The 56263-nt window shown below is 68.4% G+C and carries 50 protein-coding genes; 23 read left to right on the plus strand and 27 right to left on the minus strand.

The genetic code is table 11. The features are described 5' to 3' along the window. Positions 1-169: 169 nt before the first annotated feature. Entirely contained in the window at positions 170-442 is a 273-nt protein-coding gene (locus tag IHE47_RS00390) for a hypothetical protein (RefSeq protein WP_192103018.1), read from the minus strand. Positions 443-619: 177 nt separating this feature from the next. Here IHE47_RS00390 and IHE47_RS00395 point away from each other — a divergent pair, with 177 nt between their 5' ends. Both IHE47_RS00395 and IHE47_RS00400 read left to right on the plus strand, forming a co-directional pair. Continuing rightward, the gene (locus tag IHE47_RS00395) at positions 620-1621 is read left to right on the plus strand and encodes an integron integrase (protein ID WP_192103020.1); all 1002 of its coding nucleotides are present in this window, start codon (positions 620-622) and stop codon (positions 1619-1621) included. A 58-nt stretch (positions 1622-1679) separates the two neighbouring features. Beyond that, the gene (locus IHE47_RS00400; RefSeq protein WP_192103022.1) at positions 1680-2129 is read left to right on the plus strand and encodes a GNAT family N-acetyltransferase; all 450 of its coding nucleotides are present in this window, start codon (positions 1680-1682) and stop codon (positions 2127-2129) included. A gap of 416 nt (positions 2130-2545) precedes the next feature. Here the strand turns inward: IHE47_RS00400 and IHE47_RS00405 are convergent, their stop codons facing one another. Beyond that, positions 2546-3679, minus strand: coding sequence for a hypothetical protein (locus tag IHE47_RS00405; RefSeq protein WP_192103024.1), 1134 nt, complete (start codon positions 3677-3679; stop codon positions 2546-2548). 172 nt (positions 3680-3851) lie between these two features. Between IHE47_RS00405 and IHE47_RS00410 the strand changes: the two genes are divergently transcribed. After that, complete coding sequence (locus IHE47_RS00410) at positions 3852-5135, plus strand: acetyl-CoA C-acetyltransferase (RefSeq protein ID WP_192103026.1); 1284 nt, start codon at positions 3852-3854, stop codon at positions 5133-5135. A 131-nt stretch (positions 5136-5266) separates the two neighbouring features. Then, a complete protein-coding gene (locus IHE47_RS00415; RefSeq protein WP_192103028.1) occupies positions 5267-5815 on the plus strand; it encodes an energy transducer TonB in 549 nt (182 codons plus the stop codon). A 42-nt stretch (positions 5816-5857) separates the two neighbouring features. Here IHE47_RS00415 and IHE47_RS00420 read toward each other — a convergent pair whose 3' ends face one another. Together IHE47_RS00420 and IHE47_RS00425 are read right to left on the minus strand one after the other, a co-directional pair. Further along, the gene (locus tag IHE47_RS00420; protein ID WP_192103030.1) at positions 5858-6082 is read right to left on the minus strand and encodes a hypothetical protein; all 225 of its coding nucleotides are present in this window, start codon (positions 6080-6082) and stop codon (positions 5858-5860) included. Positions 6083-6219: 137 nt separating this feature from the next. Further along, the gene (locus IHE47_RS00425) at positions 6220-6897 is read right to left on the minus strand and encodes a hypothetical protein (protein ID WP_192103032.1); all 678 of its coding nucleotides are present in this window, start codon (positions 6895-6897) and stop codon (positions 6220-6222) included. Between the two features lie 117 nt (positions 6898-7014). Here IHE47_RS00425 and gpmA point away from each other — a divergent pair, with 117 nt between their 5' ends. Beyond that, complete coding sequence (gene gpmA, locus IHE47_RS00430) at positions 7015-7758, plus strand: 2,3-diphosphoglycerate-dependent phosphoglycerate mutase (protein ID WP_192103034.1); 744 nt, start codon at positions 7015-7017, stop codon at positions 7756-7758. A 167-nt stretch (positions 7759-7925) separates the two neighbouring features. Here gpmA and IHE47_RS00435 read toward each other — a convergent pair whose 3' ends face one another. Next, positions 7926-9368: a hypothetical protein gene (locus IHE47_RS00435; protein WP_192103036.1), complete on the minus strand. Its 1443-nt coding sequence runs from the start codon at positions 9366-9368 to the stop codon at positions 7926-7928. A 185-nt stretch (positions 9369-9553) separates the two neighbouring features. Between IHE47_RS00435 and IHE47_RS00440 the strand changes: the two genes are divergently transcribed. After that, positions 9554-10108 (plus strand): DUF1453 domain-containing protein, encoded by a 555-nt coding sequence (locus tag IHE47_RS00440; RefSeq protein WP_192103037.1) that lies wholly within the window; start codon positions 9554-9556, stop codon positions 10106-10108. Positions 10109-10232: 124 nt separating this feature from the next. On the opposite strand, the gene IHE47_RS00445 is transcribed toward IHE47_RS00440, so the two are convergent. The 5 genes from IHE47_RS00445 to IHE47_RS00465 form a co-directional block, all read right to left on the minus strand. After that, positions 10233-10619 carry a peptidase C13 gene (locus tag IHE47_RS00445; RefSeq protein ID WP_192103039.1) on the minus strand — a complete coding sequence of 129 codons (387 nt, stop codon included), beginning with the start codon at positions 10617-10619 and terminating at the stop codon, positions 10233-10235. A 38-nt stretch (positions 10620-10657) separates the two neighbouring features. Next, the gene (locus IHE47_RS00450; protein WP_192103041.1) at positions 10658-12457 is read right to left on the minus strand and encodes a sensor domain-containing phosphodiesterase; all 1800 of its coding nucleotides are present in this window, start codon (positions 12455-12457) and stop codon (positions 10658-10660) included. Positions 12458-12533: 76 nt separating this feature from the next. Continuing rightward, positions 12534-13652, minus strand: a complete 1119-nt coding sequence (gene zapE / locus IHE47_RS00455) for a cell division protein ZapE (RefSeq protein WP_192103043.1) — start codon at positions 13650-13652, stop codon at positions 12534-12536. 43 nt (positions 13653-13695) lie between these two features. After that, positions 13696-13965, minus strand: a complete 270-nt coding sequence (locus tag IHE47_RS00460; protein WP_192103045.1) for a DUF2845 domain-containing protein — start codon at positions 13963-13965, stop codon at positions 13696-13698. Between the two features lie 52 nt (positions 13966-14017). Beyond that, positions 14018-14701: a CocE/NonD family hydrolase gene (locus IHE47_RS00465; protein WP_192103047.1), complete on the minus strand. Its 684-nt coding sequence runs from the start codon at positions 14699-14701 to the stop codon at positions 14018-14020. A 60-nt stretch (positions 14702-14761) separates the two neighbouring features. Here IHE47_RS00465 and IHE47_RS00470 point away from each other — a divergent pair, with 60 nt between their 5' ends. Further along, complete coding sequence (locus IHE47_RS00470) at positions 14762-15355, plus strand: ACP phosphodiesterase (RefSeq protein WP_192103049.1); 594 nt, start codon at positions 14762-14764, stop codon at positions 15353-15355. Positions 15356-15513: 158 nt separating this feature from the next. Here the strand turns inward: IHE47_RS00470 and IHE47_RS00475 are convergent, their stop codons facing one another. Then, the gene (locus IHE47_RS00475; protein WP_192103051.1) at positions 15514-16035 is read right to left on the minus strand and encodes a c-type cytochrome; all 522 of its coding nucleotides are present in this window, start codon (positions 16033-16035) and stop codon (positions 15514-15516) included. Between the two features lie 384 nt (positions 16036-16419). Between IHE47_RS00475 and IHE47_RS00480 the strand changes: the two genes are divergently transcribed. The 8 genes from IHE47_RS00480 to IHE47_RS00515 all read left to right on the plus strand — a co-directional run bounded on the left by IHE47_RS00480 (position 16420) and on the right by IHE47_RS00515 (position 30868). Beyond that, a complete protein-coding gene (locus tag IHE47_RS00480) occupies positions 16420-17637 on the plus strand; it encodes an efflux RND transporter periplasmic adaptor subunit (RefSeq protein ID WP_192103053.1) in 1218 nt (405 codons plus the stop codon). 103 nt (positions 17638-17740) lie between these two features. Then, positions 17741-20980, plus strand: coding sequence for an efflux RND transporter permease subunit (locus IHE47_RS00485; protein ID WP_192103055.1), 3240 nt, complete (start codon positions 17741-17743; stop codon positions 20978-20980). Positions 20981-21198: 218 nt separating this feature from the next. Then, entirely contained in the window at positions 21199-24330 is a 3132-nt protein-coding gene (locus tag IHE47_RS00490) for an efflux RND transporter permease subunit (protein ID WP_192103057.1), read from the plus strand. 841 nt (positions 24331-25171) lie between these two features. Further along, complete coding sequence (locus tag IHE47_RS00495; RefSeq protein WP_192103065.1) at positions 25172-26890, plus strand: sulfatase-like hydrolase/transferase; 1719 nt, start codon at positions 25172-25174, stop codon at positions 26888-26890. Further along, a complete protein-coding gene (locus IHE47_RS00500) occupies positions 26883-27578 on the plus strand; it encodes a lysoplasmalogenase (RefSeq protein ID WP_192103067.1) in 696 nt (231 codons plus the stop codon). The genes IHE47_RS00495 and IHE47_RS00500 overlap by 8 nt, the downstream gene beginning before the upstream one ends. Beyond that, a complete protein-coding gene (locus IHE47_RS00505) occupies positions 27575-28831 on the plus strand; it encodes a sterol desaturase family protein (protein WP_192103069.1) in 1257 nt (418 codons plus the stop codon). Before IHE47_RS00500 ends, IHE47_RS00505 begins: the two co-directional genes overlap by 4 nt. A gap of 85 nt (positions 28832-28916) precedes the next feature. Beyond that, the gene (locus tag IHE47_RS00510) at positions 28917-29702 is read left to right on the plus strand and encodes a 3-hydroxybutyrate dehydrogenase (RefSeq protein WP_192103071.1); all 786 of its coding nucleotides are present in this window, start codon (positions 28917-28919) and stop codon (positions 29700-29702) included. Then, the gene (locus IHE47_RS00515; protein ID WP_343227409.1) at positions 29699-30868 is read left to right on the plus strand and encodes a patatin-like phospholipase family protein; all 1170 of its coding nucleotides are present in this window, start codon (positions 29699-29701) and stop codon (positions 30866-30868) included. Before IHE47_RS00510 ends, IHE47_RS00515 begins: the two co-directional genes overlap by 4 nt. Before the next feature lie 60 nt (positions 30869-30928). Here IHE47_RS00515 and IHE47_RS00520 read toward each other — a convergent pair whose 3' ends face one another. The 4 genes from IHE47_RS00520 to radC form a co-directional block, all read right to left on the minus strand. Then, a complete protein-coding gene (locus IHE47_RS00520) occupies positions 30929-31681 on the minus strand; it encodes an SDR family NAD(P)-dependent oxidoreductase (RefSeq protein ID WP_192103073.1) in 753 nt (250 codons plus the stop codon). Positions 31682-31709: 28 nt separating this feature from the next. Then, the gene (locus IHE47_RS00525) at positions 31710-32417 is read right to left on the minus strand and encodes an SPOR domain-containing protein (RefSeq protein WP_192103074.1); all 708 of its coding nucleotides are present in this window, start codon (positions 32415-32417) and stop codon (positions 31710-31712) included. Further along, positions 32417-34105 carry an arginine--tRNA ligase gene (gene argS / locus IHE47_RS00530; protein ID WP_192103076.1) on the minus strand — a complete coding sequence of 563 codons (1689 nt, stop codon included), beginning with the start codon at positions 34103-34105 and terminating at the stop codon, positions 32417-32419. The genes IHE47_RS00525 and argS overlap by 1 nt, the downstream gene beginning before the upstream one ends. A gap of 535 nt (positions 34106-34640) precedes the next feature. After that, positions 34641-35312 carry a DNA repair protein RadC gene (gene radC / locus IHE47_RS00535; RefSeq protein ID WP_192103078.1) on the minus strand — a complete coding sequence of 224 codons (672 nt, stop codon included), beginning with the start codon at positions 35310-35312 and terminating at the stop codon, positions 34641-34643. A 96-nt stretch (positions 35313-35408) separates the two neighbouring features. Between radC and coaBC the strand changes: the two genes are divergently transcribed. Genes coaBC through IHE47_RS00550 form a run of 3 tightly spaced genes read left to right on the plus strand, consistent with a single transcriptional unit; the run spans position 35409 to position 39475 of the window. After that, positions 35409-36614 carry a bifunctional phosphopantothenoylcysteine decarboxylase/phosphopantothenate--cysteine ligase CoaBC gene (gene coaBC / locus IHE47_RS00540; RefSeq protein WP_192103079.1) on the plus strand — a complete coding sequence of 402 codons (1206 nt, stop codon included), beginning with the start codon at positions 35409-35411 and terminating at the stop codon, positions 36612-36614. Between the two features lie 8 nt (positions 36615-36622). Then, positions 36623-37078, plus strand: coding sequence for a dUTP diphosphatase (dut, locus tag IHE47_RS00545; protein ID WP_192103081.1), 456 nt, complete (start codon positions 36623-36625; stop codon positions 37076-37078). 51 nt (positions 37079-37129) lie between these two features. Next, entirely contained in the window at positions 37130-39475 is a 2346-nt protein-coding gene (locus tag IHE47_RS00550; RefSeq protein WP_192103083.1) for a phosphomannomutase/phosphoglucomutase, read from the plus strand. Between the two features lie 54 nt (positions 39476-39529). Here the strand turns inward: IHE47_RS00550 and IHE47_RS00555 are convergent, their stop codons facing one another. The 3 genes from IHE47_RS00555 to IHE47_RS00565 are packed head-to-tail and all read right to left on the minus strand — an operon-like array spanning position 39530 to position 41380. Further along, positions 39530-40177 carry a DUF4124 domain-containing protein gene (locus IHE47_RS00555; protein ID WP_192103085.1) on the minus strand — a complete coding sequence of 216 codons (648 nt, stop codon included), beginning with the start codon at positions 40175-40177 and terminating at the stop codon, positions 39530-39532. A gap of 49 nt (positions 40178-40226) precedes the next feature. Next, a complete protein-coding gene (gene pyrE / locus IHE47_RS00560) occupies positions 40227-40874 on the minus strand; it encodes an orotate phosphoribosyltransferase (protein WP_192103087.1) in 648 nt (215 codons plus the stop codon). 11 nt (positions 40875-40885) lie between these two features. Then, positions 40886-41380, minus strand: coding sequence for a GNAT family N-acetyltransferase (locus tag IHE47_RS00565; RefSeq protein ID WP_192103089.1), 495 nt, complete (start codon positions 41378-41380; stop codon positions 40886-40888). 37 nt (positions 41381-41417) lie between these two features. Between IHE47_RS00565 and IHE47_RS00570 the strand changes: the two genes are divergently transcribed. The 3 genes from IHE47_RS00570 (at position 41418) to IHE47_RS00580 (ending at position 43880) form a co-directional block, all read left to right on the plus strand. Beyond that, a complete protein-coding gene (locus IHE47_RS00570; RefSeq protein ID WP_192103091.1) occupies positions 41418-42185 on the plus strand; it encodes an exodeoxyribonuclease III in 768 nt (255 codons plus the stop codon). Positions 42186-42249: 64 nt separating this feature from the next. Then, positions 42250-43476: an MFS transporter gene (locus tag IHE47_RS00575; RefSeq protein WP_192103121.1), complete on the plus strand. Its 1227-nt coding sequence runs from the start codon at positions 42250-42252 to the stop codon at positions 43474-43476. 107 nt (positions 43477-43583) lie between these two features. Further along, positions 43584-43880: a hypothetical protein gene (locus IHE47_RS00580; RefSeq protein WP_192103093.1), complete on the plus strand. Its 297-nt coding sequence runs from the start codon at positions 43584-43586 to the stop codon at positions 43878-43880. Here IHE47_RS00580 and IHE47_RS00585 read toward each other — a convergent pair. Genes IHE47_RS00585 through IHE47_RS00615 form a run of 7 tightly spaced genes read right to left on the minus strand, consistent with a single transcriptional unit; the run spans position 43877 to position 51328 of the window. After that, positions 43877-44854 (minus strand): Rieske 2Fe-2S domain-containing protein, encoded by a 978-nt coding sequence (locus IHE47_RS00585; RefSeq protein WP_343227410.1) that lies wholly within the window; start codon positions 44852-44854, stop codon positions 43877-43879. The two genes, IHE47_RS00580 and IHE47_RS00585, sit on opposite strands and share 4 nt — an antisense overlap. 38 nt (positions 44855-44892) lie before the next feature. After that, positions 44893-46008, minus strand: a complete 1116-nt coding sequence (locus IHE47_RS00590; protein WP_192103102.1) for a hypothetical protein — start codon at positions 46006-46008, stop codon at positions 44893-44895. Continuing rightward, on the minus strand, positions 46005-47162 hold the full coding sequence (locus IHE47_RS00595) for an ATP-grasp domain-containing protein (RefSeq protein ID WP_192103104.1): 1158 nt from the start codon (positions 47160-47162) through the stop codon (positions 46005-46007). The genes IHE47_RS00590 and IHE47_RS00595 overlap by 4 nt, the downstream gene beginning before the upstream one ends. Continuing rightward, positions 47155-48480: a F390 synthetase-related protein gene (locus IHE47_RS00600; RefSeq protein ID WP_192103106.1), complete on the minus strand. Its 1326-nt coding sequence runs from the start codon at positions 48478-48480 to the stop codon at positions 47155-47157. Before IHE47_RS00600 ends, IHE47_RS00595 begins: the two co-directional genes overlap by 8 nt. Beyond that, entirely contained in the window at positions 48477-49304 is an 828-nt protein-coding gene (locus IHE47_RS00605) for an MBL fold metallo-hydrolase (RefSeq protein WP_192103108.1), read from the minus strand. The genes IHE47_RS00600 and IHE47_RS00605 overlap by 4 nt, the downstream gene beginning before the upstream one ends. Further along, positions 49291-50286 (minus strand): NAD(P)-dependent oxidoreductase, encoded by a 996-nt coding sequence (locus tag IHE47_RS00610; RefSeq protein ID WP_192103110.1) that lies wholly within the window; start codon positions 50284-50286, stop codon positions 49291-49293. The genes IHE47_RS00605 and IHE47_RS00610 overlap by 14 nt, the downstream gene beginning before the upstream one ends. 1 nt (position 50287) lies before the next feature. Further along, positions 50288-51328 carry a beta-ketoacyl-ACP synthase 3 gene (locus IHE47_RS00615; RefSeq protein ID WP_192103124.1) on the minus strand — a complete coding sequence of 347 codons (1041 nt, stop codon included), beginning with the start codon at positions 51326-51328 and terminating at the stop codon, positions 50288-50290. Between the two features lie 123 nt (positions 51329-51451). Between IHE47_RS00615 and IHE47_RS00620 the strand changes: the two genes are divergently transcribed. After that, positions 51452-52201, plus strand: coding sequence for a helix-turn-helix transcriptional regulator (locus tag IHE47_RS00620; protein WP_192103111.1), 750 nt, complete (start codon positions 51452-51454; stop codon positions 52199-52201). 13 nt (positions 52202-52214) lie between these two features. Here IHE47_RS00620 and IHE47_RS00625 read toward each other — a convergent pair whose 3' ends face one another. Next, positions 52215-53333, minus strand: a complete 1119-nt coding sequence (locus IHE47_RS00625) for an anhydro-N-acetylmuramic acid kinase (protein ID WP_192103114.1) — start codon at positions 53331-53333, stop codon at positions 52215-52217. Positions 53334-53346: 13 nt separating this feature from the next. Further along, positions 53347-54795: a M23 family metallopeptidase gene (locus IHE47_RS00630; RefSeq protein ID WP_192103116.1), complete on the minus strand. Its 1449-nt coding sequence runs from the start codon at positions 54793-54795 to the stop codon at positions 53347-53349. A gap of 183 nt (positions 54796-54978) precedes the next feature. Between IHE47_RS00630 and tyrS the strand changes: the two genes are divergently transcribed. Then, positions 54979-56190, plus strand: a complete 1212-nt coding sequence (gene tyrS, locus IHE47_RS00635; RefSeq protein ID WP_192103118.1) for a tyrosine--tRNA ligase — start codon at positions 54979-54981, stop codon at positions 56188-56190. Positions 56191-56263: the final 73 nt, after the last annotated feature.

Genomic DNA, 56263 nt, shown 5'->3' on the forward strand with positions numbered 1-56263 from the left:
TTGAACGTGGGAGTGCCCATCCCAGCAGATATTTACAATGGCCTGACCGGTTGGCAACGATGTGACATTGGGGCTAACAGCTGCGGCGATAAGAATGAGTGAGACAATGCTCATAGAGGCCTAACGCCTGAGTTAAGCGGCGGCGAAGCCGTCCGCCTTGAACGAAATGTTAGGCATCGAGCCTACACCGGAACGCGAGCGTGTACCCCGCAAGGTCGATGCTTTCCCAATCACTTGACTCGTGGATGGGCATGTCCAGAGTGGACTTGCGCAGTGTTACCCCTTCTGTGAAGTCGGAGAGGATGATGATGGCGGAACCCTCAAGAAGTTTGTGCGAAGCCTTGAACACGCCCAAGTCATCTGTTTGCTCGATGGGAGTAACTGATACGTTGCCACGACCCAATAGCTCGTCGTTGAACAGCAAGGCAAGTTCGACGCGCATATCTCTGGATGCCTAACGCTTAGTAGACCCCGGATCGGGGCATATGCACGGATGCTCCGCGCTGGCTCCCATTTCGTCAAGGGAAGAAATCCTACAAGCAATCATGCACTTGTCCGGCTCCTTTCGGTCGCCGCGCAGGGGCACGCTCGTGTGCGTATCTCGCGAAACGAGGCTTGTATGTCTTATCACCCCGAAAACGGCGATACGCACGGGACTCCTGCCAAGGCGCCGCGGTTGCTGGACGAGGTGCGGCGGGTATTGCGGGTGAAGCATTACAGCCTGCGCACGGAGCAGATCTACGTGGGCTGGATTCGCCGCTTCATCCTGGCCAATGGCAAGCGCCATCCGCGCGACATGGGCGCAGCGGAACTGGAGGCCTTCCTTTCGCGATTGGCGGTGCGCAATCAGGTCGCGGCCAATACGCAGAACCAGGCGTTGTCTGCCTTGCTGTTCCTGTATCGCGAAGTGCTTGGGGTCGAGTTGCCGTGGCTGGATGGGGTGACCCGGGCGAAGCGGCCGGCACGGGTGCCAACGGTGTTGTCGCGCGAGGAGGTGACCCGGCTGCTGGCGTACATGGATGGCCGTCCGCGGCTGTTGGCTTGCCTGCTCTACGGTGCCGGCTTGCGCCTGATGGAGGCGCTGCGCCTGCGCGTGAAGGACGTGGATTTCGACCGCGGCGAGATCACCGTGCGCGACGGCAAGGGCGGCAAGGATCGCCGTACGATGCTGCCGCGCTCGCTGATCGAGCCCCTGCGCTTGGAGCTGGAGCGTTCGCGCCAGTTGCACCAGGCCGATTTGCACGAAGGTTTCGGTGCGACATGGCTGCCGTTCGCGTTGGCGCGCAAGTATCCGTCGGCGCCGCGCGAGTTCGGTTGGCAGTACGTGTTTCCCGCGCCCCGGCGCTCGGTGGACCCGCGTGACGACACTGAACGCCGGCACCATTTCGACGACGGCATGCTGGCGCGCGCGTTGAAGAAGGCCTGCCGCGAGGCGGGCATCGCCAAGCCGGTGAGTGCGCACACGTTGCGCCACTCGTTCGCCACGCACCTGCTGGAGTCCGGCAGCGATATCCGCACGGTGCAGGAGCTGCTCGGGCACAAGGATGTGTCGACCACGCAGATCTATACCCACGTGCTCAACCGTGGCGGCCACGGTGTGTTGAGTCCGCTGGACCGGTGAATGGCTGCGGTGCGGCACGCGCTACGATAGCGTCTTGCTCCTTGCCGGAAGCACCGAAATGACGCTGTCGATCCGACCCGCCACTGCCGCCGACGTGCCCGCGCTGTGCGCCTGGAACGCGGCGATGGCGCGCGAGACCGAGGGGCTGGAGCTGGATGCGGCAGTGCTGGAGCGTGGCGTGCGCGGCGTGTTCGAGCAACCCCAGCGCGGCTTCTATCTGGTCGCCGAGCGGGATGGCGTGGCGGTGGGCGGCCTGATGGTCACGTTCGAGTGGAGCGACTGGCGCAACGGCGATTACTGGTGGATCCAGAGCGTGTACGTGGTGCCGGAGGCGCGCCGCGATGGCGCGTTCCGCATGCTGTACGCCGAGGTGGCACGCCGCGCCCGCGCGGCACGGGCGGCGAGCCTGCGCCTGTACGTGGAGACGGGAAACGCCCGCGCGCAGGCCACCTACGAGCGGCTTGGCATGCACCGCTGCCATTACGAGATGTACGAGCAGGTGCTTTGAGGCGTTGCATTTATAGAGCCCCGCTCCCTTCGGGACCTGATTAGCGTCGAGTCTCAGTCGTGCCATGTTCGGTCTCCCTCCCCTGCATGCAGGGGAGGGCTGGGGTGGGGTCAGGCTCTTGCGAAAGCCATCCATGAGAGTCTTTCGCAGGGTTTCACCCCCTCCCAACCTCCCCCTGCAAGCAGGGGGAGGAGCAAATCGGCTTGCCGCTGAGACTCGACGCTAATCAGGCCTTCGGGAGAGGGGTTGGAGTGAGGGTTCGGGCATGGCGCGCTGTTGAAGTTCGTTGCCAAGTTTGTCCACGCGCTTCGCCCGCACCCTCATCCGGCGCTGCGCGCCACCTTCTCCCGCAGGGAGAAGGAAAAAGCGGGCCGGGTTTCGCCGCACACCTGATCTTCCGATGGGAGCGGATGTTCTCAGTGCAGCGATGCAGACGGCGCCGCGAGCTGGCCGTGTTCGTCCAGCACGATGCGGCCCGGCATCTGCAGCTCGGCGGCGCAACCGTAACGGGCGGCGAGCGCGGCGAGCAGCGGACCGAGCGCGCGCGGCTGCAGCGGGTAGCCGTGCGCGAGCACGCGCGGCTGGCTGCCTGCGCCGAATTGCGCGGCGGTGACCGCCACCACGCCGAGGCCGGGTGCTTCGTGGGCATACAGCCGTGGCGTTTCGTGCCGCGGGTCGGCGTCGGCCACGGGCTCCAGCAGCCAGCCGGCATCGCCTTCGCCGTCCGGCGCGGACTGCAGGCGCAGCGGCAGCGCGTGGGCGTCGAGCAGGGCGGCGTACTGGCGCAGTTCGAACACGATGCCGGCGAAGTCGTGCGCGCGTTCCGTGACCTCGCCGCCCTGCGCTGCCAGCCACTCGGCAGGCGACTGCGCCAGTACGCGGCCGTTTTCGTAGTGCAGCGCCAGGCCGCGCGCGCTGAGCACGCCTTCCTCGCGGTACGGCGTGAGCAGGGCCACTTCCAGCAGGCTCCACAGCGGCGCGAGGTTGACGTGTTCGTACTGCACGCAGGTCAGCGCCAGCAGGTCGTTGCGGCTGAGGTAGCGCGCGTGCTCCAGCCGCACGCCCAGCGTGCGCATCAGCCAGTCGGCGGTATGCGCGCCGGCTTCGCCGCGGCCGACCAGTTGCACTTCGATCTGTTCGGCGAGTTCCTCGGCGAGTTCCTCCGGCGCCAGCAGCGACAGCGGCAGCAGGCGCATCGGGCCGTCGGCGTAGTGCGGCGAGGGTTCCAGCGGCTGCGCCGGCATGCGACCGTCGTGGCTGCCGAAGGCCACCACCTGCGCCACGCCGGCGCGCGGCACGCGGCGGCCGAGTTCGTCCAGCGTGGCCCATGCCGGGAAGCCGGGGCGCAGCAGTTCCACCGGGTCGAACAGCGCGCCGGCCAGCACCAGCCGCGCCTGCGCCACCTGCGGCAGCAACGCGTGCAGGTCGGTGGCGACCAGGCTGGCCAGTTCGTCCGCTTCGTCGCGGCTCAGGGTGGCGCGCGGCGCGGCGCCGGCCACGGGTTCCAGCGCGAGCACGATGGGCAGGGCGATCAGGGTGGAGGCTTCCACGGCAGCGAAATCCGCGAGGGAAAAGCGCGATTCTAGCAAGTGGGCGAGGCGCGCCCGGCCTGGGTGCGGGGCTGCTCCGGTGAACGAAATGCCATTTGCGCGACGCGCCGCGCTTCCGCGCCGTGGCGGGGCGGGTTAGCCTTGCAGGCAATCTTTGCTGGATTTTCCCGGAATGGAACAGATGCAACGGCGCGTGGGTGTGATCGGTGGCGTGCGGATCCCGTTCTGCCGCAACAACACGGCCTATGCCGACGTGGGCAACTTCGGCATGTCGGTGAAGGTGCTGGGCGCGTTGGTGGAGCGCTACGGCCTGCACGGGGTGGAACTGGGCGAGGTGGCGCTGGGCGCGGTGATCAAGCACCCTTCGGACTGGAACATCGCGCGCGAGGCGCTGCTTTCCTCCGGCCTGGCGCCCACCACGCCGGGCATCACCACCGCGCGCGCCTGCGGCACATCGCTGGACAACGCCATCATCGTGGCGAACAAGATCGCGGCGGGCCAGATCGAGGCCGGCATCGCCGGCGGCTCGGACACCACCAGCGACGTGCCCATCGTGTTCGGCACGCGCCTGCGCAAGCGCCTGCTGGCGATCAATCGCGCCAAGACGCCGCTGGACAAGCTGAAGGTGGCGCTGCACCGCTTCTCGCTGAAGGAACTCAAGCCCTCCTTCCCCGGCGTGGCCGAGCCGCGCACCGGCAAGTCGATGGGCGACCACTGCGAGCAGATGGCGAAGCAGTGGCATGTCACGCGCGAGGCGCAGGACCGGCTCGCGCTGGACAGCCACCGCAAGCTGGCCGCCACCTACGACGCGGGTTTCTTCGAAGACCTGATCGTGCCGTTCCGCGGCCTGGCGCGCGACGGTTTCCTGCGCCCCGACACCACGCTGGAAAAACTCGCCGCGCTCAAGCCCGCGTTCGACAAGAGCTCGGGCCAGGGCACGCTCACCGCGGGCAACTCCACCGGCCTCTCCGACGGCGCCGCCGCGGTGCTGCTGGCCAGCGAGGAATGGGCCACGCAGCGCGGGCTCAAGGTGCAGGCCTGGTTCCGCGACGCCGAGGTGGCCGCGGTGGATTTCGTGCACGGCGAGGGCCTGCTGATGGCCCCTACCGTGGCGGTGCCGCGCCTGCTGAAGCGCAACGGCCTCACCCTGCAGGACTTCGACTTCTACGAGATCCACGAAGCCTTCGCCGCGCAGGTGCTGTGCACGCTGCGCGCGTGGGAGAGCGCGGATTACTGCAAGAACCGGCTGGGCCTGGACGCGCCGCTGGGCGCGATCGACCCCGCCAGGCTCAACGTGCATGGCTCCAGCCTCGCCACCGGCCACCCGTTCGCCGCCACCGGCGCGCGCATCATCGCCACGCTGGCGAAGATGCTGGAGCAGAAGGGCTCGGGCCGCGGCCTGATCTCGATCTGCACGGCGGGCGGCATGGGCGTCACCGCGATCCTCGAACGCTGATTCCGTAGGAGCGCACCCTGTGCGCGATGGCTCTTGGCTTCGATCAAACATCAGAGCCATCGCGCACAGGATGCGCTCCCACGGGCGGTCCCTTCAGCCGTGATTCGACCGCGCTGGGGCATAAAGGCCGGATGCTGCGTCTGCGCACCACCACCACCTTGAGCCTGCTCGCCCTGGGTATCGGCATTGCCGGTACGCAATGGCTGTGCGGTTTCAACACCGGCTGGGCCGGCCCCAGCGAGCGCGTGGCGGGTTTCGTGCCCGCGGCGCACCACCCCGCTGCGCGCGTGGCACGCCATCATGCGGCAAGCCAGCCGCATGCCGTGGCGGTGGCGCATCGCACCGTGCTGCCACCCGTGGTGGACGTCGCGCAGGCTGCACCGGCGGTGCAGCCGCCGGAACTGGTGCCGGTGTCCATGCCGCAGATGCCGGTGTCGTGGTCGCAGATGGAAGGCCACCTGCAGGGCCGCGTGCTGCTGCACCTGACCATCGACGGCAGTGGCCGCGTCGCCGCGGCATCGCTGGCGGAGTCCAGCGGCGATCCCGTGCTCGATGCCCATGCCCTGGACACCGTGCGTCGCTGGCGCTTCGCCGTGCCTGCCGACCATCCGGATGGCTTCAGCGGCGACTTGCCGATGAGCTTCACCCGTGGCGGGCAGCAGGTGGCGGCAGCGCCGTAATACCGCAGGCCCGTTCCGCGCCGATGCTTCTGCCGCCGCGCCTCAGGCCTCGGTCTTTGGGCTGGCGGTGCTGCGCATGCAGCGGACATAGGCGATGTTGCGCATGTCCGTGCCCGTGCTGCCGATGGCATAAACCGGCGACACGGTGGCCTGGACTCGGCAATGGCGCCCGGCATGCTGGCGCAGGGCATCGTGGTCCATGGGCGTGCTGGCGCAGGCGGCCAGCACCGCGGCGGCAAGGGCCGCGATGGCGATCCGGATGTTCATGGCGGTTCCCTGCGGGCCATCCGGAGGATGGCGCATGGCGATCAGGCGGATGCGGTACGGGCGATGGCGTAACCATGCCGGCTGCGGCGGCTTGCCAGGCAAGCCGCCGCAGCCGGCGACGAAGATCGGGTCGCTGCCTACGGCGCGGCGCCGCTGAACTTCTCCACGGTGGCGCCCTTCACCGCGCCGATCTGCGCGCTGTCGCTGACCTTGAGCACCACCTCGCGGCGGAACTCCAGCGTGCCCTGCACCACGGCGTGCGGGCCGATCACGATGGTCGGCTTGCGGTCGTTGCCGAAGTGGAACCAGCCGCCGTTGTTCGGCTTGTCGACCAGGATGCCGCCTTCGACGTGCGAGCCGGCGCCCACGGTGATATCGCCGGCCACGGTTTCCAGGCCGCCGGCGACATGCGCGGCGTCGAGGGTGATGCCGCCGTTGACGTTGGACAGGTGGCCGTTCACCTGCGCGCTCCGGGCGAGGCTGATCGCGCCGTTCACGGCTTCGACCGTGCCGTCGACCTGGCTGCCGGTGGCGAGCCGGATCGCGCCGTTGACGGTGCCCAGCTTGGCGGCATGGGCCTGCGCGCCGAGATCCACCGAGCCATTGACGGTGCTGGCTTCCTGCACCACGGCGCCGTCGCCGATGTGCACGCTGCCGTTCACCGAGCTGACATCGCCGGCGTGCTGGCCGGCGTCCACCTGCACGGTGCCGTTGACCTTGCTGATGTCGTTGTCCGCCGCGGTGGCCGCCAGTGGCGCGGCGAGGGCCGCGAAAATGGCCGTGGAGAGGGCGAGGGGAAGCAGGATGCGGCGCATGGGCATGACTCCGTTCGTGGGAATGACCCTCATGGGATGCAGCGCACCCGCAAAGGGTTGGCGTGACCTTCGGCATGGTGGCACCATGCCGGACTTCCCCGCCGAGAAGCCAACGCCATGCACAAGCTCGTCCTGATCCGCCACGGCCAGTCGCAGTGGAACCTCGACAACCGTTTCAGCGGCTGGGCCGATGTGGACCTCACCGCGCTGGGCGAGCAGGAGGCGCGCGAGGCGGGCGAGTTGCTGAAGCGCGAGGGCTACGCGTTCGACGTGGCGCATACCTCGGTGCTGAGGCGCGCGGTGCATACCCTGTGGGGCGTGCTCGACGCGATGGAGATGTCGTGGCTGCCGGTGCATACCGACTGGCGCCTCAACGAGCGCCACTACGGCGCGCTCACCGGCCTCAACAAGGCCGAGACCGCGGCGAAGTACGGCGACGCGCAGGTGAAGGTCTGGCGCCGCAGCTACGACATCCCGCCGCCGCCGCTGGCGCGCGACGAGAACGAGGCGGTGCACGACCCGCGCTACGCGGCACTCAAGCCCGAACAGATTCCCGACACCGAATGCCTGAAGGACACCGTGGCCCGCGTGCTGCCGTACTGGCACGAAGTGCTGGCGCCGGCGATCAAGGCCGGCCGGCGCGTGGTGGTGGCTGCGCATGGCAATTCGCTGCGCGCGCTGGTGAAGTATCTGGACGGTATCTCGGACGCCGACATCGTGGAGATGAACATCCCCAACGGCGTGCCGCTGGTGTACGAGTTCGATGCCGAGCTCAGGCCGCTGAAGCGCTACTACCTCGGCGACGCCGCGGCGATCGAGGCGAAGATGGCCGCCGTCGCCAACCAGGGCAAGGCCAAGTAATCCCTCCTTAAATCGGGTTCTTGCTCGATCAGGTTCTTGCTTGTCATTCCTGCGAACGCAGGAATCCAGTGCCTTTGCATTCCAGAATTACAGACAATGGATGATTCGCTGCGCTCGCCCCCTTTGGGGCCAGCCTTCGCTGGGATGACGGGCAAAGTCCGAGGTTCCTAGGCGGCGCGGGCGCGCAGCAAGGCACGGATCGCGTCCATCACCCGTTGCACCGGCGCGCGGCGATAGTCCCAGCGCGGGTCGCTGTCGACCGGGTTGACCACCATCGTCGCATTGGCCTCGAACAGCAGCAGGTGGCCGGCGCGGTCGATGCCGAAGTCGATGCCGGCATAGTCGAGGCCGAGGACCTGTTCGATGTCGGCCAGGGTACGCAACTGGTCCCGGGTCAGCACCTGTTCCATGGCGGTGATGAAGCGTTCGTCCTCGCTCCGGTGCGCGGCGCTCCCGGCCATGTCGGCGCTGAAGTAATGCACCTTCCAGTCGTGCGATACGGCGGCATGCAGTGGATAGAGCGCATGGTCGATCATCATCACGCGGTATTTGCGGATCTTGCCGTCGGTGCTGCTGGCGTCGAGATATTCGATCGCGATCAGCATTTCGCCCGGCAGCTTCGCCGTCGCCGTGGCCAGGTCCTCCGGCCGCTCGACGCGGACGAAATGGTGCCCGGTATGGAAACCCGGTGAACGCAGCAGGCAGGGAAAGGCGATGCCGTGGTCGGCCAGGATCGCGGCGGCGTCGGGCAGGGAGGCGCGCGGCAGCATCGCCATGTTCGGCGTGATCAGCCCCGGGATGGTGGCCAGCCGCCCGGCGTTGCCGGCCCGGCCGGTGGCCAGGACCGCCTCGGGCCGGTTGATGACGGGGGCCGTGCTGCGCGCCACCAGGGCCGCCGCGTCCCGTAGCGCCGCCGCCGCGAGATCGGCGTCGCCGATGGCATTGAAGATCAGCCGGTGCGGCGGCAGTGGCGCTGTGGGATCGGCGAAATCGGCGAACAGCACGGTGGTCGCGAACAGGCGGTCGTCGATGTGCTGGCGGATCGGCACCGCGCCGCCGACGCTCGAACCCAGCACCAGCAGTTCGATGGGTGCGGCCTCGCCGCGATAGGGATAGGCCAGGGTCGGACACTGGCGGAATCCCTTCTCGCGATAAGGCACGGCCGCGGCCTCGTCGCCCAGCCCGGCAAGGGTATGCGCCATGCCGCGGTTGGCCTCGATGCTGTCCGGAGCCAGCGCCAGGGCGGCGGCGAAATGGACGCGGGCTTCCTCGAATGCTTGCGCCTTCTGCAGGGAGGTGCCGAGATTGATCAGTCCGGTCGGATGGTCGGGGTGATGCTTGACGGCCTCGCGATAAAGCGTGCGGGCCGCGCTGGTATAGCCCAGGCCGTCGAGCAGGGTGCCGAGGTTGTTGAGCAGGCCGGAATGGCCCGGCATCACCGCCAGCAGGGCGAGATAGGCCTCCCTGGCGTCGGCTTCGCGCCCGAGACGGGCCAGCAGGTCGGCGCGTCCGAGGCGCAGCTCGCCGGACGGGTCGCCCTCGGCGATGCGGCGCTCCAGCCGGTCGAGGTCGTCCAGCAGCTGCTGGCGGTATGGGAGCGGGGTGGCCATGTCGGGCACGGGAATCGTCGGGGAGGGCGGACCGGATCGGTGGCATTGTAGAGCGGTGTGCGTGGGCCGCCCGGCGAGCGATGTCCCTGCAGTCCGTGCGGCGGCCGGCATGCATGCCCTTCGTCCATCGCGCGGCGCGCGCGGTGCGGCTAGGCTGCCCGCATCTCCAGCCACGGACGCAACCCATGCCTGCCCACCTGATGAACTACGTGATCATCGTGCCGTTGATGGCCCTGCTGATCTGGCGCCGCATCAGCCGCAACTTCGGCCGCCAGCCGATCCGGCGCGGACGCATGGTCGCGCGGATCGCGATCTTCGCGGTGATCGGCGGCCTGTTGATGCTCGCCGGCCTGAGTGACATCCGCCTGGCCGAGGGCCTGCTCGGCGGTGCGGTGACCGGCGCGGCGCTGGGCTTCGCCGGCCTGCGCCTGACGCGCTTCGAGACCGATCCGGTGAAGGGCGACTGCTACGTGCCGAACCCGTGGATCGGCGCCGTGCTCACCGCGCTGCTGCTGGGCCGGCTGGTGTGGCGCTTCATGGCGCTGACGCCGCAGATGCAGCAGGCCAGCGCGCTGGCCGCCAGCGCACCGCCCGGCACGGACATGCAGATGGGCTACCAGGCCAGCCCGCTGACGATGCTGCTGATCGGCCTGCTGGTGGGCTACTACATCGTCTATTTCGCCGGCCTGCTGGTGCATCACAAGCGTTACCGGCAATCGCATGCGACGACGGTCGCCTGACGGCCGTTGCAAGGCCTCTTGAAGCCGTCGGCTTCCGCCTGCGGCGCAAGCTTTTCCTGGCATCTGTTCAAGGGTTCCTGCGATCACGCAGGGCGTCCCTTCCACGAGTGGGAGGGCTCCGTGTTCAGGGCGCGACGCTGAAGTCGATCTCCAGCGGATACGGCACGGGTGCCGCCGGCGGCGCGGGCAGCGCCAGGCCGGCGAAATGCGCGGCCATGCAGTTGGCGGTCGGCGTGGCCGGCTGCACCGCGATGTGTTGCGGCCTGCCGTGCGCATCCACGTCCAGCACCAGCGTGAACGGCGACTTGTCGTTCCTGGAAGTGGCCAGGCAGCCCTTGTAGGCCGCCGCCGTGGAGCCGTCGATATGGCCCCACAGCGTCTTCTGGTAGGCCGGCCCGCTGGCGGCGGCCTCGGCCATCTTCGCGGCGTGCACGCGCGATTCGAAATCGCCGTCGCCGGCGGTGGCCGGCGTGGCGCCCAGCAGCAGGGCGAGGGCAAGGACGGTGGACATGGCGTGCGTGGTTCCTGCAGCGGCGGGCTGCCGGAACCTTAGCAGCTCGCCCCGTCGCGGGCGGCCTGACCGCGCAGCCAGCCGGCGACTTCCGCGGCGGGCATCGGCATGGCGATGTGGTAGCCCTGCACTTCGTCGCACTCCATGTCGCGCACCGCGGCGAGCACGCTGGCGGTTTCCACGCCTTCCATCACCACGCGGAAGCCGAGCTCGTGGCCCAGCGCCACCATCGCGCGCACGATGGCGGCGTCGTGCCGGCGGTTGCCGAGGCCGCGCACCAGCGACTGGTCGATCTTCAGGCTGCTGGCCGGCATGCGGCGCAGCGCGTCGAGGTTGCTGTAGCCGATGCCGAAGTCGTCGATGGCGATGCCCACGCCGGCTTCGCGCAGGGCGACCAGGGCGTTGCGGGTGAGTTCGTTGTGGTAGATCGCGGTGCCCTCGGTGAACTCCAGCTCCAGCCGGTTGAGCGGCACGCCGTGGCGCCGCGCCGCCGCGGCAAGGCGCGATTCCAGCGTGGCGTCGAGGTCGATGCTGGAGACGTTGAGCGACAGCCGCACGTCCAGCCCTTCGCGCTGCCAGGCGGCCAGCTGCGCCAGGCCGTGGTCGAACACCCAGTCGGTCAGCCCGCGGATCAGGCCGGCCTGCTCGGCCAGCGGCACGAAGGTGCCGGGCGATACCGGGCCCAGCGTGGGATGGCGCCAGCGCGCCAATGCCTCCAGCGCCACGCAGCGGTTGTTTTCCAGCGCCACGCGCGGCTGGTAGTGCAGTTCCAGTTCCGTGCCGTCCGACAGCGCGGCCGCCAGCTCGGTGACCAGGAAGAATTCCTGCCGCTGGCGCTCGTCGTCGCTGCGGTTGTACACGGTCCAGCCGCTGGGCGTGCCCATGGCGATCCACGAGGCGTTCATCACCCGGCGCAGCGGGTCGCCGCCGCGCAGTTCGTGCGCCTCGACCTCCAGCAGGCCCACGCCGGGCTGCAGGCTGAGCGTGATGCCCAGGCAATCCACCGGCTCGCGCAGCGCCGCGACCAGTGCGTCCAGCCGCGCGGGCGACGGCGCGCCATGCGCACCGGGCAGCAGCACGGCCAGGCGGGTCGGCGCCACCATGTAGAGCTGCATGCCCGGCGTCGTCCACGCCTGCACGCGCTCGGCGGTGGCGCGCACCAGCGCGTCGGCATAGGTATGGCCCATCGCGCGCACGAAGGCGTTGAAGCGCGCCACGGGGGCGATCTCTATCGCCGTCAGCCAGGCCGTGCCGACGCCATGCGCCAGTTGCGCGGCGAGGTCGGCGAAGAACGCATAGCGATGCGGCAGCCGCGTGGAAGGGTCGATGCGGTTGAGGTAGCTGCGCAATGCCGCGCCGGTGCCGGCCAGGGCCGCGGCGTCGCGCAGGGCGGCCTGCTCGCCGTTGGCCAGGGCGAGGCGCGGGCGCCGGTCGACCACGAACAGCACGCCCAGCCGCTGTCCGTCCAGGCCGAACACCGGCTCGCAGGCGAAGAAGCCGACCGTGGCGTGCGCCGGGTCGGTGCCGGGGGCAAGGAAGCGGGCATCTTCGCGGGCATCGGCCACGATTTCGGCGACACCGTGGTGCGCGATCCTGCGGCAGGCGGCCAGCAGCGTGTCGTCCAGCGCCAGCGTGCCCGACTGGCCGGGCGGGGTGTACCAGAAGGTGCTGCCATCACCCAGCAGCAGCGCCACCAGCGGCACGCCCAGCGCATGGGTCGCCAGCCGCGCCACGGCTTCGAAGCCGGGCAGGGCGTGCTGCTCGGCGGCAGCGCCGCCCGGCGGCGCGTGATCGGCGTCGGTTTGCCCGACGGAGGGCAAACCCCGCGAGATTTCCATCGTCCCATCCCCCTGTATGCGCGACCGCATGGTGCAGCCATGGCAGGCTACTGCGCCGTCGGTGGGGTGGCAATGCTCAGTCGACGCGGTGCGGCAGCGCCAGGTAGGCCTCGCTCTGCATCTCGATCAGGCGCGACTCGGTGCGGCCGAATTCGGCGCGGTGGCGCTCGCCGTCGTACAGCTCGGTGATCGGGGCGGCGGCGGAGAGGATGAGCTTGACGTGGCGGTCGTAGAACTCGTCGACCAGTTGCACGAAGCGCTTGGCGGCGTCCTCGCTGTAGGCGTTGAACTGCGGCACGTCGGAGACGATGACCGCGGGGCCGGCCTTGGCCAGCGCGATGTAGTCGGCTACCGCGCGTGGGCCTTCGCACAGGGCGGCGAAGTCGAACCACAGGATGTTGTCGGCGCGCTTGCGCAGCGGGATGGCGCGGCCGTTCACCTCCAGCAAGCCGCCCTCGACGGTGGTGCCCTGGGCGTGGCCGCGGAAGATGCGCTCCATCGCGCGCTGCGCCTCGGCGCCGGGCGGCGTGTAGTACACCGCCGCCTGGGCCAGCGCGCGCAGGCGCCAGTCGCGCGTGGAAGCCATCTCGACCACGTGGCAGTGCTGCTGCAGCAGGGCGATGGCCGGCAGGAAGCGCGCGCGCTGCAGGCCGTCCCGGTAGAGGTTTTCCGGCGCGGTGTTGGAGGTGGTGACCAACGCCACGCCGCGCGCGATCAGGCATTCCAGCAGGCGGCCGAGGATCATCGCGTCGCCGATGTCGCTGACCAGGAACTCGTCCAGGCACAGCACGCGGCAGCGCGCGGCCAGGCCGGCGGCCACTTCGGCCAGCGGATCCTGGCGTTCGCCCAGCTCGCGCAGGCGCTCGTGCACCTCCTGCATGAAGCGGTGGAAGTGCCGGCGCAGCACGGTGCCGCGTGGCAGGCTGGCGGCGAACAGGTCCATCAGGAAGGTCTTGCCGCGGCCCACCGTGCCCCACAGGTACAAGCCCTGCGGCGCCGGCGCGGGTTCGCTGGCGAGCAGCGATTTCAGGCGGCCGAACAGGCCGCCGTCGCGTGGCGCGGCGGCGCACAGCGCGGCATGCAGGCGGTCGAACTCGGGCAGCACCGCGAGCTGGGTGGGATCGGACTCCCAGCGGTGCGCGGCCACGCCTTCCTGGTAGCGCACGCCGGGGGCGGGCGAGAGGGTTTCGCTCATGCGGCGGTCACCGGCATCGACGGCCCGTGCCGCCGCGATGCGCTCAGAAGATTTCCTTGATGTCGACCACCTGGCCGTGGGCAACGTAGATCTGCACGGTCTTGTTGCCCTGCACGTAGTCGAGCCGATAGGCGAGCACGGCGCCGTAGACGTTCTGCACTTCGGTCCTGCTCACGGGCGCGCCGGCGATCGCGGTCACCTTTTCTTCCGAGTCCCCGACCGTGACGACCTTGGAGCCGAAGCGCACGGTGTCCGCGGCCAGCGCCTGGAAGCTGAGCAACAGGCCGGCCGCCAATACGATCCATCGTTTCATGACATTGCCCTCTGGGGTGGGAGTGGCCGGATTATAGGGCGGCCCGCCGCGCTCAGCCGCGTGGCGGCGGCAGCCAGTCGGCGATGGCATGCTTCACCGCGCCGCGCAGGTCCATCAGGCGGCGATGGAAGAAATGGCCGGCCTCGGGCATGCGGATCAGCTCGGGCGGCCTGTCCATCGCGGCGATCCAGTCGAACACCGCCTGCGGCTCCACCACTTCGTCGGCTTCGCCCATCACCACCAGCCACGGGCAGGCGGGCAGGGCGTCGCCCATCGTCCAGCGGCCCACCGGCGGCGCGATGCTGACCAGCGCGTCGGCCTGCAGCCGCACCGCGCTGCGGATGGTGACGTAGCTGCCGAAGGAGAACCCGGCCAGCCACAGCGCGTCGCCGGGGCGCACGCGGCGCAGCCAGGCCACCACGGCGGCGAGGTCCTCGCTTTCGCCGATGCCGTCGTCGTAGCTGCCTTCGGAGGCGCCGGTGCCGCGGAAGTTGAAGCGCACGGTGTCCAGCCCCGACTCGCGCAGCGCGCGCTCCACCATCGTCACCACCTTGTTGTGCATGGTGCCGCCCTGCACGGGGTTGGGATGGCAGACCACGGCCACGCCGCGGCGCGCATCGGCGCGTTCGGCCAGGTCGGTGAGGACCTCGAGCTTGCCGGCCGGGCCGGTGAGCGCGAAGCTGGCGGCTTGGTCGGGGAAGCTGGCGGGGTCGTCGGGAAGCGCGGTGGGAGTCATGCCGAAGATGATAGCCGCCGGCGCGGCCGTCCGCCCCCGGCGACGCACGGGCGAGGTTCGGTGAACCATCTGGCGCACCTGCTGCTCGCCGGCGACGACGAGGCGTTGCGTCTGGGGGGGCTGCTCGGCGACTTCGTGCATGGCGTGCCCGATCCGGCGCTGCCGCCGCGCGTGGCGCTGGGCATCCGGCTGCACCGTGCCATCGACAGCCATACCGACCGCCATCCGGAAGTGGCGGCCGCGCGGGCGCGCTTCGCGCCGCCGTACCGGCGCTATGCCGGGATTGCGCTGGACCTGTGGTTCGACCATTGCCTGGCGCGCGATTTCGCGCATTGGAGCGCCATGCCGCTGGCGGCCTTCTCGGATGCCGCACGCGAATTGCTGTGGCGCCACGATGCGCAGTTGCCGCCGGCCCTGCGCCGCTTCCGCGCCTACATGGATGCGCACGACCTGCCGGCGGGCTATGCGCGGCGCGAGGAGATCGGGCGGGCGCTGGACGGCGTCGCCGGGCGGTTGCGGCGGGACAACCCGCTGGGCCGGATGCTGCCGCTGCTGGTAGCGCTGGATGCGCCGTTGCGGGGGCATTTCGGGGCGTTCTTTCCGCGGTTGCGGGAGTTTGCGCGGGAATGGGTCGGGGAGAACGCGGAGGGGTGAGGGGTTTTCTTTCCGCTTGTACTTTGTAGAGAGGGGGGATCAAAGCAATTTCGCCGCGAGGGTGGGCCCTCTCCCAAACCCTCTCCCGCAGGCGGGAGAGGAGCGAACGAAAACGCCGCCCAAGGGCGGCGTTTGCTTTGACCTGATTGAAGCTGGGCTTACTTGGCCTGGCCAACGATCCAGGTCACCGCGGCCTTCACCTGCGCGTCGGTAAGCGCAGGGTTGCCGCCCTTGGCCGGCATGAAGTTGCCGTCGGGGCCGTGGTAGCCGTCGGTGGCGTGCTTGATCAGGGTGTCCAGGCCCTCGGCGATGCGCGGTGCCCACATGGCCTTGTCGCCCACCTTGGGCGCGCCGGCGACGCCGGCGGTGTGGCAGCTGGTGCACAGGTTGTCGAAGATGGTCTTGCCGTCGGTGGTGCCGCCGTAGGCGACCTGCGAGGCGGCGGCCTTGGCGGCGGCGTCGGCCGCGGCCTGCATGGCGGCGCGGCCGGTGTTGCCGGCGTACGCCGCGCCGGCGGGCGCGATGCGCGCGTCGACCTGCGCCTGTACGTTCGGGTCGACTTCCTTGGGTTCGTGGTTGTAGATGGCCAGCGCGACCAGGATCAGCAGCACGGTCAATGCCAGCAGTCCGCTGATCATTTTGGCGAACTGGCGCATGAAGCCACGGTCGGAATCGTTCATGGAACCGCTCACGTAGGTACTCCAAGTCGATGATCGTGCGGAAGGCCCCTGCGGCACCCGGCAGGCCGATGGCCGCCATGCGCCCGCACCCGGCACGGCGGTAGTGCGGCGGGCAAGTGCATCGTCCGGAGTATAGACGATGCCGCCGGCAAGTTTGGAACCGTGGCGGCGGACGTTTGTCCAAGCCCCGCGGCGGTGGCGGTGGTCCTTGTCATTTGCCTGCCTTTGCATCTCTCCGTGCCATCGGTCATGCCCCACCCCTGACCACTGGCATTGTTCCGTTTCGTTGCACTGCACCTATGCTTTGCCACAATCAGCCGACCGCAGCCGCGTCGGCACGGGTCCCCCCCAGTCGGCACCGCATCCACCTCGGGAGTTTTCTGCATGTCGCGTTTTTGGAAGATCGCGCTGATCGTCGTCGCGGTGGTCGTGCTGGCCATCGTCGCCGTGCGCCTGTTGCACAAGCCGGGCGGTGCGGGCGGCCCCGGCGGCATGGACGGGGACAAGGACAAGGCGCCGGTGCCGGTCACCGTGGTGCCGGTGGCGAAGGAGAACGTGCCGGTCTACCTCACCGCGCTGGGCACGGTGCAGGCGCTCAACACCATCTCGGTCAACCCGCAGGTGGGCGGCCAGCTGATCAAGCTCGACTTCACCGAGGGCCAGCAGGTGAAGAAGGGCGACCTGCTCGCCGAGATCGACCCGCGCACCTTCCAGGCCTCGTATGACCAGGCGCTGGCCAAGCAGAAGCAGGACGAGGCTTCGCTGGCCACCGCGCTGAGCACGCTGAAGCGCAACCAGGCGCTGGTCGCCAGCGGCTACGTGGCGGCGCTGGACATGGACACCTACCGCAACAACGTGAGCCAGCTGCAGGCCGCCGTGGTGCAGGACCGCGCCGCCGCCGAGAGCGCCAAGGTGAACCTCGACTACACCCGCATCACCTCGCCCATCGACGGTGTGGCCGGCATCCGCGCGGTGGACCCGGGCAACGTGGTGACCACCACCAGCACCATCGTCACGCTGACCCAGCTGCACCCGATCTACGTGATCTTCCCGCTGCCCGAGCAGAACCTCGACATGGTGCGCAAGGCGCAGCAGGCCGCGCCGTTGCAGGTGGCCGCGCTCGACCGCACGGACAAGACCCCGGTGGCCACCGACGGCGTGCTCCAGGTGATCGACAACCAGATCGACACCACCACCGGCACGTTCAAGCTCAAGTCGCAGTTCCCGAACGCGAGCAACGCGCTGTGGCCGGGCCAGTTCGTCAACGTGCGCCTGCAGGTGCGCGTGGATGACGGCGCGCTGGTGATCCCGGCCGAGGCGGTGCAGCGCGGCCCGGACGGCGACTACGTCTACCAGGTGCAGGGCGACAACACGGTCAAGATGCAGCCGGTGGTCGTGGCCGGCGAGGTGGGCGACAGCCACGTGATGGTCGGCAGCGGCCTCAACGTGGGCGAGCAGGTGGTCACCGAAGGCCAGTTCCGCCTCAAGCCCGGCAGCAAGGTCACTCCGCTCAAGCCCGGCGAAGTGCCGCCGGCGCCCACCGACGCCGAGCTCAAGAAGGCCAAGCAGCAGGGTCAGGGCGGTCGTCGCGGCGGCCACTGATGACTGACTGAGACGCGCCCGCCGCCGCGGCGGGCGCCGCACCACCTCGCGGCGCCCGTGCGCCACGCGAGCAGGACGCCACCCGACAGCAGCACGGATACCCATGGGATTCTCGACGCTCTTCATCCGCCGCCCGATCGCCACCTCGCTCCTGATGGTGGCGATCCTGCTGCTCGGCATCCTCGGCTACCGCCAGCTGCCGGTGTCGGCACTGCCCGAGATCGAGGCGCCCAGCCTGGTGGTGACCACGCAGTACCCGGGCGCCAGCGCCAGCACCATGGCGGTGCTGGTCACCACGCCGCTGGAACGCCAGCTGGGGCAGATCTCCGGCCTCACCATGATGAGCTCGGACTCGTCCGCGGGCCTGTCCACCATCGTGCTGCAGTTCGCCATGAACCGCGACATCGACGTGGCCGCGCAGGACGTGCAGTCCGCGATCAACCAGGCGCGCGGCGTGCTGCCCAGCAACCTGCCGTACCCGCCGATCTACAACCGGGTGAACCCGGCCGACGCGCCCATCCTCACCCTGTCGCTGCAGTCGGACAGCCGACCGCTGCGCGACGTCAACGACTACGCCGACTCGATCCTCGCGCAGAAGCTGTCGCAGGTGCCGGGTGTCGGCCTGGTCTCGATCGCCGGCAACGTGCGCCCCGCGGTGCGCATCCAGGTGAACCCCGCGCAGCTGGCCAACCTCGGCCTGACCCTGGAGGACGTGCGCAGCGCGCTCACCCAGGCCAACGTCAACGCGCCCAAGGGCACCTTGAACGGCAAGACGCAGAGCTACTCGATCGGCACCAACGACCAGCTCGCGGACGCCGCCGACTACAAGAGCACCATCATCGCGTACAAGAACAACGCGCCGGTGAAGCTCTCCGACGTGGCCAGCGTGGTCGACGGCGTGGAGGACGACCAGCTCGCCGCGTGGGCCAACGGCAAGCCGGCGGTGCTGCTGGACGTCCGCCGCCAGCCGGGCGCGAACATCGTCGAGACGGTCAAGCAGATCCGCCAGATCCTGCCCGAGCTGCGCGCCGTGCTGCCGGCCGACGTGCACCTCGACGTGTTCGCCGACCGCACCGTCACCATCCGCGCCTCGGTGGAGGACGTGCAGTTCACCCTGCTGCTGACCATCTTCCTGGTGGTGGCGGTGATCTTCGTGTTCCTGCGCCGGCTGTGGGCCACGCTGATCCCGTCGGTGGCGGTGCCGCTGTCGCTGCTCGGCACGTTCGGCGTGATGAGCTTCACCAGCATGTCGCTGGACAACCTCTCGCTGATGGCGCTGACCGTGGCCACCGGCTTCGTGGTGGACGATGCGATCGTGATGATCGAGAACATCGTGCGCTACATCGAACAGGGCAAGAGCGGCCAGGAGGCGGCCGAGCTGGGCGCGAAGGAAATCGGCTTCACCGTGCTGTCGCTGACCGTGTCGCTGATCGCGGTGTTCCTGCCGCTGCTGCTGATGCCCGGAGTCACCGGCCGCCTGTTCCACGAGTTCGCCTGGGTGCTGACCATCGCGGTGGCGATCTCCATGCTGGTGTCGCTGACGCTGACGCCGATGATGTGCGCCTACCTGCTCAGGCCCGACCAGCTGCCCGAGGGCGAGGACGCGCACGAACGCCACCTCGCCGCCGGCAGGCGCACCGTGTGGGCGCGCATCGTGGGCGTGTACGAGCAGTCGCTGGACTGGGTGCTCGACCACCAGAAGCTGATGATCCTGGTGGCGTTCGCCACCGTGGCGGTGACGGTGTTCCTCTACATCGCGATCCCCAAGGGCCTGCTGCCCGAGCAGGACACCGGCATGATCACCGGCGTGGTCGAGGCCGACCAGAACGTGGCGTTCCCGGCGATGGAGCAGCGCACGCAGGCGGTGGCCGAGGCCCTGCGCAGGGATCCCGCGGTGGCCGGCGTGGCCGCCTTCATCGGCGCCGGCACGATCAACCCCACGCTCAACCAGGGCCAGCTCTCCATCGTGCTGAAGGACCGCGGCCAGCGCGACGGCCTGGACAAGATCCTGCCGCGCCTGCAGAACGAAGTGGCCGGCATCCCCGGCGTGGCGCTTTACCTCAAGCCGGTGCAGGACGTGACGCTGGACAGCACGGTGTCCGCCACCGAATACCAGTACTCGCTGTCGGATACCGAATCGGCGGAGCTGGCGAAGTACGCCACCGCGATGACCCAGGCGCTGCGCCAGCGGCCCGAGTTGTCCGAGGTGGGCAGCAACCTGGCCAACCAGGGCAACTCGCTCAAGCTCACCATCGACCGCGACAAGGCCAGCCGCCTGGGCGTGCCGGTGCAGACCATCGACGACACGCTGTACGACGCCTTCGGCCAGCGCCAGATCTCCACCATCTTCACCCAGCTCAACCAGTACCGCGTGGTGCTGGAGGTGGCGCCGCAGTTCCGCAGCACCACCGGCCTGCTCGACCAGCTGACGGTCCGCGGCAACGGCAACGGCGCGCTCACCGGCAGCAACGCCACCAGCTTCGGCCAGCTCACCTCCAGCAACTCCGCCACGCCGTCCGGCATCGGCAACACCGGCAACGTGGGCTTCACCGTGGGCGCGGGCGGCACCATCCCGCTGTCCGCGCTGGCCAGCGCGCAGGCCACCAGCGCGCCGCTGGTGATCAGCCATCAGCAGCAGCTGCCGGCGGTGACGCTGTCGTTCAACGTGGCGCCGGGCTATTCGCTGTCCGACGCAGTCGATGCGATCCACGAAGTGGAGTCGCAGCTGAACTTCCCGCCCACGCTGCGCGGCGAGTTCATCGGCAAGGCGGCGGAGTTCTCCAACAGCCTGGGCGACGAAGTGCTGCTGCTGCTCGCCGCGATCGTGGTGATCTACATCGTGCTGGGCGTGCTGTACGAGAGCTACATCCACCCGCTGACCATCATCTCCACCCTGCCGCCGGCCGGCGTGGGTGCGCTGCTGGCGCTGATCCTGTTCGGCATGGACCTGTCGGTGGACGGCATCGTGGGCATCGTGCTGCTGATCGGCATCGTGAAGAAGAACGCGATCATGATGATCGACTTCGCGATCGAGGCGCAGCGCCACGGCATGAACGCGCGTGACGCGATCCACCGCGCCTGCCTGCTGCGCTTCCGCCCGATCATGATGACCACCGCCGCGGCCATGCTGGGCGCGCTGCCGCTGGCGCTGGGCAACGGCATCGGCGCGGAACTGCGCCGGCCGCTGGGCGTGTCCATCGTCGGCGGCTTGCTGCTGTCGCAGCTGGTGACGCTGTACACCACGCCGGTGATCTACCTGTACATGGAACGTTTCCAGGACTGGCTGCGCGAACGCCGCGAGCGGCGTGCGCTGGCGCATGCGCAGGCCGGTAGTGCGCGGTGAGTTCTTCCGCTTATTCCGGCGCAGGCGCGGACAAGCGCGCAGCGCGCAGAACGTACGCACGGCGGCCCCGAAGGGGCGAGCGTAGCGAGTCATCCAGTGGCTGCATCGCCTGTCCGGGCCGTATCGTCACTGGACTCCGGCCTTCGCCGGAGTGACGGGCAAAGAGAACGCACGTTGAGCAACACGATGAACCAAAGTTTCCCAACACGGTGCCGGGCATGAACATTTCCGGCATCTTCATCCGCCGTCCCATCGGCACCTCGCTGCTGGCGGCGGGCGTTTTCGTCGCCGGCCTGATCTGCTACATGCTGCTGGGCGTGTCGGCGCTGCCGGACATGCAGTTTCCCGCGATCTTCGTGCAGGCCAGCGAGGCCGGTGCGGATGCCACGACGATGGCCTCTACGGTGGCTGCGCCGCTGGAGCGGCACCTCGGCCAGGTGCCGGGCATCGAGATGATGAACTCGCACAGTTCCGAAGGCAGCACCTTCGTCTTCATGATGTTCAACGGCGGCGTGAACCTGGATTCCGCCGCGCGCGACGTGCAGGCCGCGATCAATGCCGCGACCCCCGACCTGCCTGCCGGGGTGGCGCCCAGCTACGAGAAGGCCAACCCGAACGACGACCCCATCATCGCCATCGCGCTGACTTCGGAGACGCAGTCGGCCGGCGACCTGTACAACCTCGCCGACACCCTGCTCGCGCAGCGGCTGCGGCAGTTGAAGGGCGTCAGCGAGGTGGACATCGCCGGCGCCGCCACGCCGGCGATCCGCGTGGACGTGAACCTGCGCGCGTTGAACGCGATGGCGCTGTCGCCGGACGACCTGCGCAATGCGCTCACCGCCGCCAATGTCACCTCACCGGAGGGCTTCCTGTCCAACGGCAAGACCACCATGGCGATCAGCTCCACCGCCCAGCTGCACACGGCGGACGACTTCGCGAACCTGGTGATCGCGATGAAGAACGCCACGCCGGTGCGCCTGTCCGACGTGGCGCACGTCTACCAGGGCACGCAGGACGCCTACCAGTCCGCCTCGTTCCAGGGCAAGCCGGCGCTGCTGATCTACGTGTTCAAGAAATCCGACGCCAACGTGATCTCCACGGTGGACGAAGTGCGCGACCAGCTGCCGTTGCTGCGCAACTACCTGCAGCCGGGCACCAAGCTGACGCCGTTCTTCGACGACACGGCCACCATCCGCGCCTCGCTGCACGAAGTGCAGGCCACGTTGCTGATCTCGCTGGCGATGGTGGTGCTGACCATGGCGCTGTTCTTGCGCCGGCTGGCGCCCACCCTGATCGCCGCGCTCACCGTGCCGCTGTCGCTGGCCGGCGGCTTCGTGGTGATGTACATCCTCGGCTTCACGCTCAACAACCTCACCCTGCTGGCGCTGGTGATCGCGATCGGCTTCGTGGTGGACGACGCCATCGTGGTGATCGAGAACATCATCCGCCACATCGACGCCGGCATGACGCGCATGGAGGCCACGCTGGCGGGCGCGAAGGAGATCGGCTTCACCATCGTCTCGATCACCGCCTCGCTGGTCGCGGTGTTCATCCCGCTGCTGTTCGCCGGCGGCATGACCGGCATGTTCATGCACGACTTCGCGGTGACCCTGGTGGCGGCCATCGTGATGTCGGCGCTGGTGTCGCTCACGCTCACGCCGGCGCTGTGCGGCCTGTTCCTCAACGGGCACGACCAGGCGCAGAAGCCGTCGCGGCTGGGCCATGCGCTGGATCGCTTCCACGCCGGCATGCAGCGCATCTACAGCCGCGCGCTGGACATCTCGCTGCGCCACGCGTTGGCGTTCGCGCTGATGCCGCTGGTGCTGATCGGGCTCACTTTCTTCCTGTTCGGCGTGGTCAAGACCGGCCTGTTCCCGCAGCAGGACACCGGCCTGATCTGGGGCCGCGCCACGTCCAGCGCCACGGTGTCCTTCGGGCAGAGCGTGGATCGCATGCAGCGCTTCACCGACATGATCCTGGCCGACCCCGACGTGGCCAGCGTGGGCACGCGCCTGGGCAGCAGCCGCCAGGGCACCAGCGGTTCGTTCAACATCGACCTCAAGACCCGCGCGCAGGGCCGCAGGGACGACATGTTCACGGTGCTGGCGCGGCTCAGCGCCAAGGCCGCGAAATACCCCGACCTCAACCTGCGCCTGCGCCCGCTGCAGGATCTGCCCAGCGCCGGCGGCGGCGGCACCAGCCAGGGGGCGCAGTACCAGATCGGCCTGCAGGGCGACAGCCTCGAAGAGCTGCAGGAGTGGTTGCCCAGGCTGGTCAACGAGCTGAAGAAGAACCCCAAGCTGCAGGACGTGGGCAGCGACGTGGACGAGCAGGGCCTGCGCCAGAACATCGTGGTCGACCGCGCCACCGCGGCGCGGCTGGGCGTGTCGCTGGGCACCATCGACGGCGCGCTGTACGACGCCTTCGGCCAGCGCCAGGTGTCCACCATCTACTCCGACATCAACCAGTATTCGGTGGTGGTGAACGCGCTGCCCAACCAGACTGCCACGCCGGAAGCGCTGGACAAGATCTACGTGAAATCCAGCTCGGGCACCATGATCCCGATCACCGCCATGGCCAGACAGGTGCCGGGGCTGGCGCCCTCGTCGATCTCGCACGAGAACCAGCAGACCACCATGGATCTCAGCTTCAACCTCGCCCCCGGCGCGAGCATGGGCGAGGCGATGGCCATCGTGCAGGCCACGGTGACGAACATGCGCATGCCGGGCGACATCAAGCTCAACCTCGGCGGCGACTTCCGCCGCTTCGACGAGGTGCAGAACGGCATGTCCCTGCTGGTGCTGGCGGCCATCCTCACCGTCTACATCGTGCTGGGCATGCTGTACGAGAACCTGATCCACCCGGTGACCATCCTGTCCACCCTGCCGGCGGCGGGCGTGGGCGCGCTGATGGCGTTGTGGATCACCGGCACCGAGTTGTCGGTGGTGGCGCAGATCGCGCTGGTGCTGCTGATCGGCATCGTGAAGAAGAACGCGATCATGATGATCGACTTCGCCCTCGTCGCCGAGCGCGAGCATGGCAAGACGCCGCTGGAGGCCGCGCACGAGGCCTGCCTGGTGCGCTTCCGCCCGATCATGATGACCACCATGGTCGCGATCCTCGCCGCGGTGCCGATCGCGGTGGGCCTGGGCGAGGGCAGCGAGTTGCGCCGCCCGCTCGGCATCGCGTTGATCGGCGGCCTGCTGATCTCGCAGAGCCTGACCCTGCTCAGCACGCCGGCGCTGTACGTGGTGTTCTCCTGTCTCGGCGCGCGCTTCAAGGCGTGGCGCGCGCGTAGTGCCGAAAGGCGTCGTGCGCGTCGTGCGTTGCCGGCGCGTGTGTCAGGTTGACGCGCTTGCCTCCTTTTTCCATCCGGGAGAGAGGTTGGGGTGAGGGGCGGGTGCCCGCGACACCCTGCATTTCCCCTCTCCCGCTTGCGGGAGAGGGGTAGGGGAGAGGGGCCTTTGCTCTTGCGCAAGTTTCAAAGCGGTTTCGAGCCGCTGCCGCGGCCCGAGTTACTTTTCTCTGTGTGGCCAGAGAAAAGTAACCAAAAGAGAGGCCACCCCGATGCAGCGCTCTCCGGGCATCCTGCCCTGCGAGTACGTGAGGCGTGGCCGGGCTTTTCGGCCGGACTCCTGTCCGGTCGAAAAGGCGAGTCCATCCATGGACTCGCCAGCTGCGCGGCCTTTTCGTCCACGCCTCACCGCCGCATAGGGGCCCCGAAGAGCAGCGCGCTCCTGCGCGCAGAAGCAACGGCCAGAGCAAAGCGGCAAAAGGCATCGTTGGCCTTTGTGCCTCAGCTTCCAGATACGGCGAGGCATGGCGGCGGCAATGGGCGTGTCGCGTAATGTGGTTCCAATATCCTCGAAACAACAGGCTTGTAATTCCGGCGGATTAAGCCAGGCCATTTCTCTTGGTTACTTCTCTTGACTCCGGGCATCCTGTCCTCCGCCCTTCGGGCCGGCTTCGCCGTTCGCCACCGCTCCTGCGGTGGCGTGGGCCAGCAAAGAGAAGTGACTCGGTCGCCGGTAGGCGATCGAAAGCCCGCCGCAGGCGAGCCAAAGTGCGAAAGCAAGTGGTTCTCGCGAGCACCCGGCTGAACGCCCGTTCCCCATCCCCGCGCGCAACCCTCCCCATCCCCGTAAGATGACGGCCCGGCATCCGCCGGGTTGCCTTCAGGGGGCATGCCACATGGTCCGGTTTCCGTCGCGTTTCACGCGCAATGGCGTGGTGCGGGTGCTTGCCGCGCTGGCTTTCGCGGGCTGCGCCTGGGCGACGGTGTGGCCGGAGCCGCAGCCGCTGCAGAAGCTGTTCGTGCTGGTGCTGATGCTGTTGGTCACCGGTGCGCTGTTGTGCGCGACCCTGCGCCTCGCCTTTTCGCTGCTGCTGGGCGGCGGCCTGTTCTTCGCGTTGCGTTTCATCTCCGGACTCAAGGAGAACTACCTCGAGACGGCGCTGATGCCGGCGGATTTCGTCTACTACGCACGTTCCAGCCTGATCGCCACGCTGCGCCATTACCCGCACCTGTACCTGCTGGGCGTGGGCGTGCTGCTGCTGGTGCCGTTGCTGCTGGTGCTGGCGTGGCGGCTGGATCGTCCGCTGTCCGCGCAACGGCGTGGCTGGGGCAGGGCGGCCTGGCGCATCGGTGGCGTGCTGTTGTGCGCGGTGGCGTTCCGCGCATGCCTGCTGCCGGAAGGGCCGTTCGCGGGGCTGCACAACCGCGACATCTGGGACAAGCTTTCCGACGACGCCCAGCTCACGAATTTCTTCATCAACATCAACGACGGCGGCGTTGCGGTGCCGGCGATGTCCGATGACGCCAGCGCGCAGCGCGAGTGGGCCGCCACGGCGAGCGCCAAGCCCGGCACGCGGCCGGCACCGTATCCCGACATCGTGCAGGTGCTGGAGGAAAGCACCTTCGATCCCTCGATCTACACGGCCTGCGCCGTGCCGGGCTGCAAGTTCGCGCTGTTCCAGCCCGACGCGCGCACGCGCGGGACCGGCCTGCTGCGTACGCACACCTGGGGCGGCGGCACCTGGGTCAGCGAGTTTGCCGTGCACACCGGCCTGCCGCAGGACATCTTCGGCAAGGGCGGCATGTACGCGCCCTTCGTGCTGGCGCCTCACGTGCGCGCCACGCTGCCCGACCTGCTGCGCCGGCTGGGCTATCTCACCATCGCGATCTATCCCACCAACAGCGATTTCCTCAACGGCCGCGATGCGTACCGCGCCTACGGCTTCGACCACCTCTACGGCGCGGAGGAGCTGGGGCTGGACGAGTGGGACGAGACCGACGCGCAGATGTTCGCCGCCGCCAAGCGCGTGTACGACAAGGTGAAGAAGCCGGGCCAGCCGGTGTTCGTGATGATCCTCACGATCAACCAGCATGGCCCGCACGACGACAACCCGATGAACAAGCTGCCGCTGCCCTGGCGCGGCATGGTGCAGGGGCTGGGCAGCAAGGACGAAAGCGCGCTGGATTTCGACACTTACCTGTGGCGCCTGCACGATTCCGACGTGGCGATGCAGGGTCTGGAGCACGATTTCCTCGACCGCGACCAGCCCACCGTGCTGGTGCATTTCGGCGACCACCAGCCGTCCTTCGACGGCCTGATCCGCCCGCTCAAGCGCACGCTGCCGCCCGCGCTGGTGCCGGATCGGGATTTCCTCACCTACTACATGGTCAAGAGCAACTTCGCCGGTCCGGCATTGCCGGGCTATCCCGCGCTCGACATCGCCTTCCTGCCGACCATGGTGCTGGAGGCCGCGGGCCTGCCGGCCGATCCCTACTTCTCCGCCGCCACCGCGTTGCGCGAGCGTTGCCAGGGCCGCTTCGACGACTGCCCGGACAAGGCGCTGCTGGCTTCCTACTACGCCTGGATCTTCCGGCAACTGCACGTGTATGAGTGAAGCGCCGGACGCATCGGCTTCGCGCCGGCTGGCCGCCGCCACGCTGCTGGCCGCGGCTGCCGCGGTCGTCGGCGCGCTGCTGGCTTCGCACGCTTCCGGTTGGCTGTGGTTGCACTGGTGCGCCAAGCCGCTGGCCACCGCGCTGATCTTCGCGCTCGCGTGGCGTGCGTGCCCGGCGGTGTCGATGCGCTATCGGCGCTTCGTGCTGGCGGGCATCGCCTGTTCGCTGGCGGGCGATGTGTTCCTGATGCTGCCGGGCGACTTGTTCGTGCCGGGGCTGCTGGCGTTCCTCGCCGGGCATGCGTGCTTCATCGCGGCCCTGCTCGGTGACAGCCGCTTCGCCTCCCCGGCATGGCCGCTGCTGGCCTGCCTTGCCTATGGCGGGGCGAATCTGGCGCTGTTGTGGAATGTGATCGCCGCGCCGCTGCGCGTGCCGGTGGTCGTCTACGTGGCGGTGTTGTGCAGCATGGGCGGGCAGGCGGTGGCGCGTGCGTTGCGCGGCGACGCCCCGGCGCGGCTGGCGGCGCGAGGCGCGCTGGCGTTCATGCTGAGCGACAGCGTGCTGGCCTGGGGCCGCTTCCGCGGCCCGTTGCCGTTGGCCAGCCTGTGGGTGCTGGCGACGTACTATCTGGCGCTGTGGTGGATCGCCCGTTCGGTGCAGGGCGTGGAACGCGAGGGCAGGGCATGAACACGCAGGAACTCATCATCACCTGGGCCACGCCGGTGTTCTTCCTGCTGATCGGCATCGAGCTGCTGGTGGCCAGGCTGCGCGGGCGCGATGCGTATGCCAGCAACGACGCGGTCAACAGCATCGGCCTCGGCGTGGTCTCGCAGCTGGTGGCGGTGTTCACCAAGCTGCTGACCATCGGCATCTATGCGTGGTGCGCGGAACACCTCGCGCTGTTCCACCTGCCTGCCGACAGCGTGCCGGTCTGGGTGGGCGCCTTGCTCGCCTACGACTTCTGCTACTACTGGCTGCACCGCATGGGCCACGAGGTGAACATCCTGTGGGCCGCCCACGTGGTGCACCACCAGAGCGAGCGCTACAACCTTTCCACCGCGCTGCGCCAGACCGGCAGCGGGCCGCTGCTCGGCTGGATCTTCTACCTGCCGCTGGCGATCGTCGGCGTGCCGGTGCAGGTGTTCGTGGTGGTGGCGCTGGTCGACCTGCTGTACCAGTTCTGGGTGCATACCGAACAGATCGGCCGGCTGGGCTGGTTCGACCGCGTGTTCTGCTCGCCCTCCAACCATCGCGCGCACCACGCGGTGAACGACCGCTACCTCGACAGGAACTACGGCGGAATCCTGATCCTGTGGGATCGCCTGTTCGGCAGCTTCGTGGAAGAGAACGACGCCGACCCGCCGGTGTACGGCACGCGCTCGCCGCTGCGCAGCTGGAATCCGTTGTGGGCGAATGCCGAGGTGTACTGGCGCAGTGCGCAGGATGCCTGGCACGCGCGCCGCCGGCGCGACAAGCTCCTGGTGTGGATCAAGCCGCCGGGCTGGCGCCCCGCCGACGTGGCGGCGCGCTTCCCCAGGCCGGATTTCGCGATGCCGACCGAACGCTACGACCCGCCGATGGGCGTGGCGCTGAAATCCTACGTACTGCTGCAGTTCGCCTTGCTGCTGGGGATGGTCACCCAGTTCCTGGGCATCACGGAAAGTACGGACCTGGCCACGCTGCTGCTCTACGCGGCCTGGCTGCTGGCCGGGTTGTGCGTGCTCGGCGCACTGATGGAAGGCCGGCGCTGGGCGTGGTGGGCGGAAGGCCTGCGCATGCTGGCCGGCGCCGCGTTGCCGCTGGCCAGCGGACGCTGGTTTGGCGTGGCGCACCTGGACGTCCGCATCGCGCTGGCTTTTGCGCTGGTGTTCGGTGCAAGCGCGCTGGCCTTGCCGTGGCTGCGCGTCGCCTCGACCGGGCGCGCCAACCTCGCCGGATAGCTCCGTTCGACGCAGCACCAAGGCCCAATGGCACCAGGGCGTGCTGCGCCTACAATGCGGGAGTCCCCACCACGGAGTCCTCCCCATGAGCAGTCTCGACGGCAAGGTCGCCCTCATCACCGGTGCGGCCAGCGGCCTCGGCAAGGCGATCGCCGAGTTGTATGCGAAGAACGGCGCCGCGGTGGCGATCTGCGACATCAACCAGCAGGCGGCGGACGCCGTCGCCGCGGAAATCAACGCGGCCGGCGGCAAGGCCATCGGCGTGGCGATGGACGTCACCGACGAAGCGGCGGTGGACGCGGGCACCGACAAGGTCGTCGCGGCGTTCGGCCATCTGGACATCCTGATCTCCAACGCCGGCGTGCAGATCATCAACCCCATCGACCAGTTCAGCTACGCGGACTGGAAGAAGATGCTGGCGATCCACCTCGACGGCGGCTTCCTCACCACGCGCGCCGCGCTGCGCCACATGTACCCGGGCGACCGCGGCGGCATCGTGATCTACATGGGTTCGGTGCACTCGCACGAGGCGTCGAAGCTCAAGGCGCCCTACGTCGCCGCCAAGCACGGCCTGCTGGGCCTCGCGCGCACGCTGGCGAAGGAAGGCGCGGCGCACAACGTGCGTTCGCACGTGATCTGCCCCGGCTTCGTGCGCACGCCGCTGGTGGAGAAACAGATCCCGGAGCAGGCGAAGGAGCTGGGCATCAGCGAAGCCGAAGTCATCAGGAACGTGATGCTGAAGGACACCGTGGACGGCGTGTTCACCACGGTCGAGGACATCGCGCAGACCGCGCTCTACCTCGCCACCTTCCCCAGCGCCGCGCTGACCGGGCAGAGCATCGTGGTGAGCCACGGCTGGTACATGCAGTGAGCCGCGTCGCGGGCGCGGCGCCGGAGTCGCTTGCCGCGCAGGTGGCGCGCGACTACGCCTGCGTGGCCCTGGTGCTGCAGGGCGGCGGCGCGCTGGGCGCCTACCAGGCCGGCGTGGTCGAGGCGCTGGAGGAGGCGCGGCTGCGCCCGGACTGGATCGCCGGCATCTCCATCGGCGCGTTGAACGCGGCGGTCATCGCCGGCAACCCGCCGGAGCGCCGCGTCGAGCGCCTGCATGCGTTCTGGGACGCGATCTGCCAGCCGGCGATGTGGCCGGCGTCGGCATGGTTCGACGCCGCCCAGTGGCCGCTGCCGGTGCAGGCCGGCTTCAGCGGCCTCGCCGCGTGGCGCGCGCTGGTCGAAGGCCAGCCCGGCTTTTTCAGCCCGCGCGTGCCGCCGCCGTTCCTGCAGGCGCATGCCACGCCCGCCACCGCGAGCTGGTACGACACCGCACCGCTGCGCGCGACGCTGGAACGGCTGGCCGATTTCGACCGCATCAACGATGCGCGCGAAATGCGCGTGTCGGTGGGTGCGGTGAACGTGCGCAGCGGCAACTTCACCTATTTCGACAACACCAGGGGGCGCCTGCGGCCGGAGCACTTCATGGCTTCCGGCGCGTTGCCGCCGGGCTTCCCCGCGGTGGAGATCGACGGCGAGTTCTGGTGGGACGGCGGCGTGGTTTCCAACACGCCGCTGTACAAGGTGCTCGTCGAGCGGCCGCAGCGCGACATGCTGGTGTTCCAGGTCGACCTGTGGAGCGCGCAGGGCGAATTGCCGCGCGACATGGCCGGCGTGGCCGAGCGCAGCAAGGAGATCCAGTATTCCAGCCGCACCCGGCTGATGACCGAGTACATGGGCGAGAGCCGCCGCCGCCAGCGCCTGCTGAAGGAACTGATGGCGCTGGTGCCGCCCGGGCGGCGCGAGGACCCCGCGTATCGCCGCGCCGAATGCGAGGCGCGCGGTGCGCTGGTGAACCTGGTCCACCTGATCTACCGCGACAAGCCCTACGAAGGGCACTACAAGGACTACGAGTTCAGCGCCGCCAGCATGCGCAGCCACTGGCAGGGCGGCCTCGACGACATGCGCCACACGCTGGCCCACCCCGCGTGGCTGGAGGTGCCGTCGCCCGAGCAGCCGTTCGTGGCGCACGACGTGCACCAGGGCTGACGCCCTGGTGCCTGCCCAACGTCTGCGCGCAGTGCGTGCCGGCAGGTCGCGGGCAGGCTTTCAGCCGCGATGCACCTGCAGCCCCGCCGCCGACTGGCTCACCGGCATCACCTCGATGCGGTTGATGTTGAGGTGCGGCGGCAGGTTGGCGACCCACCAGATCGTGTCGGCGATGTCGTCCGCGACGATGGGATGCGCACCGGCGTAGAGCGTGTCCGAGGCGGCCTGGTCGCCGCCGGTGCGCACCAGGGTGAACTCGGTTTCGGCCATGCCCGGTTCGATCGAGGTGACGCGCACGCCGGTGCCGTGCAGGTCCACGCGCAGGTTCTGCGAGAACTGGCTGACGAAGGCCTTGGTGCCGCCATACACGTTGCCGCCGCGGTACGGGTAGCTGCCCGCGATGGAGCTGATGTTGACGATGGCGCCGCGGCGTTCGATCAGTTTCGGCAGCAGCAGGTGCGTCATCGTCGCCAGCGCGGTGACGTTGGTATCGATCATCTGCCTCCACTGCGCGAGATCGGCCTGTTGCGCCGTCGCGGTGCCCAGCGCGAGGCCGGCGTTGTTCACCAGCAGGTCGGTGCCGGCGAAGGCCTCCGGCAGGCCAGCGATGGCGGCGCGCAGCGCGGTTTCGTCGCGGATGTCGAAGGCGACGGCGTGCACCTTGTCGGCGCCGTGCGCATCCACCAGTTGCTGCAGGCGCTCGGCGCGGCGCCCGCTGGCGACCACGCGCCAGCCGCCAGCCACGAAGCGTTCCACGGTGGCGGCGCCGAAGCCGGCGGTGGCGCCGGTGATCCAGGCGGTCTTGGTGCTCATGCAGTCGTGCCTCGGCGAATGGGGTGGCTTACTTGCCTTCCTTCAGCGCGATCGAGCTGATGCCGGCGCTGGCAAGGCGTTGCTTGGTCGCCTCCAGCGCACTGGCGCTGGGGAACGGCCCCAGTCGCACGCGGTGGAAGGTCTGGCCGTTGACGGTGACGCTCTGCACGTTGGCCACGAAACCCTGCATGGCGAGCTGGGCCTTGGTCGCCTCGGCCTTCGCCGCATCGGGAAAGGCGCCGATCTGCAGCAGATAGCCGCCGCCGCTGGTCGGCTGCGGCACCGCGGAGGCGGGTGCCGCTTCCACGTTCTGGGTGGCCACGGGTGCGTTCACGGGTGCTGCCGGCTGCGTCGCGGGTGCCGGTGCCGGCGCCGCCGGCGTGGCCGCGGCGGCGCGCTGGCTCTGCTGCTCGGCCTTGGCCTGCGCGCTGAGCTCGGCATCCGGGATGCGCACTTCCTTCTCCGACAGCACGGAGTAGAAGTCGAACTGCGGCTTCTTCGGCGCAGTCTCGGCGTTGCCCGGCGCCACGGCGCCGGCATCGCTGGGTGCCGCGGCGGTGGCTTGGGGATTGGCCTGCGGGCCATCCTTCGGCGCCATCGGCAGCAGCGAGTGGCGCATCAGCACCGCCACCGCCAGCGCGCCGATCAGCAAGCCGACGAGGATCGCGGCCCAGGTGGGGAATCCGCCGCCGCTGTTGCGTACCGCCTGCCTGCCCTTGCCTTTGCGTGCTGCCATCACATGCTCTCCGGGGCGCCCAGGCCCAGCAGATCCAGACCGTTGCGCAGCACCTGCCGGGTCGCCACCACGAGGGCCAGGCGGGCGTCGCGCAGGTCCTTGTCGTCGACCAGGAACTGGTGCGAGTTGTAGTAGGTGTGGAACGCGTTCGCCAGTTCGCGCAGCCACACGGCGAGCAGGTGCGGTTCGAGGTTCGAGGCCGCGGCTTCCACCACTTCCGGATAGCGCGACAGCTCGGTGAGCAGCGCCTGCTCGTGTTCGTTGTCCAGCCGCGCGAGTTGCGCCAGGCCATTGTCCTGATCGAACGTGAACCCTTTCTCGCCGGCCTGGCGCAGCACGCTGCACACGCGGGCGTGAGCGTACTGGATGTAGTAGACCGGGTTGTCGTTGGTCTGCGAGCGCGCCAGGTCGATGTCGAACACCAGCTGCGAATCGCTTTTGCGCGAGATCAGGAAGTAGCGCGTGGCGTCGCGGCCCACTTCGTCGATCAGGTCGCGCAAGGTGACGTAGCTGCCGGCGCGCTTGGAGATCTTCACTTCCTCACCGCCGCGCATCACGGTGACCATCTGGTGCAGCACGTAGTCGGGATAACCCTTGGGGATGCCGCAATCCAGCGCCTGCAGGCCGGCTTTCACGCGGGCCAGCGAGCCGTGGTGGTCGGAACCCAGCTCGGTGATCGCCTTTTCGTAACCACGCTGCCATTTCGACAGGTGATAGGCCACGTCCGGCACGAAGTATGTATACGTGCCGTCGGACTTGCGCATCACGCGGTCCTTGTCGTCGCCGAAGTCGGTGGTCTTCAGCCACAGCGCGCCGCCTTCCTCGTAGGTGTGGCCGTGGGCGACCAGCTCGCGCACGGTTTCCTCCACCTTGCCGTCGGCGTACAGCGAGGACTCCAGGAAGTACACGTCGAAGGCCACGCCGAAGGCCTTGAGGTCCAGGTCCTGTTCGCGGCGCAGGCTGGCCACCGCGAAGGCGCGGATCGCATCGAGGTCCGCCGCGTCCTTCGTTCCGGTGACGGTGTGGCCTTCCACGGCGACGCTTTCGCCGGCCAGATAGGCCCTGGCCACGTCGGCGATGTAGTCGCCGCGGTAGCCGTCCTCCGGCCAGCCGGCGTCGCCGGGCGCGAGGCCACGCGCGCGCGCCTGCGTCGAGATGGCGAGGTTGGCGATCTGCACGCCGGCGTCGTTGTAGTAGAACTCGCGCTTCACGTTCCAGCCGCTGGCTTCCAGCAGGCGGCTCAGGCAGTCGCCGATCGCCGCGCCGCGCCCGTGGCCCACGTGCAGGGGGCCGGTGGGGTTGGCCGAGACGAACTCCACGCCCACCGTGCGGCCCGCGCCCTGCGCGTTGCGGCCGTAGCCCGTTCCCTGTTCAAGGATGCGGCGCACCTGCGACTGGCTGGCGCCGGCGGCGAGGAAGAAGTTGATGAAGCCGGGACCGGCGATCTCCACCTTGGCCAGCAGGTCGCTGGCCGGCAGCGCGGCCACCAGCTTTTCGGCCAGTTCGCGTGGCTTGGCGCGGGCGGCTTTTGCCAGCAGCATCGCGGCGTTGCAGGCGAAATCGCCATGCTCGCGGCTGCGCGTGCGCTCGATCACGAAGCCCGGGATCGCCAGCTCGGCGGGCAGGGCGGACTGGGTTTGCAGGGCGTGGATGGCCCCGAGGATCAGTTCGTGCAGCTGGGCTTTCACGGGCGCGGTGGTTCCGGGATGGAACCGGCAATCGTAGCAGAGAGGCCAACCCACGCGGCCGCTACGGAAGCCGGGGCCGCATGTTGCGTCGCAAGGCGTGGTTTGTGGATAAGTCTGTGGGGAAAGTATGGCCGTGTACGGCGGATCGGCCGTTGTTCGCGCATTTGCTTCGCGCTTTTTTACAAAAAAACAATTAATACAGTGAGTTATAAGTCATGTTTGAGGTCGCGCCTGCGCTGCTGGGTGCAAGTGCCAGCTACAGGGCTGTGTGCATAAGTCAATGGGCACTTGGCGGGCACGGCTGGGGCACCGGATCGTCATCGACGTGTCATGCGGCGCTGCCACACTGGCTGCGTGCCGTAGGAAACTCCCCTCCCGACCGGTACACCGGAGATGCCGCTCTCTCCAACTCCCCGAATCGGCACCAGCGGCGCGGCTCATCCCGCGCCGCTTTTTTTGTTTGTGCTGAGAGTGCGGCCGGGGATGGCCACCCGTTTGATTCAAGCGATCAGGGAGGATCGCAAAAGTATCCCGCTCAGATCAGCCCGCGTGCCGCCATCGACACGGGCGTGCCATGGCCGATCACTAGGTGGTCGAGCACGCGTACACCCACCAGTTGCAGGGCTTCGCGCAGCTCGCGGGTGATCGCGCAGTCGGCCGCGCTGGGTTCGGCCACGCCGCTGGGATGGTTGTGGGCGAAGATCACCGCGCAGGCGTTGTGCATGAGGCAGGCACGCACCACTTCGCGCGGATGCACGCTGGCGCCGTCCACCGTGCCGCGGAACAACTCCTCGAAGGCCAGCACGCGGTGGCGGTTGTCCAGGAACAGGCAGCCGAACACTTCGTAGGGCAGGTGGCGCAGCCGGGCGCTGAGGTAGTTGCCGCTGTCGCGCGGGTTGCCCAGCGTGGGCTGCGCGTGCAACTGCTCGGCGAGGCTGCGGCGTGCCAGCTCCAGCGCCGCGGCGATGCGCGCGCGCTTCGCCGGGCCGAGCCCGGTGGTGCGTACGGACTTGTCTGGCCGGGCGAGCAGGGTGCCGAGGTTGCCGGCTTCCAGCAGCAGATCGCGGCCCAGTGCGATCGCGTCCCTGCCGCGCACGCCGCTGCCCAGCAGCACGGCCAGCAACTCCGCGTCGGACAGCGCACCACTGCCGCGCGCCAGCAGTTTTTCGCGGGGTCGTTCGCCCAGGGGCCAGTCACGGATGCTCATGCAGTGAGAGTGCCGGCGCGGCTGCGATGCAGGCAGCAGTCGTGCGGCAGGATTCCGGTAAGCTAACCGTCTGCCCGTACGTCAGGCCCTGCCTACATGAGTCTTGCCCAACGCCGCATCCTGCTGGGAGTGTCCGGCGGCATCGCCGCCTACAAGTCCTGCGAACTGGTCCGCCGCTTGCGCGAAGCCGGCGCCGAGGTGCGCGTGGCGATGACGGCGGGAGCGGAGCACTTCGTGGGCGCGGCCACCTTCCAGGCATTGTCCGGCCAGCCGGTGCGCACCTCGTTGTGGGACGAAGGCGCCGAGGCGGCGATGGGTCACATCGAGCTGGCGCGCTGGGCCGAGCGCATCCTCGTCGCGCCAGCCAGCGCGGACATCCTCGCCAGGCTGGCGCACGGCCATGCCGACGACCTGCTCACCACGCTGTGCCTGGCCAGCGCCGCGCCGCTGGCCGTGGCGCCGGCGATGAACCAGCAGATGTGGGCGCACCCGGCGGTGCAGGCGAACGTCGCCCAGCTGCGCCAGCGCGGCGTGCAGGTGCTCGGTCCGGCGTCGGGCGAACAGGCCTGCGGTGACGTGGGGGCGGGCCGCATGCTGGAACCGAACGAATTGCGCGACGCGCTGGCTGCCTCGTTCGGCAACGGTTCGCTGGCCGGCATGGACGTTGTGGTCAGCGCCGGTCCGACCTTCGAGGACATCGATCCAGTGCGTTTCATCGGCAACCGCAGCTCCGGCAAGATGGGCTTCGCGGTGGCGCAGGCTGCCGCCGAGGCGGGCGCGTGCGTGACCCTGGTGGCCGGCCCGGTGGGCCTGGCCACGCCAACGGGCGTGGCGCGTCGCATCGATGTGCGCAGCGCGGCGCAGATGCATGCGGCCGTGCTCGATGCCTGCACGCGGGCGCAGATCTACATCGCCGCCGCCGCGGTGGGCGACTACCGGCCGTCCGAAGTGGCCGAGCGCAAGCTCAAGAAGCAGGCCGGCGCGGATCTGGTGCTGCAACTGGCCGAAAACCCCGACATCCTCGGCAGCCTGTCGGCGCGGGCTGGGCATCCCTTCCTGGTCGGCTTCGCGGCGGAAACGCATGACGTGGCGCGCTACGCGCAGGACAAGCTGCAACGCAAGGGCCTGGACATGATCGCCGCGAACCGCGTCGGCGACGGGCTGGGCTTCGAGACCGCCGACAACGCGCTGGACGTGTACTGGGCCGACGGCATGCTGGCGCTGGCGCGCGCCGGCAAGACCGAGCTGGCGCGGCAACTGGTGGCCTGCGTGGCCGAACGCTATCGCGCGGTGCGCGGGTGAGCGCGGCGATGCTGGATGTCGAACTGAAGATCCTCGACCCGCGCCTGGGCGATACGATCCCGCTGCCCGGGGCAGCCACCGCCGGCAGCGCCGGCATGGACCTGCGTGCCGCGCTGGACGCACCGCTCACGCTGGCGCCCGGCGACAGCGCGCTGGTGCCCAGCGGCATCGCCATCCACATCGGCGACCCGGGCTGGTGCGCGCTGATCGTTCCGCGTTCCGGGCTGGGTCACAAGCAGGGCCTGGTGATGGGCAACCTGGTCGGCGTGATCGATGCCGACTACCAGGGCCCGCTGATGATTTCCTGCTGGAATCGCGGCCGCGAGCCGGTCACCATCGGCGTGGGCGACCGCATCGCGCAGTTGCTGCTGGTCCCGGTGGCGCAGGCGCGCCTGAACATCGTGGCCGACTTCGCGCCCAGCGCCCGTGGCGCCGGCGGTTTCGGCTCGACGGGCATCAAGTGATCCGGTTCGTCGTGGGGACGGACCGCGAAGTGGGGAGCCGTGGGGATGGCGATGAGTGACACAACCGGATCGCGCTGGCGCGCACAACTGGACCTGCCACGCCTGTTGCCGCTGGCGCTGGGCACGCTGATGGTGCTGCTCGGAGCGTTCTGCGCCTGGCAGTTCTGGCTGATCGCCGACGAGGGTCATGCCGCCGCGCGCGTGCAACAGGCGCGCGACGAGGTGGTGCAGAAGCTGGCGCAGGTGGTCGCCGGGCAGCGCGACACGGTGCAGAAGGCGGCGACGTCGCTGGATCCATCGCTGCTGCAGGGCGACCATGCCGCGCTGGCGGCGGCGCTGCGGGCGAAGTTGCCGCAGGCCCGCCAGGTGGATGTCTACAACGGCAACCTCGACGAGGTGGTGCACGCGAATTTCCGCGAGTTCGGCTATGCGAAGGCGGCGCAGCTGATGGCGGCGCAAACCGCCGATGGCCTGCCGCCGGTGCAGAGCGTGACGCAGGGCGTGGGCGACCGCCGCCTGAGCGTGGTGTTGCCGCTGGGCAAGCCGTTGCAGGCCTGGCTGTGGGTGGAGCTGCCGTTCACGCCGGTGCAGCAGGTTTTCGATGCCGCGTCGCCTGCGGGCGGGCGGCTGGATCTACGCCAGGGCGACGCCAATGCCGACATGCGCATCTATTCGCATGGCGGCGCAGGCGCCGAAGCGGAACCTGTCGCCACGCTGGTGCCGGGCAGCACGTTCAGCGTGGCCGCGGCCACGCCCGTGGCTTTCATCGTGTTGCCGCGCTCGTGGCCGTTGGCGGCGTTGCTGGCGCTGGCGGGCCTGGGTGGCGGCTTCTACCTGTTGTGGTGGCGCCAGCGCCGCATGCCGGCCCACGCGCAGGAGATCGACATCGAGGAGTTCAGGCAGGCCCAGGAAGCCGCACGCAAGGCTGCGCTGCCCGAGCCGGTGATCCCCAAGCTTGCCGCCGCGGCGGCGGCCGCGCCGGCAGCGAAGCCCGCGCCCGGGCCAGCGGCCAACGTGGAGGTCGATCAGACGATCTTCCGCGCCTACGACATCCGCGGCGTGGTGGGCAAATCCCTGGACGCCGACGTGGCGCGCCTGCTGGGCCAGTCCATCGGCACGCTGATGCGCGAGCAGGGTCTCACCGAGATCGTGGTGGGTCGCGACGGCCGTCTGTCCGGCCCGGAGCTGGCGGGTGCGCTGGCCGACGGCTTGCGCGAGGCCGGCGTGGACGTGATCGACCTCGGCGCGGTGCCCACCCCGGTGGTGTACTTCGCCACCTACCACTACAACACCGGCTGCGGCGTCGCGGTCACCGGCAGCCACAATCCGCCCGACTACAACGGCTTCAAGATCGTGGTCGGCGGCCAGACGCTGTCCGAGGGCGCGATCCAGGACCTGTACCGGCGCATTGCCGGCAACGCGCTGGAGAGTGGCGGTGGCGGCCACCTGCGCCAGCTCGACGTGCTGCCGGATTACCTGGAGCGCATCGTCGCCGACGTGCAGGCCGAGCGCCGGCTCAAGGTGGTGGTGGACTGCGGCAACGGCATCCCCGGCGCGGTGGCGCCGCAGGTGCTGGCCGGCATCGGCTGCGAGGTGGTGCCGCTGTACTGCGACGTGGACGGCACCTTCCCGAACCACCATCCCGACCCTTCCGATCCGCACAACCTCGAGGACCTGATCCTCGCGGTGAAGCAGACCGGCGCGGATCTCGGCCTGGCCTTCGACGGCGACGGCGACCGCCTCGGCGTGGTGACCAGGGAGGGCGAGATCATCTTCCCCGACCGCCTGCTGATGCTGTTCGCGCGCGACGTGCTGTCGCGCCAGCCGGGCGCCACCATCATCTATGACGTGAAGTGCACCGGGCATCTCAAGGGCCAGGTCCTCGAGGCCGGCGGCAGCCCGTTGATGTGGCGCACCGGCCACTCGCTGATCAAGGGCAAGATGCGCGAGACCGGCGCGGAGCTGGCCGGCGAGATGAGCGGCCACTTCTTCTTCAAGGAGCGCTGGTTCGGCTTCGACGACGGCATCTATGCCGGCGCGCGGTTGATGGAGATCCTCGCCGGAGACCTCGAAGAGCGCACGCCGGAGGAGATCTTCGCCACCCTGCCCAAGGGCGTCTCCACGCCCGAGCTGAAGATCGAGATGGCCGAGGGCGAGCACTACCGCTTCATGGAGAAGTTCAAGGCGGAGGCGGATTTCGACGACGCCACGATCATCACCATCGACGGCGTGCGCGCCGACTGGCCGGACGGCTGGGGCCTGGTGCGTGCGTCGAATACCACGCCGGTGCTGGTGCTGCGCTTCGATGCCGATACGCCGGAGGCGCTCAAGCGCATCCAGCTGGCGTTCCGCAAGCGGCTGATTGCGGTGGACTACCGGTTGAAGATGCCGTTCTGAGCGCCGGCAAGGTCCCGGCGTTGCCGGGCCTTTGCGCGGCAGCCGGGCCGGCCATCAGTGCTCCTGCTGCTGCGCGGCCTGCTGCAAGGCGCGGTAATGCGCTAGTTGCTGCGTCTGCTGCTGCTCGGCCTGGTCGCGTTGCGCCTGCTGGTGCTGCAGCAGCGCCTGCAGGTCGCTCACCACCCCGCGCTGCTTGGCGATGCTGTCCTGCAGGAACTTCGGCACCGGCTGCTTGTTGTGCTCGGCTTCGGCGGCGCGCCCCAGCAGCTCGGTCAACGCCTGCTCCTGGCTGCGCAGGTTGAGCTTGCTGGTGTGGATCTGCTGATCCATGCCCGTCAGCGACTGCTGCAGCGAAGCCTTGTACGAAGCCTCGTCGGGATAGCTGTTGAGCATCTGCTCGTCGGCGCGGGCCCGGTCGTCCGCCACGCGCTTGGCCGCCGCCTGCTGCGCGGCCAGCTTCTGCGCGGCGTCGCGTTCCTGCGGGGTGAGCTGGCGCTGCACGCGCTGCACCACCAGGCCCTGGTCGTTGACCACCGAATAGCCGAACTTGAGCGCATCCTGGGTCAGGCTGTCGCTGAAATGCATCTCGCCCTGGCCGTCTATCCACTTGTAGCGCAGGCTTCTGTCCGAGCCTTGCTGGGCGCAGGCCGAGGCGCTGGCAAGCAGCGCGGCGGCGAACAGGATGGCATGTGGCTTGCGCATGTATGAATCTCCCCGTGGCCGGCAGTATATATAGGTGCCGGTGTCGTCTTTAGCCGTGTGCACCGTACCGTTCGCGATAAGCCACGAGCCGGGCATGCTCGGCGGCCAGCTCCGGGCGTTCGCCCGCATAGGCCAGCACGTCGGCGAGGCTGGTGATCGCGATCACCGGGATGCCGTGGTCGCGCGCCACTTCCTGCGCGGCGGAGAGTTCGCCCTGGCCGCGCTCCTGCCGGTCCAGCGCGATCAGCACGCCGGCCGGCTCGGCGCCATGCGCGCGGATCAGCGCCAGCGACTCGCGCACCGCGGTGCCGGCGGTCATCACGTCGTCCACGATCAGCACGCGGCCCTGCAGTGGCGCGCCCACCAGCACGCCGCCTTCGCCGTGGTCCTTGGCTTCCTTGCGGTTGTAGGCCCAGGGCAGGTCGCGGTCGTGCCGGTCGGCCAGTGCGATGGCGGTGGCGGCGGCCAGCGCGATGCCCTTGTAGGCGGGGCCGAACAGCATGTCCACCGCGATGCCCGCGTTCACCACCGCGGCGGCGTAGGCGCGGCCGAGCTGGCCCAGCGCGGCACCGCTGTCGATGCGCCCCATGTTGAAGAAGTACGGGCTCTGCCGTCCGGATTTCAGCGTGAATTCGCCGAAGCGCAGCACTTCGCGCTGCAGGGTGAGTTCGATGAAGTCGCGCTGGTAGTCGTGCATGGGAACTTCCGTCAGGGCAGGTGGCGCCACAGCAGGTGCTGCGGTCCGGAGCGGCCGCCATGGTACCGCGTGCCGCTGTCCGCGAAGCCCGCGCGCCGGTACAGCGCCAGTGCCGCGGCGTTGCTGCAGTTCACCGTGAGCACGATGCGGCGCGCCTGCGGATGGCGCTGCGCGAGGTCGGCCAGCAGTACGCCCAGCGCCCGCGCGCCAAGGCCGCGGCCCTGCCACGCGGCATCCAGCTGGAACGAGCGCAGGCCCAGCGCCTCCGCATCCGCGTCGCGCCCGGCGAGGCTGCGCGCGCTGCGCTCGATGCGGTAGTAGCCGATCACGGCATCGCCCAGCAGTATCGCCATCGGCTGGCTGCCCGGGCACTGCTCGGCATCGGGCAGGGTGCGCGCGGGCGGGCTCACGAAATCGTCCTGTTCCGGTCGCGCGTGCAGGCGCAGCACGGCCTCGCGCAATTCGGCGGTGACGGGCTGGACGCGGAGGATGGGCGGCGCGGGCATGGTTGCTATCATGCCTGCATCGCTCCGGGAGTCGTGCATGCGCATCATCAGCCTCAACGCCAACGGCATCCGTTCCGCCGCGACCAAGGGCGTGTTCGAATGGCTGCGCCAGCAGCGCGCGGACGTGGTCTGCCTGCAGGAAACCAAGGCGCAGGAAGACCAACTCGCCGACCCGATGTTCCGGCCCGGCGGCCATCATTGCTTCTACCGCGACGCCAGCAGCAAGAAGGGCTATTCCGGCGTGGCGATCTACGCGAAGCGCGAGCCCGATGAGGTGCGCACCGCGCTGGGCTGGGACGAATTCGACAACGAAGGCCGTTACGTCGAGGCGCGCTTCGGCAAGCTCAGCGTGGTCTCGCTGTACGTGCCGTCAGGTTCCTCCGGCGAGGAGCGCCAGCAGTTCAAGTTCAAGGCGATGGACTGGCTCGCTCCCATCCTCGACGAGTGGCTGGCGAATGGCCGCGACTACGTGCTGTGCGGCGACTGGAACATCGTGCGCAGCGCGAAGGACATCAGGAACTGGAAGTCCAACCAGAAGAACTCCGGCTGCCTGCCGGAGGAGCGCGCCTGGATGGACGGCCTGGTCGAACGCGGCTGGGTGGACAGCTACCGCACCCTGCATCCGGAAGGCCAGGACTACACGTGGTGGTCGAATCGCGGCAATGCGCGCGCGAACGACGTGGGTTGGCGCATCGACTACCAGCTCGTCACGCCCGCGCTGGGCCAGCGCCTGGAGCGTTGCGCGATCTACCGCGACGAACGCTTCTCCGACCACGCGCCGTACACCGTCGACTATGCCGACTGAGGCCGCGGCGGCATCGCGCAAGCCGTCGGTGTGGCAGGCGTTCTCGCAGCCGTCCGCGTGGACGCTGTGCCTGCTCGGGTTTTCCTCCGGGCTGCCGTTCCTGCTGGTGTCCGTCACGCTTTCACTGTGGTTGAAAGAGAACGGAATCGCGCTGAAAGACGTCACGATGATCGCCAGCGCGGGCATGACCTATGTGCTCAAGTTCCTGTGGGCGCCGTTGCTGGATCACTGGCGGTTGCCGTTGTTCGGGCGGCTGGGTCAGCGGCGTGGATGGCTGCTGCTTGCCCAGCTCGGCGTTACCGTGGGCTTGCTGGCGATGGCGGCGCTGACGCCAAAACAGTTGCCGTTGTTCGTCGCGGTCACGTTGTTCGTCGCCTTCATGGGCGCCACGCAGGACATCGCCATCGATGCCTACCGCATCGAAATCGCGCCGCCCTCGGCGCAAGGCGCGCTGGTGGCAACATATGTACTGGGTTACCGGCTGGGTGTCCTGCTGTCCGGCGCGGTGGCGCTGATTCTTGCCGACCACATCACGTGGTCTTCGGTCTATGTGCTGATGGCGGTGGCGATGCTGGTGCCGGTGACGACCACGCTGGCCATGCGCGAGCCGGAGATTGTCCGCGTTGCTTCTTCGAATTGGGGCAATGCCCTGCGTGAAGGCGTGATCGATCCGTTCGTGGACTTCTTCCGCCGCTACGGCTGGTACGTCGCTGGGCTCACGCTGCTGCTGATCCTGCTGTTCAAGCTGCCCGAGCAGTCCATCGGCACCATCTTCAACCCGTTCATGCGCGACATGGGCTTCAGCAAGACCGAGATCGGCGCCGTCACCAAGATTTACGGCGTCTGGATCGGCATCATCGGTGCCTTCGCGGGCGGCGCGGCGGTGGCGCGATGGGGGGCGTGGCGATCGCTTGGCGGCTGCATCGTGCTTGGTGCGGTCAGCAACCTGCTGTACCTGTTGCTTGCCAGTCATCCCGGCCACCTTTCGATGCTTGCGCTGGCGATTTCCGGACAGAGTTTCTTCGAAGCCATGCTGGGTCCACCATCGGTGGCGTTCCTTTCCATGTTGGTGAACCGCCAGCACACCGCGACGCAGTACGCGCTATTGAGTTCGCTGGTGAATTTGCCGGGCAAGGCGCTCGGCTTTTTTGCGGGTGGCATCGTCACCGTCATCGGCTACGGCGGATATTTCGCCATCACCGTGGTCTCGGTGCTTCCGGCGATGCTGCTGTTCGCCTGTCTCTGGCGGCGCTTCGATCCGCTTGCCGCGCCTTCCGCCAACGAAAGCTGAAGGCGCTTTGCGAACTGCGCCACGAATCGCCGTGCTGCCCGTTGCCGGCTGTGCTGCGGGCGGCGACGATCATCGGCACAGGGGGCGGACAACGAAGCGACGGTGCCATGCCCGATCTCGTGATACGCCAAGTCGATCATCTGCTGGCCGAACGCATCCGCTCCTTTGCCAAGGCGCGCGAATGGAGCATCAACGAGGTATTGCTGCACGCGCTGCGGCGTGGCCTCGGTGCCGCCGAGAACGGCCAGCTTGCCGAAACGTCGGTCGATGGCGACGAACTCGCCATGCTGGCCGGCCCGTGGAATGCCACCGAGCAGGCGGTGTTCCACGAAACGGTGCAGGCGCTTTCGGTCGCCCGTGGCGACCCGTTGCGGCGCCTGGGCGAAGTGGCCTGCGGCGACTAGAGCATGAGTACGGTGCTGCTGTCTTCGGGTTTCCCGCGGGCCGCATCGCGCTGTTCGCTCCAGGCATCCTGCAGGCGCCGGCGCACCACGTCGAAGCGGGTGACTGCGTCCTTGCGGTCGGGAAACGCCCGGCTGTTCTCCGCCTGCAAGGCGAGCATGCGGCTGTCCTGCATGGCGACCCTGCGGATGAAGGGCCATACGAATGCCCGCACCGCCCAGGCCGGGACGCGCCGGCCGTCGAGGTGCAACATGCCGATCAGGCGTGTGCGGTCGTGCGTTTCCGGGCTGAAATGCATGGAGATGCAGGTGCGGCTGCCGTTGCGGTAGTGGTAATGGATCTGCGCCGTGCCGGGCATGCTGAAGGTGGAGCGCTCGGTTTCGCGGGGCGACTCGAACAGACGGTAGAGCAGGCCCGACTGCGTGCTTGCCCCGGCGTAATCCACCTCGAAGCCCTCCGCATGGGCACGCAGGCGTACGTCGACAGCCTGCCGAGCGCCCTTGCGACGCACGAGGCCCGTGTGCACGAAATGCGTGTGCAGTGGATCGAGCACGTTTTCCAGCGCGTCCACGATGTGCGCGTGCCACGTGGTCTGCCACAGGAATCGCCGGTTCTCCGGCGCGAGCATGCGGGCATGCGCGGGAATGTCCTCGTCGCCCGTCGCGGCAAGGCGCGCCCAGACCAGGCCATCGTGCTCGACGACCGGGACCGTTTGCGCGCGTACGCCCGGGATGCAGCCGCCGGGCGGAGCGCCGGGCAATTCGCGCAGCGCACCTTGCGCATCGAAACGCCAGCCGTGGTACGGGCATTGCAGCGTGCCCTCGACCACGCGGCCTTGGGAGAGCGGCGCGTGGCGGTGCGGGCAGCGGTCCTGGAAACCGGTCACGAGCTGTCCATCGAGTCGCGCAAGCACGATGGGGCGGTCCAGCAACATGACCCTGACCGGCTTGCGTCCGACCCTGGCCGACAGCGCCACGGCAAACCAGCGGCGATCCAGGTGCGAGGCCCACGCGCTCATAGTTTGAATCTCCGCATGATGGGGATGCCGACGTTGCGCGCCAGCCAGCCCAGCGCGTGGATCGCCCTGCGCCTGCCGGCAGGGAGATGCCCCGCGAACACGACGCTGTATTCGATGGCCGGCCGCGCGCCGCGTTGGCGCTTGAAGTGCGCGACGCCGGCACTGAGGTTGACCAGGCACTGCCGGTGGAGGGCCTCGCGCAACACGCAGGCGGCCAGCCGGCGGTAAAGGCCCAGCGACTGCGGCAACCGGGTGTCGTAGCCAACGATGGGCGAAGTGATCAGGTTGCCGAAGCCGAACAGGCCGGACACGCCCTGCAGTACGCCGTCGCTGCCGCGCAGGCCGAACAGTTGCAGGAGGCCCGCGTCGCTCCACGCCTTGATCCATGTGTGCCGGTATTGCGGATTGAGCGCGGAGTACTTGTGGATATAGAGGTCGGCGTACAGTTGCTCGGCACGCACGAAATCCTCGTCGCCAACCGTTATCTGCTCGCAGGCCGGGCCGCCTTCGCGCCGCAGCAGGGCAAGATCGCGCTTCAGGTCGGCGTGTCGCCGGGCCAGTTCGGCGACGTTCTCGAACAGGTAGACCTGACGGCTCGGCAGCAATACGCCTCCGCGCGCCGCCAGTGCCTCCAGCCAGTCGGCATGATGCAGTTCGTTGAGGGAGCGGAACCAGACGGCATGCCCGGGCCAGCGCGAAATCGCCTCGTCGATGGCCTGGTCGATGGCGACGTCCTGCAATCGCGGGTAGCTGTTGGTCGAAACCAGCCAGTTGTTGATCGCGACCGCGCGGTCGATCTCGGCACGCTGCAGCAACGTCCCCGTGCAGCGGACAAGCCCGTTCAACGGCGCGGTCAGCGCGGGACGGCCAAGCCGCGCCGTCTCCACCTGCGCGTAACTGCAATAGGTGGTGTATGGCGAGCAGACCCAGGCGTTGCCGGCCTCGGCATGGTTGATGGTGACGGGCAGGCATGCTTCTCCCGCCTGCACCGAGTCGACGCGGGTGCGTACGTTCCGGATGAACGCTTCGCTGGATGACTGCCGGTGTATCCGCAAGAACGATGCGGACCTGGCGTTGAATTCGTCCAGTGCGACGCAGGGCAGTGCGCTCATGGCGTATCCAGCGCCTCGCCGTCCCATTCGGTGTCGCGCGTGGATGCCTGCCGCATGCTGCAGCGCTGCCGTGCGGCGATATGGGCGTACGAGGCCAGGTCGAGCAGCCCGCCCAGCAGCGGCATGCGATCGCCTGCGACGGCGATGACGTCGCGGGCTTGGCGAAAGTCGCGCCACCACTCGCGAAGCGGGCGCCGCCGCAGGGGATGCCAGATGCCGGCGGCAAGCATCACGGCCGCGATCATGCGCATCTCGCGCGTGCCCGGCCTGACGCAGTCGACCGCTTCCCCCATCAGGGCCGCCGGCAAGGCATCGTCCGGCGCGAAAAGGTGCACGCCGCTGATCGCGCGCGGGTTGCATTCCAGCACCTGAAGCTCGCCTTGCCCGGATACGATCCAGTCGAACGAGAGTTGCCCGGTGTAGTCGATCTTCTGCGCGAAGCGGGCGACGAAGGCCTCGATGCCCGGCGTATCGCAAATCTCGAACACGTAACTGGAGCTGGCGTCGATGCGGTAGCTGGGTCGATAGGTCACGTGGGCGCATAAGCGTCCGCGGTCGACGACGCTGTAGGAGCACAGCTCTTGTCCGCGGCAGAACGATTGCACCACCCATGGGACATCGAGTTCGAATGGCTTCGCGTCGCGTGGCACGCCATCGGGATAGAGGCGCACGTGCACGCCGAAGCGCGAAAATTCCGGCTTGATCGCGACTGGCCGGCCGCCGGCCCAATCGCGAGCTTCATCGATGCCGTTCACGAGGGCGCTGTCCGGAACGACGGCCCCGCAATGCCTTGCTGCTTCCAGGAAGCGCCACTTGCTGTGCAGCATGGCGAGTTTGCCGAAGTCGTCCACCAGCACGCGCACGTGCGACGGCAACGCCGGGCGGACACGCGCCAGGTAGAACACCTCCTCGCAGGTCGGGATCACCAGGTCGATGCCATGGGTTTCGATCGTGCGGTTCAATGCATGCGCGTATTCGCGTATGCCATACCGCGCCGACGGCAGCACGGCATGATCGTGCGCGGCGCGCGACCAGCTCGCCATGCGGCAAGGCACGCTGTCGCCGATGACCACCTGCCATCCTTGCGCCGCGAAGCGCCTGGCGTGATCGAGCGCCACCGGCGAGCGTCCGCCGAGCACGAGCACTTTACGCATCGGCATGCCCCCGCGGTGCCGGAAGCCCTCGCACGCGCCTGCGCTTGCTGGCGAGGCCGTGCGCCGGCATGTCGCGGAACACGATGTCAGGCATGGCGATGCGCAAGGTCGCGAAGAGGGTTGCCAGGGCGGCAAGGATGGCCTGTCGTCGGCGGTCGTCGGTGGCGGGTTCGGTGGCGATGCCCAGGATGTCCGCGTCGAGCTGCTCGACCTGGTAGTCCACGATGGACGGGTCGGCGTTGAGGATGGCGCGTGTCAGGCCGTCCGCGAAAACCGGCGATCGTCCGGATCGCGTTTCGTCATGCAGCCAAACCACGTCGTCCTCGCGCCCCTCGATGCGCTCCAGCGCGATGTGCTCCGATCCGCAAGGGCAGCGTGCCGCGCGTTCGACCAGGATGTCGTTGAGGCGGTAGCGGATCACCGGCTGAGTGAAGCGGTAAAGGTCGGTGACGATGGGCGCGAAGCGGCGTTGCGCGCGGTCGATCCAGTCGCGTTCGACGATGACGCAGTCCTCGTTGAGGTGGATCGTCCCGTATGCGCAGGTCTGGCCGAGAAAGCCTTCGGTGGCCTGGTAGATCTGCTCGATGCGCACGCCCCATGTCCGTTCCATCGACGCCTGATCCAGCGGATCGAGCACTTCCGCCGCCGATATGACGCGATGCGGTGCGATGCGGGCATCGCCCCGCTGCTGCTTCTGCGCCACCAGCGCCAGCGCCTGCGCAGGGCCGACCAGGATCGTCGGGGCGTAGTCCTGCAGTTGCTGCAGTACCGCCTCGAATGGCTGCAGCAGGTCGATGTAACGGAATTGCAGCCGCGCACCGCCAATCGTGTCGTAGAGGTTGCTGCCGGCGCGCAGCAGCAACGCCACGCGTGCACGCGCCAGCAGCCCTTCCGGCAGCAGCTTGGCGAGCATGGTCGCGGCCCAGCGTTGGCGTTCGCCGTTGCTGGCCAGGAATACGCCGCGGGCACCGGAGGTGCCGGTGGACAAGCCGACGCTGACGTCGCCAAGGGCGGGCCGGAAATCGCGCGTGCGTTCCGCCCGTTCTGCCAGCGCGCAGGCTTGCGACAGCGTGATGCCGGCCGTGTTGATCGTGTCGAAGTGGCGCATCCACGCACGCTTTTCCATCAATGGCCACTGTTCCAGCGGAAGGCTCCGGCAGGGCGCATAAAACGCCGAAGCGTCGGCGACGCGTGTGCGCATCGCCTGCCAGCGGCGTTGCTGGTGCGCCAGGATCTGTTCTCGCGTGCGCAGCTTCTGCAGCCGGCGGGCGTGCAGGTATTTCAGTGCCACGCCCATCGTGTCCGTCCATCGGCTCATCGTGGGCTGTGCTCCTCGCAGTGCGATGGGACGATGCGCAGGTCCGGCTCGGACTGCCGCAGCTTCTGCAGGCGCGCCAGCGTGGCAAGGTACGCTGGCGTGTCGCCCAGCCATGACGTCACGACGGAGGGCGGCGGGACGCCATCGAGCAAGGCGCGGGACGACCATGCCGCATCGGCAATCAGGAATACCTGTCCGTCGTCCGGGGTGTGGAACAGCAGGCCGTAGTGTCCGGCTGCGTGGCCAGGCAAGGGAATGGCCAGCACGCTGCCGTCGGACCACAGGTCGTAGCCGGTTCCGAATGCGGCGAAGGAGCCGGCGAGGGCGATGCGCGGAAGTTCTTCGATCCATCGCACGCGCTGCGGGAAGTCGGTCGGCAACAGGGCGGGAAGCAGTCCGCGGCGCAAGGCGCCAAGCCGGCCGCGCGCCTGCAGGTCGTTCCAGGCCTCCCGCGAGCAGAGGATGGTGGAGTGCGGAAAGTCATGCAGTCCGCCGATGTGGTCGCCATGCAGGTGCGAGAGCATCACGGTGGCCAGGTGGCGTACGTCGATGCCATCGCGGGCGAGCTGGTCGCGCAGGCTTTCCGTTTCGTCCAGGCGTGGCGGCGTTACCGTGCGGTAGAGCCGTTCCGGCAGATGGCGCGTCGCATCGAAGAAATGCCGCGAGTAGCCGGTGTCGAACAGCATGGCGCCATGTGCCGGATGGCGCAGCAGGAAGGCGAGGGCGGGGAAGCGCGCCATCTTCCACATGCCGCCGCGCCGCGTGCCGCATTGCGGATGCATGCAGTGGCCGGCTTCGTAGGTGCGCCACTCAATGTGCGTCATGTGTGCTCCACCACTGGCTGAAACGCCGGATGCCTTCGTCGATGGAGACGCGCGGCCGGTAGCCGAGTACGCGCCGCGCATGCGAAATATCCAGGGTTTGCGCATAACCGAGCACGCCGACGCCGTAGCGGCTCAGCCGGGGTTCGGGTTGTCCGGGCCGCAGGCGGGCCGCGCCTTCTGCCAGCGCGCCCAGCATCACCGCGGCACGGCGTGGCAGGCGCACGGTCCGCACCTTCATGTCCAGCGAGGCGAACAGCCGGTCCAGCAGTTCGCGTACCGGCATGGGTTCGCCGTTGGTGATGTTGAACACCTGTGGTTCCGCGTGACGCGGGGAGACCAAGGCCGCGGCCGCGGCATCGGCGACATTGCCGACATAGGTCGTGTCGATCAGCACGCGACCGTCGCCGATCTGCGGAAACCAGCCGCGATTGGCCACGCGGAGTATGCGGGGGAAGATCGCCTGGTCGCCTTCGCCGAATACCGCGCGGGGACGCAGGACGACGCGCGACATGCGGGCATATCGCGCGTCGGCGACGCATTGTTCGGATTGCCATTTCGATTCCGCATAGGCGTTGATCCAGCGCCTGGGCGGCACGAAAGCTTCGGGAATGTCGAATTGATCCGCCAGGCGGAAATAGATGCTGGGCGATGACAAATGCACGAAGCGTTCGACGCCGGCCTGGTCCGCGGCCTCCAGCAGGCGCCGGGTGGCCTGCACATTGGCGCGCTGGAAGGCTTCACGCGGCCCCCAGGGCGAGGAGAGCGCGGCACAGTGCACCACGGCGTGGCGGCTCGCAACGAGGTTTCCCAGCGGGTCGCTGGCGATGTCCGCCGTATCGACCGCAATCGGCGTGCCCGCGAACACGGCCAGCCGCGACCTGTTGCGGCCGATCGCAAGTACGTCGTGGCCCCCGGCCGAAAGCGCGTGGGCGACGTGCGAACCGATGAAGCCCGATGCGCCGGTGACGAGTACGCGTGCCATGTCAGTAAACGAGGATGGTGCCGCCGAACGACAGGCCGGCGCCCGAGCCGACCAGCGCAATGGTGTCGCCACGCCGGACCCTGCCGGAGGTGACGGCGTGGTGCAGCGCCACCGGAATCGAGGCCGCCATCTGGTTGCCGCGCTCGGCCAGCACGCGCACCAGTTTTCCCGCGGGCAGCCCGAGCAGGGCTTCCAGATGCGCGAGCGCCTTGGCGCTGGCCTGGTGCGGGACGATGCGGTCGATTTCGTGTAGCTGGATTTTGGCGCAGGCAAGCAGGCGTTCGAGAAAGGCCGGCAGCCGCTGCGCGGCCATGCGATAGGTGTGCCGGCCATTCATCTCGAAACAGGCGCCATCGAGAAATGCCTGCATGTCCTGGCGCGGCCGGATGCGCGTCCCGCCGGAGCGCACCTGGCACAGCTCCGCGCCGGCCGAGTAGGTTTCAAAATGCGCCCCCTTGATGCCGGCACGGCTTTGCGCCGCGGCCGGGCCGATCACCACGGCGCCCGCGCCATCGCCGAACAGCATGCATGTTTCCGCATCCTCCTCGCGCAGGCCGGCCGACGCGATTTCGCTGGAAACGATCAGCACGTGGCGATAGCGCCCTGCCGCAACGGCCAGGCTCATGGTGTCCAGCGCAGCGAGGAAACTGAGGCAGGTGGCGTTGACGTCGAACGCGGGGACGCCGCTTTCGCCGAGGCCGAGCTGGCGCTGGATCAGCGCGGCCGAACAGGGAATCGCCTGTTCCATCACGCTGCATGCCGACACGATGCAGTCGAGCTGGTTCGCCTGCAGTCCCGCCGCCGCCAGCGCGGATTGCGCCGCGCGTGCGGCCATCAGCGAGGTGGTTTCGTGATCCGCGGCGTAATGGCGGCACTCGATGCCGGCGTGACGGAGCGTCCAGCCGGCGGGTTTGTTCCAGCGGATGTCGAGCGTCGAGGAGTCCACGCGATGGCTGGGCAGGTACTCGCCCGTGCCGAGGATCTGCACCGATAGCATGTGAATCGACTCCCTTCCGTGTTTGCCGGCATGGAGCGCCGGCATGTGGAGCCACCTTGCGCCAAGCGCGCGCCAGCAGGCAATGCCGCCGTTCCAGACGACGATGACGCGAGCCGTGCGGTATCGAATGATGATACTTTGTGTGGAATCGGTATCAAGAGCATGGACATGTCGGCTTCCGCCATTCTCGTGCAGGCCATCCGCGGCGAGTTGCGCCATCGCGGCATGACATATCGCGAGCTTGCCGCCCGGCTTGGGGTGAGCGAACCCACCATCAAGCGCGACCTCAGTCGTGGCGGCTTCAGCTTGCAGCGGCTCGATGGCATTTGCGAGCTGCTGGGCCTGAGCCTGGAAGACCTGATCCGCAACGAACGTTCCGCTCCGGCCGCGGTAACCGAGCTCAGCCGAAAGCAGGAGTCGGCCCTGGTCGCCGACCCCAAGCTGCTGCTGACGACCTATCTCATCCTCAACAACTGGCGCTTCGACGAAATCAGGGCGACTTTCAGGGTCGATGAAAACGAACTGGTTTCGCTGTTGCTGAAGCTCGATGCGCTGGAGATCATCGACTATCGCCCGCCCACCCGCATCCGCAAGCTCACCGCGCGCAACTTTTCATGGCGCAAGGACGGACCGGTGCACCGCTATTTCGTCGCGCGCGTGCTGCCCGAGTTTTTCGACGAGAGCTTCGGTGGCGCAAGCGACGCGTTTCATTTCGTCGGCGCGACGCTGTCGGAGGGCTCGCGGCTACGCCTGCAGGCCTCGATGGCCCGATTGATCGAGGAGTTCGAGCAATTGGCGCGCGCGGATGCGCGGCTTCCATTGAGCGCCCGCGACGGGTGCGGTGCGCTGATCGCCTTCCGTCGTTGGGAATTCTCGGAATTTACCCATCTTCGGCGGCGCCGCGCGTCTCCCGATTGAGCGTCGAGCCGGTTCAGCGCGGCGCGGCGTGGATCGCGCCGAGCTGACGAGGCCCGCGTGCGCCGGTGACGGCGGGCAGGTTGCCGGGCAGGCCGAGTAGGCGTTGCCGGGCCAGCCAGGCGAACGCGGTGGCTTCGAGGAAGTCCGGGTCGACGCCGAATGCGGCCGTGCTGGCCAACGTGCGTGGCGACAACAGATCGGCAAGCCGGCGCATCAGCGCATCGTTGTGTACACCGCCACCGCAGGCCAGCACGTCTTCCGCATCCGGTGCATGGCGCGCGATGGCTTCGGCCACGCTGCGCGCGGAGAGTTCGAGCAGGGTGGCCTGTACGTCGGCTGGTGCCAGCGTCGCCACGCGCGGATGCGTGGCCAGCCAGTCGAGATGGAAGTGTTCGCGGCCGGTGCTCTTGGGGGGCGGCAGCGTGAAATAGGGATCGGCCAGCAGGGCATCGAGCAATGTGTCGTCGACCTTGCCGCAGGCGGCGAATGCGCCATCGCGATCGAACGCTTCGCCGCGATGGCGCAGGCACCACGCATCCATCAGGCCGTTCGCGGGGCCGGTGTCGAAGCCGGTGACGTGTCCGTCGGCACCCAGCACGGTGATGTTGGCGATACCGCCGAGGTTGAGCACCACGCGGGTGTGCCCGGGATGTGCCAGCAGCATCGCATGCACGGCGGGCAGCAAGGGGGCGCCCTGTCCGCCGGCCGCCACGTCGGCGCGGCGGAAATCCGCCACCACGTCGATGCCGCAGCGCTCGGCGATGGTGGCGGGGTCACCGAGTTGTAGGGTGAATGCGTACTCGCCGGTGGGGCGATGGCGCAAGGTCTGGCCGTGCGAGCCGATCGCGCGCACGGCGGCGGCGGGCGTACCGCTTTCCTTGAGCAACACCAGTGCTGCCTCGGCAAAGCCGTGACCCAACGCGATGTCCAGTCGCCCGAAGGCGTCCAGGTCGATGGCGGTTTCACCTTGCGCCACGGCGAGGATCCGCTCGCGCAGCGCGGCCGGCCAGGGATGCGTGCGCGCGGCGAGCAGGCGCGGCTGCCCTTGCTCGAACGATACCAGCGCGGCATCGATGCCATCGACGCTGGTGCCGGAGATCAGGCCGAGGTACAGCGGTGGGGTGTCACTCACGCGGATGCGATGCTCAGTTGTCGCTGTTGGTGGCAGGCGTGTCGCTGCGGGCCAGCTTGATGTGCTGGTCGATCTGGTCGAGGCGCGCCATTTCCGGCTTCACCACGGTGGCCTTGAACTTCGCCAGTTGCGCCGCGGGCAACGGTTCGGGCTTGGGCAGGGTCACCGTCTGCGGATTGCGTTGCACGCCGTCCACGCGGAATTCGTAGTGCAGGTGCGGGCCGGTGGCCAGGCCGGTCATGCCCACGTAGCCGATGATCTCGCCCTGCTTCACGTGCGAGCCCACGCGTTCGCCGGCGGCGAAGCGTGACATGTGGCCATAGGCGGTGCTGATGTCCTTGTTGTGCTGGATCAGCACGAAGTTGCCGTAGCCGTTTTCCCAGCCGCGGTACTTGATGACGCCATCGCCGGCGGCGTGGATCGGCGTGCCGGTGGGCGCGGCGTAGTCCACGCCCTTGTGCGCGCGCATCAGGCCGAGGATCGGGTGCATGCGCGCGGCGCTGAAGGTGGAGGAGATGCGGGTGAAATCCACCGGGATGCGAAGGAACGACTTCTGCAGCGGGCGGCCGTCCTCGCTGAACCAGCCGTAGCTGCCGTCGTCCTTCCTGAAGCGGTAGGCGGTGTAGCGCTTGCCCTGGTTCACGAACTCGGCGGCCACGATGTCGCCTTCGCCGTAGCGCGCACCATCGCGGTAGATGTCGTCGTAGATCACGGTGAAGCTGTCGCCTTCGCGCAGGTCCTGCACGAAGTCGATGTCGTACTTGAACAGGTCGGCGAGCTTGCCCACCATCGATGCGCTGAGGCCGGCCTGGTCGCCCGCGGCGTACAGACTGCTGCGGATCACGCCATGCGCCACTTGCTCGCGCATGTCCATGTCGCGCGGTTGCAGCGTAAGTGCGGGCTCCGGTCCGTCGAGGCGCACGATGGCGCGGTTGGCCTGGTCCTTGTCGAAGCGCACGCCGCGCAGGCTGCCGCCGGGACCGAGCAGGAAGTCGAACTCCTCGCCAGGATGGATGTGGTGCAGCGCGGATTTCGCATCGCCGGCGGCATCCATCACCTTCTGCAGGTCGGTGAGGCTCAGGCCGCGGCTGCCGAAGATGTCCGACAGCGTCTGGCCCGGTTGCACGCGCACCACTTGCCAGTCGTCCACCGTGGCGGCGGCTTGCGGAATCGGATCGGGCTTCGGCAACGCCAGCGGCAGCAGGGTGTGTGCCTCGGCCGTGGACGCAGGCCTCATCGCCGTGGCCCATGCCGGCATGATGAGGCCGGAGAGCAGGGTCGCCATCAGCGCGGTGCCGGCCAGCACCCAGCGTTCACGGTGCCAGTGGATCGGCGCTGTGGATTCCGAACGATCGAACGACCAGTGCGCGCAGCGCTCGTAGAAGCTGGTGTGGCGACGCTGTGCCTTGCGGCAAATGGCCTGCTTGCGTGCGCGGAGCCCCCCCCGGATTTTCCCACTCATGCTGCGCGGACCTCGTCGTACAAAGTAACAATCCCGCGTAACATAGACGTCGTGTGACAAGTGCGTCAATCCCTTTCCCATCAAGGGTTTGCGCTTGGTTTTCGATTAACGCACAATTAACGTTGAAACGTGATTGCCATCGCCCCAATGGCTGTCATGGCAACCATAACCTCCGAGGAATGCATGAGCGAAGCTGAGCAGGCGTTGGCCACGATTGCGCGTGGCGCCGACGAAATCATCAAGCAGGAGGATTTGCTGGAGCGGTTGAAGGCGGGTCGCCCGCTGCGCATCAAGGCCGGCTTCGATCCCACCGCGCCGGACCTGCATCTGGGGCACACCGTGCTACTCAACAAGATGCGCCAGTTCCAGGATCTGGGGCATCAGGTGATCTTCCTGATCGGCGACTTCACCGGCATGATCGGCGACCCCACCGGCAAGAACGCCACGCGCAAGCCGCTCACCCGCGAGGACGTGCTGAAGAACGCCGAGACCTATGCTGCGCAGGTCTACAAGGTGCTCGATCGCGAGCGCACCGAGGTGCGCTTCAACTCCGAGTGGTTCAGCAAGATGGGTGCGGCCGACATGATCAGGCTCGCCGCGCAGCACACCGTGGCGCGCATGCTGGAGCGCGATGACTTCGCCAAGCGCTATGCCGCGCAGCAGCCGATCGCCATCCACGAATTCATGTATCCCCTGACCCAGGGCTATGACTCGGTGGCGCTGGAGGCCGACGTCGAGCTGGGCGGCACCGACCAGAAGTTCAACCTGTTGATGGGCCGTGGCCTGCAGGAGCACTTTGGGCAGAAGCCGCAGATCGTGCTCACCATGCCGCTGCTCGAGGGCCTGGACGGCGTCAACAAGATGTCCAAGTCGCTGGGCAACTACATCGGCATCGACGAGCCTGCGATCGACATCGTCACCAAGACGATGAAGATCGGCGATGAGTTGATGTGGAAGTGGATCGACCTGCTCAGCTTCGAGATCGGCGTCGATGAAGCAAAGGCGCTCAAGCAAGCCATCGAGAGCGGTGGCCTGAATCCTCGCGACGTGAAGTTGCGTCTGGCACGGGAACTGGCCACGCGCTTCCACGATGCGGCTGCTGCCGAACAGGCCGTTGCGGGCTGGCATGCCGTGGTCCGCGGCGAAGGTGACACTTCGCTGCTGCCGCTCACCGAAGTCGTTGTGCCGGCCGAGGGCCTGCGCCTGCCGGCCTTGCTTACGGCAGCGGGACTCACCGCGAGCAACTCCGAGGCAAGCCGCAAGCTCAAGGAGCGGGCGGTACGCATCAATGCGGAAGTGGTTGAGGACGCGCAACGCGTATTCGCCGCAGGATTCGAAGGCGTGCTGCAGGTCGGCAAGCGCAACTTTGCTCGGGTGCGATTGACCGGCGGTTGATCGTCAGGCGCGATTTCGGAGTTTGTTTCGCGCAAGATCAATGACTTGTGCGAAAGAGCAAAAATTCTTCGAA

It is taken from the genome of Rhodanobacter sp. DHB23 (genome assembly GCF_014842975.1).
Taxonomy (GTDB): domain Bacteria; phylum Pseudomonadota; class Gammaproteobacteria; order Xanthomonadales; family Rhodanobacteraceae; genus Rhodanobacter_A.

What these genes read in the sequence shown, in the direction of transcription:
- IHE47_RS00460 (WP_192103045.1), bottom strand. Translation starts at nt 13,965, where the DNA reads ATGAAACGATGGATCGTATTGGCGGCCGGCCTGTTGCTCAGCTTCCAG.
- IHE47_RS00490 (WP_192103057.1), top strand. Translation starts at nt 21,199, where the DNA reads ATGAACATTTCCGGCATCTTCATCCGCCGTCCCATCGGCACCTCGCTG.
- gpmA (WP_192103034.1), top strand. Translation starts at nt 7,015, where the DNA reads ATGCACAAGCTCGTCCTGATCCGCCACGGCCAGTCGCAGTGGAACCTC.
- IHE47_RS00615 (WP_192103124.1), bottom strand. Translation starts at nt 51,328, where the DNA reads ATGCCGGCGCTCCATGCCGGCAAACACGGAAGGGAGTCGATTCACATG.
- IHE47_RS00475 (WP_192103051.1), bottom strand. Translation starts at nt 16,035, where the DNA reads ATGAACGATTCCGACCGTGGCTTCATGCGCCAGTTCGCCAAAATGATC.
- IHE47_RS00415 (WP_192103028.1), top strand. Translation starts at nt 5,267, where the DNA reads ATGCTGCGTCTGCGCACCACCACCACCTTGAGCCTGCTCGCCCTGGGT.
- IHE47_RS00520 (WP_192103073.1), bottom strand. Translation starts at nt 31,681, where the DNA reads ATGAGCACCAAGACCGCCTGGATCACCGGCGCCACCGCCGGCTTCGGC.
- IHE47_RS00595 (WP_192103104.1), bottom strand. Translation starts at nt 47,162, where the DNA reads ATGCGTAAAGTGCTCGTGCTCGGCGGACGCTCGCCGGTGGCGCTCGAT.
- IHE47_RS00390 (WP_192103018.1), bottom strand. Translation starts at nt 442, where the DNA reads ATGCGCGTCGAACTTGCCTTGCTGTTCAACGACGAGCTATTGGGTCGT.
- IHE47_RS00410 (WP_192103026.1), top strand. Translation starts at nt 3,852, where the DNA reads ATGGAACAGATGCAACGGCGCGTGGGTGTGATCGGTGGCGTGCGGATC.
- IHE47_RS00425 (WP_192103032.1), bottom strand. Translation starts at nt 6,897, where the DNA reads ATGCGCCGCATCCTGCTTCCCCTCGCCCTCTCCACGGCCATTTTCGCG.
- IHE47_RS00590 (WP_192103102.1), bottom strand. Translation starts at nt 46,008, where the DNA reads ATGAGCGCACTGCCCTGCGTCGCACTGGACGAATTCAACGCCAGGTCC.
- IHE47_RS00600 (WP_192103106.1), bottom strand. Translation starts at nt 48,480, where the DNA reads ATGAGCCGATGGACGGACACGATGGGCGTGGCACTGAAATACCTGCAC.
- IHE47_RS00420 (WP_192103030.1), bottom strand. Translation starts at nt 6,082, where the DNA reads ATGAACATCCGGATCGCCATCGCGGCCCTTGCCGCCGCGGTGCTGGCC.
- dut (WP_192103081.1), top strand. Translation starts at nt 36,623, where the DNA reads ATGCTGGATGTCGAACTGAAGATCCTCGACCCGCGCCTGGGCGATACG.
- IHE47_RS00630 (WP_192103116.1), bottom strand. Translation starts at nt 54,795, where the DNA reads ATGAGTGGGAAAATCCGGGGGGGGCTCCGCGCACGCAAGCAGGCCATT.
- IHE47_RS00400 (WP_192103022.1), top strand. Translation starts at nt 1,680, where the DNA reads ATGACGCTGTCGATCCGACCCGCCACTGCCGCCGACGTGCCCGCGCTG.
- IHE47_RS00435 (WP_192103036.1), bottom strand. Translation starts at nt 9,368, where the DNA reads ATGGCCACCCCGCTCCCATACCGCCAGCAGCTGCTGGACGACCTCGAC.
- IHE47_RS00440 (WP_192103037.1), top strand. Translation starts at nt 9,554, where the DNA reads ATGCCTGCCCACCTGATGAACTACGTGATCATCGTGCCGTTGATGGCC.
- IHE47_RS00445 (WP_192103039.1), bottom strand. Translation starts at nt 10,619, where the DNA reads ATGTCCACCGTCCTTGCCCTCGCCCTGCTGCTGGGCGCCACGCCGGCC.
- IHE47_RS00495 (WP_192103065.1), top strand. Translation starts at nt 25,172, where the DNA reads ATGGTCCGGTTTCCGTCGCGTTTCACGCGCAATGGCGTGGTGCGGGTG.
- IHE47_RS00570 (WP_192103091.1), top strand. Translation starts at nt 41,418, where the DNA reads ATGCGCATCATCAGCCTCAACGCCAACGGCATCCGTTCCGCCGCGACC.
- IHE47_RS00505 (WP_192103069.1), top strand. Translation starts at nt 27,575, where the DNA reads ATGAACACGCAGGAACTCATCATCACCTGGGCCACGCCGGTGTTCTTC.
- IHE47_RS00395 (WP_192103020.1), top strand. Translation starts at nt 620, where the DNA reads ATGTCTTATCACCCCGAAAACGGCGATACGCACGGGACTCCTGCCAAG.
- IHE47_RS00610 (WP_192103110.1), bottom strand. Translation starts at nt 50,286, where the DNA reads ATGGCACGCGTACTCGTCACCGGCGCATCGGGCTTCATCGGTTCGCAC.
- tyrS (WP_192103118.1), top strand. Translation starts at nt 54,979, where the DNA reads ATGAGCGAAGCTGAGCAGGCGTTGGCCACGATTGCGCGTGGCGCCGAC.
- radC (WP_192103078.1), bottom strand. Translation starts at nt 35,312, where the DNA reads ATGAGCATCCGTGACTGGCCCCTGGGCGAACGACCCCGCGAAAAACTG.
- IHE47_RS00500 (WP_192103067.1), top strand. Translation starts at nt 26,883, where the DNA reads ATGAGTGAAGCGCCGGACGCATCGGCTTCGCGCCGGCTGGCCGCCGCC.
- coaBC (WP_192103079.1), top strand. Translation starts at nt 35,409, where the DNA reads ATGAGTCTTGCCCAACGCCGCATCCTGCTGGGAGTGTCCGGCGGCATC.
- IHE47_RS00510 (WP_192103071.1), top strand. Translation starts at nt 28,917, where the DNA reads ATGAGCAGTCTCGACGGCAAGGTCGCCCTCATCACCGGTGCGGCCAGC.
- IHE47_RS00550 (WP_192103083.1), top strand. Translation starts at nt 37,130, where the DNA reads ATGAGTGACACAACCGGATCGCGCTGGCGCGCACAACTGGACCTGCCA.
- IHE47_RS00485 (WP_192103055.1), top strand. Translation starts at nt 17,741, where the DNA reads ATGGGATTCTCGACGCTCTTCATCCGCCGCCCGATCGCCACCTCGCTC.
- IHE47_RS00555 (WP_192103085.1), bottom strand. Translation starts at nt 40,177, where the DNA reads ATGCGCAAGCCACATGCCATCCTGTTCGCCGCCGCGCTGCTTGCCAGC.
- IHE47_RS00525 (WP_192103074.1), bottom strand. Translation starts at nt 32,417, where the DNA reads ATGGCAGCACGCAAAGGCAAGGGCAGGCAGGCGGTACGCAACAGCGGC.
- IHE47_RS00450 (WP_192103041.1), bottom strand. Translation starts at nt 12,457, where the DNA reads ATGGAAATCTCGCGGGGTTTGCCCTCCGTCGGGCAAACCGACGCCGAT.
- IHE47_RS00465 (WP_192103047.1), bottom strand. Translation starts at nt 14,701, where the DNA reads ATGACTCCCACCGCGCTTCCCGACGACCCCGCCAGCTTCCCCGACCAA.
- IHE47_RS00605 (WP_192103108.1), bottom strand. Translation starts at nt 49,304, where the DNA reads ATGACGCACATTGAGTGGCGCACCTACGAAGCCGGCCACTGCATGCAT.
- IHE47_RS00565 (WP_192103089.1), bottom strand. Translation starts at nt 41,380, where the DNA reads ATGCCCGCGCCGCCCATCCTCCGCGTCCAGCCCGTCACCGCCGAATTG.
- IHE47_RS00620 (WP_192103111.1), top strand. Translation starts at nt 51,452, where the DNA reads ATGTCGGCTTCCGCCATTCTCGTGCAGGCCATCCGCGGCGAGTTGCGC.
- zapE (WP_192103043.1), bottom strand. Translation starts at nt 13,652, where the DNA reads ATGAGCGAAACCCTCTCGCCCGCCCCCGGCGTGCGCTACCAGGAAGGC.
- pyrE (WP_192103087.1), bottom strand. Translation starts at nt 40,874, where the DNA reads ATGCACGACTACCAGCGCGACTTCATCGAACTCACCCTGCAGCGCGAA.
- IHE47_RS00580 (WP_192103093.1), top strand. Translation starts at nt 43,584, where the DNA reads ATGCCCGATCTCGTGATACGCCAAGTCGATCATCTGCTGGCCGAACGC.
- IHE47_RS00480 (WP_192103053.1), top strand. Translation starts at nt 16,420, where the DNA reads ATGTCGCGTTTTTGGAAGATCGCGCTGATCGTCGTCGCGGTGGTCGTG.